At 65.4% G+C, this 55,353-nt stretch carries 55 protein-coding genes (2 of these 55 only partly in view); 20 read left to right on the forward strand and 35 right to left on the reverse strand.

The window, feature by feature from the left end:
• The 3 genes in view from VSX60_RS01405 to VSX60_RS01415 are tightly spaced (at most 41 nt apart) and all read left to right on the forward strand, a layout consistent with a single transcriptional unit that may run on beyond the window.
• Positions 1–23, forward strand: partial view of an FG-GAP repeat domain-containing protein gene (locus VSX60_RS01405; protein WP_327622335.1) — the 3' end only. The gene continues 850 nt to the left of window position 1, outside the view; the window shows 23 of its 873 coding nt (coding positions 851–873); its start codon lies beyond the left edge, outside the window; its stop codon occupies positions 21–23.
• 31 nt (positions 24–54) lie between these two features.
• The gene (locus tag VSX60_RS01410; protein WP_327622336.1) at positions 55–981 is read left to right on the forward strand and encodes a histone deacetylase family protein; all 927 of its coding nucleotides are present in this window, start codon (positions 55–57) and stop codon (positions 979–981) included.
• Between the two features lie 41 nt (positions 982–1,022).
• Entirely contained in the window at positions 1,023–1,295 is a 273-nt protein-coding gene (locus tag VSX60_RS01415) for an exodeoxyribonuclease VII small subunit (protein ID WP_327622337.1), read from the forward strand.
• A gap of 29 nt (positions 1,296–1,324) precedes the next feature.
• Here the strand turns inward: VSX60_RS01415 and VSX60_RS01420 are convergent, their stop codons facing one another.
• On the reverse strand, positions 1,325–1,912 hold the full coding sequence (locus VSX60_RS01420) for a hypothetical protein (protein ID WP_327622338.1): 588 nt from the start codon (positions 1,910–1,912) through the stop codon (positions 1,325–1,327).
• A 210-nt stretch (positions 1,913–2,122) separates the two neighbouring features.
• On the opposite strand from VSX60_RS01420, the gene dxs reads away from it, so the two are divergent.
• Positions 2,123–4,039, forward strand: a complete 1,917-nt coding sequence (dxs, locus tag VSX60_RS01425) for a 1-deoxy-D-xylulose-5-phosphate synthase (protein WP_327622339.1) — start codon at positions 2,123–2,125, stop codon at positions 4,037–4,039.
• An 84-nt stretch (positions 4,040–4,123) separates the two neighbouring features.
• On the opposite strand, the gene VSX60_RS01430 is transcribed toward dxs, so the two are convergent.
• Both VSX60_RS01430 and VSX60_RS01435 read right to left on the reverse strand, forming a co-directional pair.
• Positions 4,124–4,363 (reverse strand): BrnA antitoxin family protein, encoded by a 240-nt coding sequence (locus VSX60_RS01430; protein WP_327622340.1) that lies wholly within the window; start codon positions 4,361–4,363, stop codon positions 4,124–4,126.
• Positions 4,329–4,640 carry a BrnT family toxin gene (locus VSX60_RS01435; protein WP_327622341.1) on the reverse strand — a complete coding sequence of 104 codons (312 nt, stop codon included), beginning with the start codon at positions 4,638–4,640 and terminating at the stop codon, positions 4,329–4,331. The genes VSX60_RS01430 and VSX60_RS01435 overlap by 35 nt, the downstream gene beginning before the upstream one ends.
• A 147-nt stretch (positions 4,641–4,787) precedes the next feature.
• On the opposite strand from VSX60_RS01435, the gene VSX60_RS01440 reads away from it, so the two are divergent.
• The 3 genes from VSX60_RS01440 to VSX60_RS01450 all read left to right on the forward strand — a co-directional run bounded on the left by VSX60_RS01440 (position 4,788) and on the right by VSX60_RS01450 (position 7,493).
• Entirely contained in the window at positions 4,788–5,552 is a 765-nt protein-coding gene (locus tag VSX60_RS01440) for a TlyA family RNA methyltransferase (protein WP_327622342.1), read from the forward strand.
• Positions 5,549–6,775 carry a class I SAM-dependent RNA methyltransferase gene (locus VSX60_RS01445; protein ID WP_327622343.1) on the forward strand — a complete coding sequence of 409 codons (1,227 nt, stop codon included), beginning with the start codon at positions 5,549–5,551 and terminating at the stop codon, positions 6,773–6,775. The genes VSX60_RS01440 and VSX60_RS01445 overlap by 4 nt, the downstream gene beginning before the upstream one ends.
• 85 nt (positions 6,776–6,860) lie before the next feature.
• Entirely contained in the window at positions 6,861–7,493 is a 633-nt protein-coding gene (locus VSX60_RS01450; RefSeq protein WP_327622344.1) for a DedA family protein, read from the forward strand.
• A 19-nt stretch (positions 7,494–7,512) separates the two neighbouring features.
• Here VSX60_RS01450 and VSX60_RS01455 read toward each other — a convergent pair whose 3' ends face one another.
• On the reverse strand, positions 7,513–8,253 hold the full coding sequence (locus VSX60_RS01455) for a crotonase/enoyl-CoA hydratase family protein (protein ID WP_327622346.1): 741 nt from the start codon (positions 8,251–8,253) through the stop codon (positions 7,513–7,515).
• Between the two features lie 8 nt (positions 8,254–8,261).
• Complete coding sequence (locus tag VSX60_RS01460; protein ID WP_327622347.1) at positions 8,262–10,058, reverse strand: acyl-CoA dehydrogenase; 1,797 nt, start codon at positions 10,056–10,058, stop codon at positions 8,262–8,264.
• Positions 10,059–10,209: 151 nt separating this feature from the next.
• On the opposite strand from VSX60_RS01460, the gene VSX60_RS01465 reads away from it, so the two are divergent.
• On the forward strand, positions 10,210–11,052 hold the full coding sequence (locus tag VSX60_RS01465) for a fumarylacetoacetate hydrolase family protein (protein ID WP_327622348.1): 843 nt from the start codon (positions 10,210–10,212) through the stop codon (positions 11,050–11,052).
• Here the strand turns inward: VSX60_RS01465 and VSX60_RS01470 are convergent.
• The 4 genes from VSX60_RS01470 to purD all read right to left on the reverse strand — a co-directional run bounded on the left by VSX60_RS01470 (position 11,042) and on the right by purD (position 18,279).
• Complete coding sequence (locus VSX60_RS01470; RefSeq protein WP_327622349.1) at positions 11,042–13,162, reverse strand: 3-hydroxyacyl-CoA dehydrogenase NAD-binding domain-containing protein; 2,121 nt, start codon at positions 13,160–13,162, stop codon at positions 11,042–11,044. The genes VSX60_RS01465 and VSX60_RS01470 overlap by 11 nt on opposite strands.
• Positions 13,163–13,286: 124 nt before the next feature.
• Entirely contained in the window at positions 13,287–14,570 is a 1,284-nt protein-coding gene (locus tag VSX60_RS01475) for an acetyl-CoA C-acetyltransferase (protein ID WP_327622350.1), read from the reverse strand.
• Positions 14,570–16,843 (reverse strand): acyl-CoA dehydrogenase, encoded by a 2,274-nt coding sequence (locus tag VSX60_RS01480; RefSeq protein WP_327622351.1) that lies wholly within the window; start codon positions 16,841–16,843, stop codon positions 14,570–14,572. Before VSX60_RS01480 ends, VSX60_RS01475 begins: the two co-directional genes overlap by 1 nt.
• 164 nt (positions 16,844–17,007) lie before the next feature.
• Entirely contained in the window at positions 17,008–18,279 is a 1,272-nt protein-coding gene (gene purD / locus VSX60_RS01485; protein WP_327622478.1) for a phosphoribosylamine--glycine ligase, read from the reverse strand.
• A 165-nt stretch (positions 18,280–18,444) separates the two neighbouring features.
• Between purD and ubiA the strand changes: the two genes are divergently transcribed.
• Positions 18,445–19,452, forward strand: coding sequence for a 4-hydroxybenzoate octaprenyltransferase (gene ubiA / locus VSX60_RS01490; protein ID WP_327622352.1), 1,008 nt, complete (start codon positions 18,445–18,447; stop codon positions 19,450–19,452).
• A 16-nt stretch (positions 19,453–19,468) separates the two neighbouring features.
• Here ubiA and VSX60_RS01495 read toward each other — a convergent pair whose 3' ends face one another.
• The 14 genes from VSX60_RS01495 to VSX60_RS01555 form a co-directional block, all read right to left on the reverse strand.
• Positions 19,469–20,044 carry a DUF6101 family protein gene (locus tag VSX60_RS01495; RefSeq protein WP_327622353.1) on the reverse strand — a complete coding sequence of 192 codons (576 nt, stop codon included), beginning with the start codon at positions 20,042–20,044 and terminating at the stop codon, positions 19,469–19,471.
• Positions 20,045–20,222: 178 nt separating this feature from the next.
• Positions 20,223–21,650, reverse strand: a complete 1,428-nt coding sequence (locus VSX60_RS01500) for an FAD-binding oxidoreductase (RefSeq protein WP_327622354.1) — start codon at positions 21,648–21,650, stop codon at positions 20,223–20,225.
• A 57-nt stretch (positions 21,651–21,707) separates the two neighbouring features.
• Positions 21,708–22,742, reverse strand: coding sequence for an L-threonylcarbamoyladenylate synthase (locus VSX60_RS01505; protein ID WP_327622355.1), 1,035 nt, complete (start codon positions 22,740–22,742; stop codon positions 21,708–21,710).
• A gap of 127 nt (positions 22,743–22,869) precedes the next feature.
• The gene (locus tag VSX60_RS01510) at positions 22,870–23,118 is read right to left on the reverse strand and encodes a hypothetical protein (RefSeq protein WP_327622356.1); all 249 of its coding nucleotides are present in this window, start codon (positions 23,116–23,118) and stop codon (positions 22,870–22,872) included.
• 125 nt (positions 23,119–23,243) lie between these two features.
• Positions 23,244–24,752 (reverse strand): GH25 family lysozyme, encoded by a 1,509-nt coding sequence (locus VSX60_RS01515; protein WP_327622357.1) that lies wholly within the window; start codon positions 24,750–24,752, stop codon positions 23,244–23,246.
• A 345-nt stretch (positions 24,753–25,097) separates the two neighbouring features.
• A complete protein-coding gene (gene glyS, locus VSX60_RS01520) occupies positions 25,098–27,668 on the reverse strand; it encodes a glycine--tRNA ligase subunit beta (RefSeq protein WP_327622358.1) in 2,571 nt (856 codons plus the stop codon).
• A gap of 411 nt (positions 27,669–28,079) precedes the next feature.
• Positions 28,080–28,205 (reverse strand): DUF559 domain-containing protein, encoded by a 126-nt coding sequence (locus VSX60_RS22525; RefSeq protein ID WP_442873034.1) that lies wholly within the window; start codon positions 28,203–28,205, stop codon positions 28,080–28,082.
• 230 nt (positions 28,206–28,435) lie between these two features.
• The gene (locus VSX60_RS01525) at positions 28,436–28,879 is read right to left on the reverse strand and encodes an endonuclease domain-containing protein (protein ID WP_327622359.1); all 444 of its coding nucleotides are present in this window, start codon (positions 28,877–28,879) and stop codon (positions 28,436–28,438) included.
• 21 nt (positions 28,880–28,900) lie between these two features.
• Complete coding sequence (gene ypfJ / locus VSX60_RS01530) at positions 28,901–29,797, reverse strand: KPN_02809 family neutral zinc metallopeptidase (RefSeq protein ID WP_327622360.1); 897 nt, start codon at positions 29,795–29,797, stop codon at positions 28,901–28,903.
• Between the two features lie 126 nt (positions 29,798–29,923).
• On the reverse strand, positions 29,924–30,868 hold the full coding sequence (locus VSX60_RS01535; protein ID WP_327622361.1) for a glycine--tRNA ligase subunit alpha: 945 nt from the start codon (positions 30,866–30,868) through the stop codon (positions 29,924–29,926).
• A 114-nt stretch (positions 30,869–30,982) separates the two neighbouring features.
• Positions 30,983–31,165, reverse strand: coding sequence for a hypothetical protein (locus VSX60_RS01540; RefSeq protein ID WP_327622362.1), 183 nt, complete (start codon positions 31,163–31,165; stop codon positions 30,983–30,985).
• A gap of 94 nt (positions 31,166–31,259) precedes the next feature.
• Complete coding sequence (locus VSX60_RS01545) at positions 31,260–32,135, reverse strand: S49 family peptidase (protein WP_327622363.1); 876 nt, start codon at positions 32,133–32,135, stop codon at positions 31,260–31,262.
• Positions 32,136–32,225: 90 nt separating this feature from the next.
• Positions 32,226–33,038: a tRNA1(Val) (adenine(37)-N6)-methyltransferase gene (locus VSX60_RS01550; RefSeq protein WP_327622364.1), complete on the reverse strand. Its 813-nt coding sequence runs from the start codon at positions 33,036–33,038 to the stop codon at positions 32,226–32,228.
• Complete coding sequence (locus VSX60_RS01555; RefSeq protein WP_327622365.1) at positions 33,025–33,243, reverse strand: putative signal transducing protein; 219 nt, start codon at positions 33,241–33,243, stop codon at positions 33,025–33,027. Before VSX60_RS01555 ends, VSX60_RS01550 begins: the two co-directional genes overlap by 14 nt.
• 320 nt (positions 33,244–33,563) lie before the next feature.
• Between VSX60_RS01555 and VSX60_RS01560 the strand changes: the two genes are divergently transcribed.
• The 4 genes from VSX60_RS01560 to moaB all read left to right on the forward strand — a co-directional run bounded on the left by VSX60_RS01560 (position 33,564) and on the right by moaB (position 38,010).
• On the forward strand, positions 33,564–34,499 hold the full coding sequence (locus tag VSX60_RS01560; RefSeq protein WP_442873035.1) for a polyprenyl synthetase family protein: 936 nt from the start codon (positions 33,564–33,566) through the stop codon (positions 34,497–34,499).
• A 200-nt stretch (positions 34,500–34,699) separates the two neighbouring features.
• On the forward strand, positions 34,700–36,541 hold the full coding sequence (locus VSX60_RS01565) for a tetratricopeptide repeat protein (RefSeq protein ID WP_327622367.1): 1,842 nt from the start codon (positions 34,700–34,702) through the stop codon (positions 36,539–36,541).
• Positions 36,542–36,558: 17 nt separating this feature from the next.
• On the forward strand, positions 36,559–37,443 hold the full coding sequence (locus VSX60_RS01570) for a 4-(cytidine 5'-diphospho)-2-C-methyl-D-erythritol kinase (RefSeq protein WP_327622369.1): 885 nt from the start codon (positions 36,559–36,561) through the stop codon (positions 37,441–37,443).
• Positions 37,444–37,461: 18 nt separating this feature from the next.
• Positions 37,462–38,010: a molybdenum cofactor biosynthesis protein B gene (gene moaB, locus VSX60_RS01575; RefSeq protein WP_327622370.1), complete on the forward strand. Its 549-nt coding sequence runs from the start codon at positions 37,462–37,464 to the stop codon at positions 38,008–38,010.
• 3 nt (positions 38,011–38,013) lie between these two features.
• Here moaB and VSX60_RS01580 read toward each other — a convergent pair whose 3' ends face one another.
• Positions 38,014–38,526 (reverse strand): glycosyl transferase family 2, encoded by a 513-nt coding sequence (locus VSX60_RS01580; RefSeq protein WP_327622479.1) that lies wholly within the window; start codon positions 38,524–38,526, stop codon positions 38,014–38,016.
• Positions 38,527–38,665: 139 nt separating this feature from the next.
• Between VSX60_RS01580 and VSX60_RS01585 the strand changes: the two genes are divergently transcribed.
• Entirely contained in the window at positions 38,666–39,823 is a 1,158-nt protein-coding gene (locus tag VSX60_RS01585; protein ID WP_327622371.1) for a PA0069 family radical SAM protein, read from the forward strand.
• 172 nt (positions 39,824–39,995) lie between these two features.
• Positions 39,996–40,649, forward strand: coding sequence for a ribonuclease HII (locus VSX60_RS01590; protein WP_327622372.1), 654 nt, complete (start codon positions 39,996–39,998; stop codon positions 40,647–40,649).
• 102 nt (positions 40,650–40,751) lie between these two features.
• Here the strand turns inward: VSX60_RS01590 and VSX60_RS01595 are convergent, their stop codons facing one another.
• The 6 genes from VSX60_RS01595 to VSX60_RS01620 all read right to left on the reverse strand — a co-directional run bounded on the left by VSX60_RS01595 (position 40,752) and on the right by VSX60_RS01620 (position 44,553).
• On the reverse strand, positions 40,752–41,231 hold the full coding sequence (locus VSX60_RS01595) for a F0F1 ATP synthase subunit B (RefSeq protein ID WP_327622373.1): 480 nt from the start codon (positions 41,229–41,231) through the stop codon (positions 40,752–40,754).
• 10 nt (positions 41,232–41,241) lie between these two features.
• Positions 41,242–41,847, reverse strand: a complete 606-nt coding sequence (locus VSX60_RS01600) for a F0F1 ATP synthase subunit B (RefSeq protein ID WP_327622374.1) — start codon at positions 41,845–41,847, stop codon at positions 41,242–41,244.
• Positions 41,848–41,920: 73 nt separating this feature from the next.
• Positions 41,921–42,148 carry a F0F1 ATP synthase subunit C gene (locus VSX60_RS01605; protein ID WP_327622375.1) on the reverse strand — a complete coding sequence of 76 codons (228 nt, stop codon included), beginning with the start codon at positions 42,146–42,148 and terminating at the stop codon, positions 41,921–41,923.
• Positions 42,149–42,229: 81 nt separating this feature from the next.
• On the reverse strand, positions 42,230–42,988 hold the full coding sequence (locus VSX60_RS01610; RefSeq protein WP_327622376.1) for a F0F1 ATP synthase subunit A: 759 nt from the start codon (positions 42,986–42,988) through the stop codon (positions 42,230–42,232).
• Between the two features lie 150 nt (positions 42,989–43,138).
• Positions 43,139–43,510, reverse strand: a complete 372-nt coding sequence (locus tag VSX60_RS01615) for an AtpZ/AtpI family protein (RefSeq protein WP_327622377.1) — start codon at positions 43,508–43,510, stop codon at positions 43,139–43,141.
• Between the two features lie 20 nt (positions 43,511–43,530).
• On the reverse strand, positions 43,531–44,553 hold the full coding sequence (locus VSX60_RS01620; RefSeq protein WP_327622378.1) for a TerC family protein: 1,023 nt from the start codon (positions 44,551–44,553) through the stop codon (positions 43,531–43,533).
• A gap of 378 nt (positions 44,554–44,931) precedes the next feature.
• On the opposite strand from VSX60_RS01620, the gene VSX60_RS01625 reads away from it, so the two are divergent.
• From VSX60_RS01625 to VSX60_RS01635, 3 genes are read left to right on the forward strand one after another with little or no spacing between them, the layout of a single operon-like run.
• Entirely contained in the window at positions 44,932–45,390 is a 459-nt protein-coding gene (locus VSX60_RS01625) for a PepSY domain-containing protein (protein WP_327622380.1), read from the forward strand.
• Positions 45,390–45,992: a cytochrome b/b6 domain-containing protein gene (locus tag VSX60_RS01630; protein WP_327622381.1), complete on the forward strand. Its 603-nt coding sequence runs from the start codon at positions 45,390–45,392 to the stop codon at positions 45,990–45,992. Before VSX60_RS01625 ends, VSX60_RS01630 begins: the two co-directional genes overlap by 1 nt.
• Positions 45,989–46,522, forward strand: coding sequence for a helix-turn-helix transcriptional regulator (locus VSX60_RS01635; RefSeq protein WP_327622382.1), 534 nt, complete (start codon positions 45,989–45,991; stop codon positions 46,520–46,522). Before VSX60_RS01630 ends, VSX60_RS01635 begins: the two co-directional genes overlap by 4 nt.
• Before the next feature lie 150 nt (positions 46,523–46,672).
• On the opposite strand, the gene VSX60_RS01640 is transcribed toward VSX60_RS01635, so the two are convergent.
• Complete coding sequence (locus VSX60_RS01640) at positions 46,673–47,653, reverse strand: aldo/keto reductase (RefSeq protein ID WP_327622383.1); 981 nt, start codon at positions 47,651–47,653, stop codon at positions 46,673–46,675.
• 278 nt (positions 47,654–47,931) lie between these two features.
• Between VSX60_RS01640 and VSX60_RS01645 the strand changes: the two genes are divergently transcribed.
• A complete protein-coding gene (locus VSX60_RS01645; RefSeq protein ID WP_327622384.1) occupies positions 47,932–50,469 on the forward strand; it encodes a heavy metal translocating P-type ATPase in 2,538 nt (845 codons plus the stop codon).
• Positions 50,470–50,534: 65 nt separating this feature from the next.
• Positions 50,535–51,017, forward strand: a complete 483-nt coding sequence (locus VSX60_RS01650; protein ID WP_327622385.1) for a DUF305 domain-containing protein — start codon at positions 50,535–50,537, stop codon at positions 51,015–51,017.
• Positions 51,018–51,159: 142 nt separating this feature from the next.
• Here VSX60_RS01650 and VSX60_RS01655 read toward each other — a convergent pair whose 3' ends face one another.
• The 4 genes in view from VSX60_RS01655 to VSX60_RS01670 are tightly spaced (at most 12 nt apart) and all read right to left on the reverse strand, a layout consistent with a single transcriptional unit that may run on beyond the window.
• Positions 51,160–52,389 carry an alcohol dehydrogenase family protein gene (locus VSX60_RS01655; RefSeq protein ID WP_327622386.1) on the reverse strand — a complete coding sequence of 410 codons (1,230 nt, stop codon included), beginning with the start codon at positions 52,387–52,389 and terminating at the stop codon, positions 51,160–51,162.
• Positions 52,390–52,401: 12 nt separating this feature from the next.
• Complete coding sequence (gene mmsB / locus VSX60_RS01660; protein ID WP_327622387.1) at positions 52,402–53,262, reverse strand: 3-hydroxyisobutyrate dehydrogenase; 861 nt, start codon at positions 53,260–53,262, stop codon at positions 52,402–52,404.
• Positions 53,259–54,320, reverse strand: a complete 1,062-nt coding sequence (locus tag VSX60_RS01665; RefSeq protein ID WP_327622481.1) for an enoyl-CoA hydratase/isomerase family protein — start codon at positions 54,318–54,320, stop codon at positions 53,259–53,261. The genes mmsB and VSX60_RS01665 overlap by 4 nt, the downstream gene beginning before the upstream one ends.
• Before the next feature lie 5 nt (positions 54,321–54,325).
• Positions 54,326–55,353, reverse strand: the 3' portion of a protein-coding gene (locus VSX60_RS01670) for an acyl-CoA dehydrogenase family protein (RefSeq protein ID WP_327622388.1). Its footprint extends 115 nt past the window's final position; the window shows 1,028 of its 1,143 coding nt (coding positions 116–1,143); the start codon falls outside the window, past its right edge; it ends in the stop codon at positions 54,326–54,328.

The following is a 55,353-nucleotide window of genomic DNA, read 5'->3' on the forward strand; positions in this document are numbered from 1 at the left end:
GCCTGACGCAGGTAGAGAATTGATCCGCAGGACAAAGGCGCTAGCTCGTAGGCCATGACAACCCGACTCTATCACCATCCGATCTTCGTCGAGCACCTCACCGGCTCGGGTCATCCCGAGCGGCCGGACCGCATGAAGGCGGTCGCCGCCGCCTTGGAAGACGAAGCGTTCCAGCATCTCGACCGGGTCGAGGCGCCCGAGGGAACGCTGGAGGCGATCTATCGCTGCCACCCGGAAGCCTTCGTCCGCAAGATCGCGACGGCGATCCCGGATGACGGCCTGGCGCGCATCGACGGCGATACCATCGTCAGCCCGAAGAGTTTTTCCGCCGCGTTCCATGCCGTCGGTGCCGCCATGGCCGGCGTCGACGACGTGATGTCGGGAGCGGCCGACAACGTCTTCGTCGCCTCGCGGCCGCCGGGTCACCACGCTGAAAGCAGCACCGCAATGGGCTTCTGCCTGTTCAACCAGGCCGCCATCGCCGCCCGCCATGCCCAGGCAACGCATGGCCTCGAACGCGTCGCCATCGTCGACTGGGACGTCCATCACGGCAACGGCTCCCAGGAAATCTTCTGGTCGGACCCATCGGTTCTGTATTGTTCGACCCACCAGATGCCGCTCTATCCGGGCACCGGCGCCAAGAACGAAACCGGCGCCGGTAACATCGTCAACGCGCCCCTGTCGGCCGGCGACGGCGGGCCGGCGTTCCGCGAGGCGTTCGCGTCGCGCATCCTGCCGGCGCTTGAGGCGTTCCAGCCCGATCTCATCATCATCTCGGCCGGCTTCGACGCGCATCGCCGCGATCCGCTGGCCAATCTCATGCTCGAGGACACTGATTTCGACCAGGCGACGGCGGAACTGATGGCGATCGCCGACACCTATTGCGGCGGCCGGGTTGTGAGCCTCCTGGAAGGCGGCTACGACCTCGAAGGGCTCGCGGTCTCGACCGCCGCCCACGTCAAGCGCCTGATGACCGGCTGACGCCGCACACTAGCCCGACCAGACTGAAAGACGCCAACGCCATGACAGACATCGACGAGGCGGCCCTTCCGGCCGACGATTCCGACATCAAGCGCATGAGCTTCGAGGACGCCCTCGCGGCGCTGGAGCGGATCGTCTCGGATCTCGAACGCGGCGATGTACCGCTGGACCGCTCGATCCGCATCTACGAACGCGGCGAGAAGCTCAAGAACCATTGCGACCGGCTGTTGTCGGCGGCCGAGGACAAGGTCGAAAAGATCAAGCTGAACCGGCAGGGCAAGCCGGTGGGGACGGAGCCGCTCGACCCGGGCTGAGAGGTCCTCGTACCCAGGTGCGGGTCATTTTATTGCGAAAGCAGCGCGCGCAAGCGTTCGCGGTCGTCAACGCCGCCCAGTTCTCGGATCGCCTCATCAATCCGTCGCGCCACAATGTAGCTCGCGATCGCTCCTTCCCCAGGAGATTTCCCGGCCGCGGCAACAAAGCGTTCGGCGAAGGGCGCAAGTTCGTTTCCCGCCGCGGCCCGCAAGAATGCGCCAGCCGTTATTCCGTCCGGATCCAACGGGCCAACCATGGCCGCGCCCGTGGCCTTGGCCACGTCATCCAACCCGGCTTCGACTGGCAGTAGTGCGGCAATGACGTCCGGCGCCGCGTTCGCGATATCGGCCAGTTCGCCAGCCCGAACCGGGACGAGATAGACGTCGAGTCCGCCCAGATGTCCGTCCGACTCCTCGTCGGCGTGGCCGTCACGCTCGTCGGCCGCGAGCAAGAAGGCCGCGACGATCTCGGATCGGGCAGTGTCGGGCGTATCCGGCTGCACGATCAGAACGGTCGTGAAGCTATGACCCCGTGCCGGCGAGACGAGGCCGCCCACGAGCGCAAGCGAGCCCAGCACCAGGGGGAGTGTAAGGAGTCGGATCAGTCCGGTCAGCATGGCGAATCTCCTGATAATCGGGTAAATGATGAGGCTATTGGAAATGCCGGCTTGGCGAAATTGCTAGATGCGCTGCGTGGGCTCGTCAGCCGGCCACCGGCTTTTGCCGCGGTCCGTTTGCGCCTCAGCGCTTGAATGGCGCAGGCTGGAACCAATTTAAACTGGAGACGCGCCGTTCCAGCGCAACGATACGACCGGCGAGGTGACGAAGTGCCCAACGAGTTGACGACACCGCTGCTCGACCAGATTCACTCCCCGGCCGACCTTCGCCGGTTCGAGGAGAGCGAGCTGCGGCAGATCGCCGACGAGTTGCGGGCCGATCTGATCGACGCCGTCTCCAAGACCGGCGGGCATCTCGGCGCGGGCCTCGGCGTCGTCGAACTGACCGTCGCGCTCCATTACGTCTTCAACACCCCGGACGACCGGCTGATCTGGGATGTCGGCCACCAGGCCTATCCGCACAAGATCCTCACCGGCCGGCGCGAACGCATGCGCACGGTGCGCCAGGAAGGCGGCCTGTCGGGCTTCGCCAAGCGCACCGAGAGCGAATACGACCCGTTCGGCGCCGGCCACTCCTCGACCTCGATCTCGGCCGGCCTCGGCATGGCGGTGGCACGCGACCTGTCCGGCGGCACCAACAACGTGGTGGCGGTGATCGGCGACGGCGCGATGAGCGCCGGCATGGCCTATGAGGCGATGAACAACGCCGGCGCGCTTGACGCGCGTCTCATCGTCATCCTCAACGACAACGACATGTCGATCGCCCCGCCGACCGGCGCGATGAGCGCGTATCTGGCGCGGCTGGTTTCGGGCAAGACCTATCGGACCCTGCGCAACCGGGCGAAATCGCTGAGCCAGCATTTGCCGGAATTCATGCGCGAGGGCGCCCGCAAGACCGAGGAATACACCCGCGGCTTCTTTACCGGCGGCACCTTGTTCGAGGAACTCGGCTTTTACTATGTCGGGCCGATCGACGGCCACGATCTCGACCACCTCTTGCCGGTGCTCAAGAACGTCCGCGACGTCCAGACCGGGCCGATCCTCGTCCATGTCGTCACCCGCAAGGGCAAGGGCTACGGACCGGCGGAGGATTCCGACGACAAATATCACGGCGTATCCAAATTCGACGTCATCACCGGCGCCCAGGCCAAGGCCAAGGCCAACGCGCCGAGCTACACCAGCGTCTTCGCCGAAACGCTGATCCAGGAGGCCCACGACGACGACAAGATCGTCGCCGTTCATGCCGCCATGCCCGACGGCACCGGCCTCGACAAATTCGGCGCGGTGTTTCCGGCCCGCACCTTCGACGTCGGCATCGCCGAGCAGCACGCCGTCACCTTCTGCGCCGGGCTCGCCAGCGAGGGCTACAAGCCGTTCGCGGCGATCTATTCCACCTTCCTGCAGCGCGCCTACGACCAGATCGTCCATGACGTCGCGATCCAGAAGCTGCCCGTGCGCTTCGCCATCGACCGCGCCGGCTATGTCGGCGCCGACGGGCCGACCCACGCGGGCGCCTTCGACACAGGCTTTTTATGCCCCCTGCCCGGCATGGTGGTGATGGCCGCCGCCGACGAGGCGGAACTGCGCCACATGGTCCGCACCGCCGCGCTGTACGACGACGGGCCGATCTCCTTCCGCTATCCGCGCGGCAACGGCACCGGCGTCGACCTGCCCGAGCGCGGCGAAGCGCTCGCCATCGGCCAGGGCCGCATCGTCAAGGAGGGCAGCAAGGTGGCGATCCTCTCCTTCGGCAGCCGGCTCGCCGACAGCGTCGCCGCGGCCGAGGAACTGGATACGTTCGGCCTGTCGACGACCGTCGCCGACGCCCGCTTCGCCAAGCCCCTCGACGCCGATCTGATCGCGCGCCTCGCCCGCGATCACGAGGTGCTGATCTTGGTCGAGGAAGGGGCGAGCGGCGGCTTTGCCACCCAGGTGCTGCAGCATATGGCCGTGCGCGGCCTCATCGACCACGGGCTCAAGGTCCGGCCACTGGTGATGCCGGACCGTTTCGTCGACCACGCCGCGCCGGAAGCGATGGTCAAATCCGCCGCTCTCGACCGCAAGGGCATCGTCGACGCCGTTTTCCGGGCGCTGGGGACGGAAGCGGAGCGGGTGCTGAAGGCTTGAGGGCCAAGCTGCCGCTGAAAAGCGGTCGCGCAATCTGACAGGACAGGCCCGGGGATATCCCTTCCCCGCGAGGCGAGGTCCGCCTTAGCGGTTGTTCGTCAGAGTGCGAGCATAGGTCTCCAAAACGGCGTTCATGCGTGTCTGGTAGCCCTTCCCCTGCGCTTTATAGACATCGAGGACGGACTTCTTGACCCGCAAGGTGACCGGCTGCGTCAAGTCCGGCTCGACCAGCCGAGCCTTGCTCCAGAACGCGTCGTCGAGTTCGGGAATATCGCTGGTGTCGATGTCTTCATCCTTCACCGCCGCCAGATCGGCCGCGGTCATTTCCTTCTCGTATCGCTTCTTCATAGCGGTGCCTTTCTCCGCGCTTCGCAGGACGCGCGGAAATGATACGGATGTTGCCGTCGCGATCGGTATGAACCACCGTCAGGAAAGTCGCGCCGCCAATTCGTCCGATGCTGATCTCTCGCGTTTCGCCGTAGTCGCGGCGGTCATCGATGACCGAAAATACAACGCCCTCGAAAATCCGGCTGGCGGTCGCGAAGCTCACGCCATGCTTTTCGATATTGGCCTGATTTTTCGTCTCGTCCCATTCGAACATGCCACATTATTGTTAGTACATATTGTACGTACATTTCAAGATTTTACTTGCACCTCTTGCCGAAGCGATCATTCTCGCCAGGCTCCCACTCCGCTCGCCGTCCAATCGTCGCTTGCCATTTGACCGCGCGGGCCGCATGACCTGCCGATGGCCTCCACCGAAGAACAGCATCTGTCGCGCGTGCGGCTCGACACTCTCGTTTCCGACCGCGGGCTCGCGGCAAGCCGGGCGCGCGCCCGCGACGCGATCCTGCGCGGCCACGTCAAGGTCGACGGGCACGTCGTTACCAAGCCGAGCCTCAACGTGCCGCCCGAAAGCGAGATCACCCTCGACGACCCGGCCGCCGATTACGTCTCGCGCGCCGGGCTGAAGCTGGAAGCGGCGCTCGACCATTTCGCGTTCCCCGTCGAAGGCCGCACCGCGCTCGATCTCGGCGCCTCGACCGGCGGTTTCACCGAGGCGCTGCTCAGGCGCGACGCGGCGCATGTGGTGGCCATCGACGTCGGCCACGGGCAGATGCATCCGCGCGTCGGCGCCGACAGCCGCGTCACCGTGATCGAGGGGCTCAACGCCCGCGACCTCACCCGCCTCGACCTCAACGGCCACCGCTTCGATCTGCTCGTCGCCGACGTCAGCTTCATCTCGCTGCGGCTCGCCTTGCCGCCGGCGCTGGAACTGGCCGAGCCGGGGACATCGGCGGTGATCCTGGTCAAGCCGCAATTCGAGGCCGGCCGCGAGGCGATCGCCAAGAACGGCCTCTTACGCGATCCGGATAGCGCGCCGGCCGTCGCCGAGGCGCTTCGCGACTGGCTGGCCGCGCAGCCCGGTTGGCGCGTGATCGGCCTCATCCCCTCGCCGATCGCCGGCGGCGACGGCAACCACGAATTCCTGCTCGCGGCGGAAAAGCCATGAGCGAGCGCGTCACCATCGATCGCCTCGGTGCACAGGGCGACGGCATCGCCGAGACCGGGGCCGGTTCGATCTTCGTGCCGTTCACGCTTCCCGGTGAGACGGTCGAGATCGCCGCCATGGGACCGCGTGCGGAAGCAGCGGCGATCATCGCGGCCTCGCCGCATCGCCAGACGCCGCCCTGCCCGCATTTCGGTACTTGCGGCGGCTGCGACCTGCAACATGCCGACGACGCCTTCTATCGCGCCTTCAAGCGCGATCTCGTCGTCGAGGCGCTGGGCCGCGCCGAGGTCACGGCCGATGTCGGCGACCTCGTCCCCTGCCCGCCGGCGTCGCGGCGGCGCGTGGCCTTTTCCGCCGTTCGCGCCGGCAACCAAGTCATGCTCGGTTTCAATGCCGCGCATTCCAACCGCATCGTGCCGATCGCCGTCTGCCCGATCGCCCTGCCGGAAATCGAGCGCGCCTTGCCGGCCCTGCAAAAGCTGGCTGCGATCCTGGTCGACCGCAAGCGGCCCCTGAAGTTGACCGTGACCGCGACGCTGACCGGCCTCGACGTCGCGATTGCCGACGCGGCGAAACTGTCGGAGCCAATGCGCCGGCAGGCGGTGTCGCTGGCGCTGGGCGAAGGTTTTGCGCGGCTGTCGGTCAGCGGCGAGACGCTGGTGGTGACGCAACCGCCGACCATGGACTTCGGCGGTGTGACGGTCGAATTGCCAGCGGGCGCCTTCGTCCAGGCCGTCGCGGCGGCCGAGGCGACGATGGCGTCGCTGGTGCTATCGCATCTGGCCGGGGCCAAGCGCGTTGCCGACCTCTTCGCCGGCTGCGGAACCTTTGCCCTGCGTCTGGCGCCGCAAGCCACCGTTCACGCGGTCGAGGCCGAAGCGCCGCAGCTCGCCGCGCTCCTCGCCGCCTGGCGCTCGCGGCCCGGCCTGAAGCCGCTGACGACCGAACGGCGCGATCTCTTCCGCCGCCCGATCCCGGCGAAGGAGCTCAAACCCTATGACGGCGTGGTCTACGACCCGCCGCGCGCCGGGGCGGAGGGTCTTGCGCGCGAGCTCGCGGCCTCGACGGTCGGGCGGATCGCCGCGGTCTCGTGCAATCCGGCGACGCTCGCCCGCGATCTCAAAATCCTCACCGACGGCGGCTACCGCGTGACATCGGTGACGCCGATCGACCAGTTCTTATGGTCGCGGCATGTGGAGGTCGTCGCGCTTTTGGAGCGCTGAGCCGGGCGGTGGCGGCGCGAGGCTTGCCGTCATGGGCCATTCGTGCGAGCCAGCGTGGCATCGCAAGTCATGAGACGCCGACGCCTTGACCGAATTTCTCATCCAGTACGGCTACGGGTTCATCTTCGTCGTCGTCCTGCTTGAATCGACCGGCCTGCCGCTTCCCGGCGAAAGCCTGATCGTCGCCGCCGGCATGCTGTCGGGGGAAGGCTCCTTCAACATTCTCGCGGTGCTGATCGCGGCCTTTTCCGGTTCGATCGTCGGCGACAATCTCGGCTATCTCGTCGGGCGCCGCTACGGCCGCAAGATCGTGGTGCGGTGGGGCGCGCATTTCGGCCTCGGCGAGAAGCGTTTCGCCATGGTCGAGGAGCGCTTCCAGACCTATGGCTTCGCCGTCGTTCTCGTGGCGCGTTTCGTGATCATCCTGCGGCAGCTCAACGGCTTTGTCGCGGGCACCATGCGGATGAACTGGCCGGTCTTCCTGTTCTACAACTGCATCAGCGCGGCGCTCTGGGCCGGCGCCTACGGTCTCGGCGCCTATGTCTTCGGCACCGCGTTCCGGCATTTCTTCGCCGAATTCGGCACGTGGCCGATTATCCTGATTGCCGGCGGCGTCTGCCTCGTCGGTGTCGTCGGCACCTATCGCTTCCTGTTCAACGACGCGGATAACGAGGGCGGCAAGGCCGAGGAGCCGACCGCCCCCGACTCGCGTGGCTGACCCGCTGGGGGACGCCCCTCTACCGCGCCATGAACGCCCGAAACGCAGCCTTGGCCTCGTCGGAGGTCATTCGCTCGGAAAAATGTTCGACTTCCAGATCGATGCGCTCGACGATGTCCTCGCGCTGGCCGCGCAGCAGTTCGCGCGCGATCCGGAGCGCCTTCGGCGGCTTGGCCGCGAGCCGCAGGGCGGCATCCCGCGCCCCGGCCTCCACGTCCCCTTCGACGATTTCGTAGACGAGCCCCGCCTCGCGCGCGGCCGCCGCGTCGAAGGTGTCTCCGAGCACCAGCAAGGCGAAGGCGCGCTGGTCGCCCATCAGCTTCGGCGCGATCAGGGTGGAGCCCGCCTCCGGCGTGATGCCGAGGTCGAGAAACGGCGTCCTGAAGATCGAGCCGGGCGAACAATAGGCCAGGTCGCAATGCATCAGGATCGTCGTGCCGATGCCGATGGCGAGCCCGTCGACGACGGCGACCAGCGGCTTGGAAAAGGTCGCGATAGCCCGCAGGAAATCGTGGACCTCACCATGGCGTGTGCCGCCCTCGGCGATGGCGATGAAATCCTTGATGTCGTTGCCGGCGGTAAAGGCGCCGGAGCCGCCGCACAGCAGCACCGCCCGGACGGCATCGTCGTTCCTGGCCGCTTCCAAAGCATCCGCCATCGCCCGGTACATGTCGCGGGTGATGGCGTTCTTCTTTTCCGGCCGGTTCATGCGGATGGTGAGGACGCCGGACTGGGTGCCGGTCTGAATGAATTCGCTCATGATGGGACCTACTGAAGAATCGCGTGGGAGGCGGCGAGGCTGGCGGCGCCCGCAACGACTTGGCGCTTCAGCGCACTCGTTTCGGTCAGGAGATTCTCCGCCATGAAGCGGGCGAGATGCGTGCGCTCCGTGCGGCCGGTTTCGGCCAGCGCGCCCTTGGCGAGATAGACGGCGCCGGCGGTCAGGCCGAATAGTCTGAGGTAGGACGTCGCGCCGGCGAGCGCGGTGTCCATGTCCTTGTCGGCGAGCGCTTTTGCAAGAAACGCCGTCGTCTCCTTCAGATCGTCGAGCGCGGCCGCCAAAGCCTCGCCGGTCGCGCCGAAATCCTCCGCGTTCCGGCCGCGCACGGCGTCGACCGTCTCGGCGAGTTCGGCCAGATAGGCGCTGACTGCGGCTCCGTCCGACTGGCCGATCTTGCGGGTGACGAGATCGATCGCCTGGATGCCGTTGGTGCCCTCGTAGATCGGCGCGATGCGCGCGTCGCGCAACAGCCGCGCGGCGCCGGTCTCCTCGATGAAGCCCATGCCGCCATGCACCTGGATGCCGAGCGAGGCGACCTCGACGCCGATATCGGTGGCAAACGCCTTGGCGATCGGCGTCAAGAGATTTGCACGTTCCTTCCAGGCCCGCGCTTCGCTCGCCTCGTCGCGGGTCGCCTTGGCCATGTCGCTTGCGTGACCGCAGGCATAAGCGATGGCGCGTGCGGAACCGGTCAGCGCCTTCATCGTCAGCAGCGAGCGGGCAACGTCGGGATGCTCGACGATCGGGCTCATCTGCCCCGACGGCTCGGCGCCCTTGGCGAGGCGCGTCGAGCGACCCTGGCGGCGCTCGCGCGCATAATCGAGCGCCATCTGGAAAGCCGCCTCGGCGACGCCGACGCCTTGCACGCCGACCAGAAGCCGGGCGTTGTTCATCATCGTGAACATGCAGGCGAGGCCGCGATTTTCCTCGCCGATCAGGTAGCCGACCGCGCCGGCCTCCTCGCCGTCGACACTGCCGTCGCCGTAGATCATCGTGCAGGTCGGCGAGCCGTGGATGCCCAGCTTGTGCTCGACGGAATGGCAGAAGACGTCGTTGCGGCGGCCGAGCGACCCGTCTGCCTCGACCAGGAATTTCGGCACCAGGAACAGCGAGATGCCCTTCACGCCGGCCGGTGCGTCCGGTAGCCGCGCCAGGACGAGATGCACGATGTTGTCGGTGAAATCGTGCTCGCCATAGGTGATGTAGATTTTCTGGCCGAAAATTCGGTAGCTGCCATCGCCGGCCCGTTCGGCCTTGGTCTTCAGCGCCGACAGGTCGGAGCCCGCCTGCGGCTCGGTGAGGTTCATCGTACCGTTCCACTCGCCGGAGACGAGCTTGGCCAGATACGCCGCCTTCAACTCATCCGAACCGTGCGTCTCCAGCGCCTCCACCGCTCCGACGGTCAGCGTCGGACCAAGGGCAAAGCCCATCGACGCCGAGTTCCACATCTCGAAAACGGCGGCTGACAACGATGTCGGCAGGGCCTGACCGCCATATTCCTCGGGGCCGGTCAGGGCGTTCCAGCCGCCGGCGATCCAGTCGGCATAGAGCTCCTTCCAGCCCGTCGGCGTCGTCACCACACCGTCGGTCACGGAGGTGCCCTCGCGGTCACCCACCTCGGCAAGCGGCGCGACCTTTTCGCTGGCGAAGCGGCCCGCTTCCTCGAGAACCGCGTCCAGCAGGTCGGGGGTCAGTTCGCCGAGCAGGCCTTTTTCCATCGCCGGCTCCAGACCGGCCACTTTCTTCAGGGCGAACGCGATCTCCTCGATGGGCGCCTTGTACATGAAATCTCCTTCAAAAACGGCCGTTGGAGCAGGCAATCACCGCATAACGAGCAATTCCACCCCATCGCATCTTACGTAAAAGTCAACTTTACGCAAGGAACCGAACCTTGGTCTCGACCATTTCCATGTAACAGTATTGGGGAGGAATTTGATGCGGTTTGTACGCTTTGGCCACCGCGGTTCCGAGCGGCCGGGCTTGATTGACGACGACAACCGCATTCGCGACCTTTCCGAGCATGTTTCATCGTTATCCGAGGCCTCCCTGGACCCCGACGAACTTGCTGCCTGCGGGCATCTCGACCCCGCCTCGCTGCCGCTCGTGCCCGAAGGGGTTCGCTTGTGCCGTCCCGTCCAGAAGATCGGCAAGATCGTCGGTATCGGGCCAAACTATCACGACAGCGCCAGCCTTGCGGGCTTCAAGGTCAATCCGGAGCCGACGATCTTCCTGAAGGCGGCGACGGCGGCCTGCGGACCCACCGATCCGATCGAGTTGCCCAAGCTGTCCACCCGGGTCGACTGGGGCGTGGAACTCGCCGTGGTGATCGGCCGCAGGGCAAAATATGTCAGCGTCGAGGATGCGATCCGGCACGTCGCGGGCTTTACGCTCTGCAACGACGTCACCGAGCGCAGTTTCCAGCTCCAGCGCGGGGGCCAGTGGTCGAAGGGCAAGTCGCACGACACCTTCGCCCCGCTTGGCCCGTGGCTGGTCCCACCCGACCAATTGCCCGATTACGGGGAGATCGACCTTTGGCTCGACGTCAATGGCGAGCGCCAGCAGTCGGGCAATACGGCGGACATGATCTTCAAGGTGCCGTATCTCATCTCCTACATCTCGCGCTTCATGCGGCTCGAGCCCGGCGACGTGATCCTGACCGGAACGCCCGGCGGCGTCGGACTTTCCTACGACCCGCCACGTTTCCTGAAGTCCGGCGACCGGGTGACGCTCGGCGGCACCGGGCTCGGGTCGCAGGATTCCATCTGCGTCAGCCTGTAGCAGCGGTGGATTTTTCCTTCAGGCGGTCCCATCCCGCATCGGGCTTGAAACGAGCGCCGTGTTTGTCCGCCAGCGCGTTCAGCTTGGCGACGATCTCATCGACGCCGCGCTTCTTGGCGTAGTGGATAGGCCCACCCCGGAACGGCGCGAAGCCGGTGCCGAAGATCATCGCCCCGTCGGCAACATCCTCGCTCTCGACGACGCCCTCGCGCAGGCACGCGACGACCGCGTTCAGCATCGGCAGGATCAGCCGGTCGAGAATATCCGGGTCGCCCTTGGCCGAATCCGGCAGCGCGTCGACCGGCTGCTTCTTGGGCTTGCCGTCGGAGTCGTACTCGTAGAGTCCGCCGCCGGTCTTGCGGCCGAGCGTGCCGTCCGCGACCATCTTCTCCAGCCAGTCCGGCGTTTCCGGAAAGTCGCTGTCCAGCCGTTCGCGTAGCGAGGCGGAAACCTCGACAGCGATATCGAGTCCAACCTGATCGGCCAGTTCCACCGGCCCCATCGGCATGCCGAAATCCTCGGCGATGCGATCGATCCGTTCCTTGGGGATGCCCTCGTCCACCATGATCAACGCCTCGGCCATGTACGGCGTCAGTGCGCGGTTGACGAGGAAGCCCGACGCCGAGGCCACGGGGGCCGGCAGGCGCGACAATTCGACGGCGAATGCGGTGGCCCGGCGCGCGGTCTCTGGACTGATCTTGTCGTGGCTAACGATCTCGATGAGTTGCATCCGGGAGACCGGGTTGAAGAAATGCAAGCCGACGAGGCGCGATGGATCGACGAGCCCCTCGGCGAGGTCCGCCAGCGGCAGCGCAGAGGTATTGGTCGCGAGCAACGCGCCCTCTTTCAACCTGGGTTCGATGTCGGCGTAAATCTTTCGCTTCAACTCCAGCTTTTCGGGCGCCGCCTCGATGACGAGGTCGGCGCGAGCAATTCCGAGGCCAGCCGGGTCCGGCGTCAAGCGGTCCAGCGCGTCGCGGACCTTTAGCGGGTCCTTGAGCGTCGCGGTCAGCATCTTCGTCGCCGCGCGGATCGCCTTGCCGATCGGCTGCGTCGCGACATCGCCGAGCGTCACATGAAAGCCCTCGCGCGCCGCCCAGGCGGCGATGTCGCCGCCCATGGCGCCGGCGCCGATGACATGGACGTTCTTGATCGCCGAATCGCCCTGCTTCAGCCCGCGCATCGTCTCGCGCAGGAAGAACACCCGGACGAGGTTCTGGGCGGTATCGGTCTCGATCAGTTCGGCGAAGCTGTCGATCTCCGCATCCTGCATCGCCTTGGCACTGCCGCCATGGGCTTCCCACAGGTCGATCAGCCGGTGCGGCGCCGGATAATGCGCCTTGGCGGCCTTCTCCGCCGTCTTCTTGCGCATCTGGCTCGCCGCCAGCGCGCGGGCCGGGCGGAGCGAGAAGGCCTGGGTCTTGAAGCCGCCTCCAGCCGTCTTGAGCTCGTTATAGAGCGCGGCCTGCACGGCCGCCCCGACATGCCGCTCCTCGACCACCGCGTCGACGAGGCCGATAGCCTTGGCCTTCTTCGCGGTGACCGATTTGCCGGTCAGCATCATTGTCATCGCCTCCAGCGGGTCGGCGATCGCTGTCGAACGACAGGTGCCGCCTAGGCCAGGATGCAGGCCGAGCATTACTTCCGGAAAGCCCAGGCTGGCGTCGGAGACCGCAATCCGAAGGTCGCAGGCCAGTGCCAATTCGAGCCCGGCGCCGAGGCAATGACCGTTGATCACCGCGATCGTCTTCGCCTGGACCTTGGCCAGGCGGTCGAGGACCAGATGGGCTTCCTTCAGCATGCCGCGGATCTCGCCGGTCGAAGCGCCGGCGAATTGCTGGATGTCGGCACCGGCGGCGAAGCCGCAAGGCTTCGCCGAACGGATCACCACGGCCGAGGGCTTCTGGTCGATGATCCTGTCGACGTGCTGCGACAGCTCCTCGATGACGCTCCGGTCGATGGTATTGACCGCCTTGCCCGGCCGGTCGAGCACCAGCCAGTAGACGTAATTCTCGTCGGTGGCGGCCCGCCAGTTACCGTGCTGCTCGGCTGCGCGTGCCGGCCCGAGTTCGAGGGCGCGATCGGAAAGTGCGTTCAGCATTCTGCCCATGGTTCTGATCTCGTCTTCTTGTCGGAACGCGCCGCGAAGAGTTTGGGACCTCGCGGCGCCGAATGGGGTTTCGGGCGAACAGCCGGCGCGAAGTCCCGCGCCGGCATGGTGTCTCGTCGCGCGCTCAGGCGGCTTCCAGCAGCATCGCGCCGCCGAGCCCGCCGCCGATACATTCGGTCGCGATGCCGCGCTTGCGGCCGAGCCGCCGCATGGCGTTGGCCAGATGCAAGGTGATGCGATTGCCGCTGGTGCCGACCGGATGACCGAGCGAGATGGCGCCGCCGTCGACATTGATGTTGGCGTGATCGATCCGACCGCCGCGACCTTCCAGGCTGAGCACCGGATCGACCAGGCTCGGATCGTCGAACGCCGCGAGGCAGGCCAGCACCTGGGTCGCGAAGGCCTCGTTCAACTCCCACAGATCCACGTCGGCCACCGTCATGTTCTGGCGCTTCAGGATCGGCGCCGTCGACACCACTGGGCCAAGACCCATGATCGACGGATCGAGCCCGCCCCATTCTGAATCGACGATGCGCGCCAGCGGCGTCATGCCATGACGCGTGACGGCCTCCTCCGACGCCAGCACGACCCACGAGGCGCCGTCGGTGATCTGCGAGGAATTGCCGGCCGTCACCTTGCCGTAAGGCCGTTCGAAGACCGGCTTCAGCTTGGCGAGGGACGCGGCGGAGGAGTCCGGCCGCACCCCGTCATCGTGATCGAAGACCTCGCCGTCGCGGGAGAAGGCCGGCAGCATCTCGTCCCGCAGCCAGCCCTGCTTCGTCGCGTTGGCCAGCCGGTTATGGCTTTCGGCCGCATAGGCGTCCGCCTCACGCCGGGACACGTCGAAGAGATGGGCCAGCACTTCGGCGGTCTGGCCCATATTGAGATTGGTGATCGGGTCGGTGAGACCGCGCTCCAGCCCGATGACCGGCTTGAGGAACTCCGGCCGCAAACCGGTGAAGGCCTTCAGCCGGTCGGTCGTGGAGCGGGCGCCGTTGAGCGCCGCGAACCAGTCGACGGCGCCGCGCCTGAGGACGAGCGGCGAATGGCTTAGCGCCTCGGCCCCGCCGGCCAGCACGATGTCGGCCGTACCGCGCTCGATATAGCGAAACGCCGTGTCGATCGACTGCATGCCGGAGCCGCAATTGATCTGGACCGTGAAGGCCGGAATCTCGTCCTTCAGGCACAGACGCAAGGCCGCGACGCGCGCCGGGTTCATCTCGTCCGCGACGACATTGACGCAGCCGAGGATAACCAGATCGATCGCATCCGCTGCAAAGCTCTGCCGCATCAACAGCGGCCGGCCGCACTGGACCGCGAGGTCGACGGGCGAGAACGGACCCGGCTTGCCGCGTGCCTTGATGAACGGGGTGCGGGCGCCGTCGACCAGATAGACCGCTTTCGCCATTATTCCGCTGCCTCTCGCTGTTCGCCCTTGCCGCCATTTTTGGCCGGACGATCATGTTGGGATGCGATCGGAGAGACCTCCGCCATCGGGAAAGCGTCCACCGCGATGACCTTGTCCACCGCCTCCTTGGCCTCCGCCAGCCGCACGAACTCCGCATTGGAGATCACGCCAGCCTCCCTCGCTTCCTCGGGATCGCGGATGTTGGCCTCGCGCAGCTTCTTCTCGATCGGCGCGGCCTCGCTCACCAGTTCGAAGGCGAGTTCCAGATCCTTGATCGGATGCTGGGCGTGTCCCTCGCCGAGATAGAGGTCCGGCGTCAGCCGGTCGCGCTGCGAGGACGGACGCATCAGAATCGCCGCGACCTCGCTGGTCAATTCGTCCGACGGCTCGTGATAGGGCACGCCCAGCGGAAAGGCGATCGCCCGGGTCAGGATCGCCGCCCAACGCGCCGGCAGATTGTCGAGGACGCCGTTGAAGGCAAGAGCCATGCGATTGTAGCCCTTCTCCATGATGTACTCGACCAGCGGCTTGTCGGCCTCCGGCCGCCCCTCCGTCTCGAAACGCTTCAGGACGGCGCCGAGCAGATAGAGTTCGGAGAGAATGTCGCCGAGCCGCGCCGACAGCATTTCCTTGCGTTTCAGCGCGCCGCCCAGGGTCAACAGCGACAGGTCGGACAGAAGCGCGAACGCCGAGGCATAGCGCGACAATTGCCGCCAGTGGCTGGTGAAGGCCGCATTCTTTGGCGCAGGCGCGGCCAGACCGCCGGTCCAGCCGCGCACGAAGCTGCGCAGGGCGTTCTTGGCCGAATGGCCCACATGCGCCCAGAAATGTTTGTCGAAGTCGTCCAGTCCCTTGTCCTCGTCCTCGTCGGACAGGGCCAGCAGTTCCTTCAGCATGTAGGGATGCGCGCGGATCGCCCCCTGCCCGAAGATCATCAGATTGCGGGTGAGGATGTTGGCGCCCTCGACCGTGATGCCGATCGGCACCGACCGGTACTGGGCGGCGAGATAGTTCTTCGGGCCGTCGATGATCGCCTTGCCGCCATGAATGTCCATGGCCCGCTCGATCGACTCGCGCATGCGGTAGGTCGCGTGCGCCTTCATGATCGCTGACACCACCGACGGCTTGTGGCCTTCATCCAGCGCGGCAACGGTCAGCCGGCGGGCGGCGTCGATGAGATAGGCATTGGCGGCGATGTCGGCGAGCGGCTGCTGGATGCCCTCGAACATGCCGATCGGCACGTTGAACTGGGTGCGAACCCGCGCATAGGCGCCGGTGGTACGCGCACAGATGGCGGCCGCGGCGGAGGATTGCGAGGGCAGCGAAATGCCACGGCCGGCGGCAAGCGCCGTCATCAGCATCGTCCAGCCCTGGCCGATCTGGTCTGGCCCGCCGAGAATCCAGTCGAGCGGAATGAACACGTCGTCGCCGTAAAGCGGGCCGTTCTGGAAATAGGTCAGCAGCGGGACATGCCGGTCGCCGTGCCGGACGCCCTTGGTCGCAGTCGGCAGCAGCGCCACCGTGATGCCGAGATCCTCGCCCTTGCCGAGATGGTTCTGCGGATCGAACATCTTGAAGGCGAGGCCCATCACCGTCGCGACCGGGCCGAGGGTGATGTAGCGCTTGTGGAAATTCAGCCGGATGCCGAGAACGCGCTCGCCATCATGCTCGCCATATTCGACCATGCCGGTGTCGAGCATCGCCGCCGCGTCGGAGCCGGCTTCCTGCGAGGTCAGGCCGAAGCACGGAATCTCGCGCCCGTCGGCGAGACGCGGCAGCCAGTAATCGCGCTGCGCCTGCGTGCCGAAATGCAGCATCAATTCGCCCGGTCCGAGCGAATTCGGCACCATCACGGTGACGCCGGCGACGACCGAACAGGAGGAGACCTTACGCACCACCTCCGAATGCGCGGTATTGGAAAATCCGAGCCCGCCATATTCCTTCGGGATGATCATGCCGAAGAACTTGTGCTTGCGCAGGAAGTCCCAGACCTCCGGCGGCAGGTCGCGATCTTCCCAGACCAGCTTCCACTCGTCGATCATGGCGCAAAGTTCGTTAACCGGGCCGTCGAGAAACGCCTGCTCGTCCGGCGACAGCCGCGCCGGCGGCATGGCGAGCAGCTTGTTCCAGTCGGGATCGCCGGTGAAGAGTTCGCCGTCCCACCAGACCGTGCCGGCGTCGATCGCCTCCCGCTCGGTTTCCGAGATCGGCGGCATGACGCCCTTGGCCCATCGATAGATCGGCCGTGTCAGCTTTTCCTGACGAAATGACATGGCTTCGCTCCGGGGTTCGCCGCATGGTTAACGAGGAATGTATGGTCGCGCGGATGGTTTCCCACCCGCAGGCCAAGACATTTCCTACATTTTACGTAAAGGTCAATGTCAGCGACACGATCGGGATCGGCTCCGAACGCCGAAAACCCGGCCCAACGGAGACTTCAGATGCTTTCGGTCATGATCGCGCGGTGGCCGATGTCTGAACGCCAAAATCCCTCGTCCCATTCGACGGCTTCGACGACCTCATAGGCGCGGCGCGCGGCTTCCTTCACGCTGGCACCGGTGGCGGTGACGTTGAGGACACGTCCCCCGACGGCGAGCAGCCGGTCGCCATCGCGTTGCGTCCCGGCCTGGAAGATACGTGTCGTTGCACTCGCCGCCGGCAAATGGCGGATCGCGGTGCCCTTGGCATGGGCGCCCGGATAGCCCTCCGAGGCCATGACCACGGTCAGGGCCCGCTCTTCCGACCATTGCGGCACGACGGCCGAGACGTCGCCCCTGGCGGCGGCGAGGAGAATCGGCAGCAGGTCGCTTTCCAGCCGCATCAGCAGCACCTGGCATTCCGGATCGCCGAAGCGGACATTGTATTCGATCAGCTTGGGACCGGACTCCGTCAGCATCAGCCCGGCATATAGAATGCCCTGGAACGGGGCTCCGGCCGCCTTCATCCCGGCGAGCGTCGGCTCGACGATCTCGCGCATCGCCCGGCGCACCATCGCATCGTTCATCGGCAGCGCCGGCGAATAGGCGCCCATGCCGCCTGTGTTCGGACCGCGGTCACGGTCGAAGGCGCGCTTGTGATCCTGCGCCGTGCCGAAGAACAGCGCCCGCTCGCCATCGCAAATGCAAAACAGGCTCGCCTCCTCGCCCTCGAGGAACTCCTCGATGACGACCTCCGCGCCCGGCCCGCCGAAATCGCCCTCGAAGCAGGCGTCGATGGCCGCAAGCGCGTCCTGACGCGTTTCGGCGACCGTGACGCCCTTGCCGGCGGCAAGCCCGTCCGCCTTGATCACGATCGGCAGACCGCCGTCGCGGACATAGTCGCGCGCGGCGGCCACGTCGTCGAAGCGACGGTAGCGCGCCGTCGGAATGTCGTGGAGGGTGCACAGATCCTTGGTGAAGCCCTTCGAGCCCTCGAGCCGCGCGGCGGCGGCGGAGGGGCCGAACACCGGAATACCGGCGGCGGCAAGGCTATCGCCGAGGCCGGCGACGAGCGGCACTTCGGGACCGACGATTACAAGGCCGATCGCATTGGAGCGACAGAACGCCACGACGGCCGCTTGATCCAAGATGTCGAGTTCGACGGTCTCGGCGTGCTCGGCGATGCCGGGATTGCCCGGCGCGGCGTAGAGGCGCCCAAGATCGGGCGATTGCGCGAGTTTCCAGGCAATCGCGTGTTCGCGGCCACCGCCGCCGATGAGAAGAACGTTGATCGTCATGGCTTCGCCCCTGTCAGCGCATTTCTGCCGCCCAGGCCGGCCGACCGCTGCCGATTACGGGGGCGCAACGGCCGCGGTCAAGTTCGGCGCGGCAAATCTTAAGCGTTGATAAAGCGGAAAACCCTTGACTGCGGCCTTTCGGCCATCAATCTCGGTGCCATGTCGAATCTGAAAGGAAGCCTCGCGGACCAAATCGACCGCGTGGCGGATGCACCGTCCAACAATTGGGTCTACCGCACGTTGCCGCGCGGCCTCTGGCCCTATGCGCAGTTGGCGCGCTGGGACCGTCCGATCGGCTGGCAATTGCTGCTGTGGCCGTGCTGGTGGGCGGCGGCGCTGGCGCCGCAGGCGGTGCAGACGGGGGCCGTTCACACCGGCCTTCCCAGCCTCTGGCAGCTCTTCCTCTTTTTGGTCGGTGCGATCGCCATGCGCGGCGCGGGGTGTACCTATAACGACCTCGTCGACGAGACGATCGATACGCTCGTCGCACGCACCCGGTCGCGTCCGCTGCCCTCCGGCCGGGTTTCGCGCCTCCAGGCCAAGCTGTTTCTCGTCGTCCAGGCGCTGGTCGGGTTCCTGGTACTGATCCAGTTCAACCTGTTCTCGGTCCTGCTCGGGGTCGCCTCGCTCGGCGTGGTGGCGATCTATCCATTCCTGAAGCGCTTCACCGACTGGCCGCTGTTGGGGCTCGGCCTCGCCTTTTCCTGGGGCGCGCTGATGGGATGGGCGGCGTATTGGGGCACGCTGTCGCTCGCTGCCGGCCTGCTTTACGCCGGCAGCATTCTCTGGACTATCGGCTACGACACGATCTACGCGCATCAGGACAAGGAAGACGACGCGCTGGTCGGCGTCCGTTCCACGGCCCGGCTGTTCGGCGAGCGAACCAGACTGGCGCTGACAATTCTCTATCTCGGAGCAATCGCCCTGTTCGCGGGCGCCTTCGTGCTGACCGGCTATGGCACGGGGGGCGGACCCGAATGGCCCGCCTATGCCGGCCTTGCCGCCGGCGCCTTCCAGATGATCTGGCAGATCCGCACCCTCGACATCGAGGATGCGGACCAGTGCCTGAGGCTGTTCAAGTCGAACACGGTGTTCGGCTGGATCATCTTCTTCGGCTTGATCTTCTCGTCCCTGTGGGCGCTGTCCTTCCCGCTGGCGGGAATCTGACGCCCACCGCCCGGCGCTACTGACGGGCGATGATTTCCTCTCCGGCAACCACCATGCGCATCCCGAGCCCACCGGGCTTGCGACGCGCCAGGAAGCGCGGCCGGCGCTGGCGGTTGGGCGACCGGCGACGCGGCGCCGGCGCGGCAGCCCGGATGTGCCCGAGCGTCTCTTCAAGCGTGCGCAACGCGCCATCCGCCTCGATCATCAGCATCGGCAGGTTGAACAGTTCCGCCCATCCCCGCCAGTCGGCGGCGACATCGTAGAGGTCGCTGGCAACCAAGAGCGGCACCGTGCAGCGCGGATCGCTGTGATGCAGCTCAAGCGTCACCGTCACCTCGCCGTTGCCGTCTTCCATGGCGCGGGCCGCGACACCCCGAAAGGCGCGTGGCGGCAGCGCGATCGAAACCGGCAATCCGGATTTCTCCAGGCGCCGATGGACGACGGCCCCGCGGCGGTCGACCTTGTAGGTAATCAATTCCCCGTCCTCGACCATTTCGATCGTCTGGCGACGATCGCAAGCAGCCGGGTCAAGGCGGACCGGGACGTTCGCCCATTCGGGCTTGGTCGCGAGTGGGTTCGGAGCAATGCTCATGAAATGACGCCTTCTGCCTCTCCTGAGAGCCGATGTTTCGGTCTCTCGTTCGGGCCGATGTAATCCCGGCCTTCGATAAGGATGACAGTAGGGGCGCCGCCTTGAAGTCGCGCTAAGAAAGTCGGTTAAGTCTTCATGACGGAAAAGACGGTTAGCAAGTCGAAAACTTGAATCAAGTCTAAACGAGCTTGCCGGGATTTAAGATGTTGTCAGGATCGAAGGCGGCCTTGAGCCGCCGCATCAGGTCGATCTCGACGCCCTCTTTGGTCCGGGCGAGCTCGTCGCGCTTCAGCTGGCCGATGCCGTGCTCGGCGGAAAAGCTGCCGTCCAGGGTGCGGACGATCCCGTGGACGAGATCGCTCATCTCGTGCCAGCGGGCCAGAAAGGCATCCTTGTCGGCCCCGACGGGCTGCGAGATGTTGTAATGGATATTGCCGTCACCGAGATGGCCGAACGCCACGATCCGCGCCTGCGGTATCGCCTCGAGCACCGCCTTGTCGGCGGCCTGAAGAAATTCCGGGATAAGGGCGACCGGCACGGACACATCATGCTTGATGGATCCGCCCTCGGGCCGCTGCGCCCAACTCAACTCCTCGCGCATGATCCAGAAGCTGTTCGCTTCGGCGAGCGATTTGGCGATCGCTGCATCGGCGACGACATGGCTCTCGAATCCGGCCTCTAGGATTCCCTCCAATGTCTCGCGCGCGTCGCCCTGCGAGCGGCCGGAGGATATCTCCATGAGAATGTACCAGGGATGCGGCGCCTCCAGCGGGTCGCGGGAACCGATCGTATGGCGGAGCGTGAACTCCATGCCGAGGCGCGGAATCAATTCGAAGGCGGTGAGCTGCGCTCCCGCCCGTCGCTCCGCCAATTGCAGCAGCGTCAGGGCGGCTTCAGGCGACGCCAGCCCGACATAGGCGACTTCGCGGCCGGCGGGCTTGGGGAACAGCTTGAGCACGGCGGCGGTAATGATCCCCAGCGTCCCCTCCGACCCGATCAGCAAATTGCGAAGATCGTAGCCGCGGTTGTCCTTCTTCAGGCGTCGCAGCCCGTGCAGAACCTCGCCCGACGGCAGCACCGCCTCGATGCCGAGGCAGAGCTCGCGGGCGTTGCCATAGGCCAGAACGCCGGTTCCGCCGGCATTCGAGGCGAGATTGCCACCGATCTGGCAGGAGCCTTCCGAGCCGAGCGACAGCGGAAACAACAGGTCCGCCTCGTCCGCGGCCTCCTGGATTCGCTTCAGGACGACGCCCGCCTCGACGGTCGCCGTGCGGCCGATCGGGTCGACATCGCGGATACGATCGAGCCGCGACAGGCTGACCAGAACCTCGGATTGCGAGCGGGGTGATTGTCCGCCGACAAGGCCGGTATTGCCGCCCTGGGGCACGATCGGCGTCCGCGTCTCGCTGGCGAGGCGCATGATCGCGGCAACCTCCTCGACATTGCCCGGCCGCAGCACCAATCCCGCGCGGCCATGAAACAGGTCGCGCGGCTCGTTGAAGTAGGCCTCCATCATGTCGGCATCCCGCAGCGCGTTAGCGGAACCGACGATGGCCGCGAAGCGGGCCAGGAGGACGGCAGGGATTTTCGGATCGGTCTCTTGCATAAGATCGAGACATAGAAGGCCGGCGACGATCCGTCGAGCCGGCTGTCATTCGCGGCGTCAGTCCCGCGGCGCGGCGGCGCGGCGAAGCCGGTCGTTGATCGCCTCGCCGAGCCCCTCGCGTGGGATCGGCGCCACGGCGATGCGCCCGATCTCCGGCCGATCGAAGCGGGCCAGCGCCGCGAACAGATTCGCCGCCGCCTCGCGCAGATCACCGGACGGGCTGAGATTGACGATCTCGGCCGCCCCATCCGCGCTGGCGATCGGGGTCTCGCCGAAATCGATCAGATATTCGCCGGCCTCGACATGATTCACGTCGAGCCGGACCGAGCCGTGCGGCGCGTAATGGGACCGAAGCTGGCCGGGCGCCTCGATGCCCGAACCCGCATCCGGCGCGACGACGGCGAGCCCGGTCGCTTCGTGTAAGGCCTCTCGACCGACAAGGCCGGCGCGCAGGAGCACCAGGCGGCCCTGCTCCAGCTTGACGATGGTCGATTCCAGGCCGAGCTCCGACGGACCCGCGTCGAGGATCATTTCGATCCGGCCGCCAAGGCCACGCATCACCTGGCCCGCGCTGGTGGCGCTGACCCGCCCCGAAGGATTGGCGCTCGGCGCGGCGAGCGGACGGCCGAGGCGCGCAATGATGTCGCCGGCGATTCCCTTCGGCTGACGCAGCGCGATGGTGGCAAGGCCGCCGGTCGTCAGCGGATGAACCGGCGTTCCCTCCGCCTGCGGCAGGACGAGCGTCAGCGGCCCGGGCCAAAACCGCGCCGCCAGTGCCCGTGCGATGTCATCCAAGACGGCCAGGCGTGCGGCCATGTCGAGGTCGCTGACGTGACAGATGAGCGGGTTGAAGCGTGGACGGCCTTTGGCCTCGAATATCCGTGCGACGGCCTCGCCATTGGTTGCGTCGCCCGCCAGCCCATAGACCGTCTCGGTCGGTAGGCCGATGAGGCCGCCGCCGCGAAGGCAGGCGACCGCGCGCTCGACGACGTCGTCGCTTTCGGCCGAAAGGCAGACCGTTTCGATCGCGCCGACACGAGCTTGGCCCGAACGCATCGAAGCGACATCGGGGACAGCGCGTTTAAACGTCATAGTCGTCTTCCAAACGAGACCTCATGCGGACCCAAGCGTGTGGCAGCCCGCACACAGAAAAAAGGGCAGTGGCTTTCGCCACTGCCCTTTAGGGTTCTTACTGGAACCGCAGGCGGCTCGCCAGAACTTAGTTGGCGGGCTTGTCGGTCTCCGGAGCCGGCTGGACGTCGATCGTCGGAACCTCGATCGTCTTTTCTTCCGTGCCGACGTCGATATCGCCCGTCGTGACATCTGCCTTGGGCAGCTGACCGCCTTCGACGCTAACTTCCGGCAACGCGCCTTCCTCGGTCACATCCACATTGATCATCGTGAAGGCGAACCAGACCACGATCAAAAGGACGATGATACCGACGACCCAGCCAATTGTTTTATTCATTTGAAGCACCCGTACTCTAGCATGTTGGCGTAATTGTTCGGGTCTGAAACGGTTGTCTTGAGCTTTGGTTCCACGTTGATCCGATAAAATTTTGCTGAACGCCTAAAAAAGCGAAGAGCGCGGGATCAGCGCGTCGCTTCGAACGCCGCGTCGATGCGGCGGGCCGGCATGTCGAGCCCGGCAAAGCGTTGCCCAGCACCGGGTAGAGCGACGCGCGGCCCGCGGTCGCCGCCCTCGGCGCCCAGCTGCGACAGAATTCGCGCCGGCATCGGCAGGGCACCGGCCTTCTTTGCCGCTTCCGCCGCTTTGACGATTTCGGCAAAACGCGAGCGCTGCCGCGAATCCAATGCGGCACTTTCGTCGCCGCCTTTGATCGGCCGTGCCTCTTCCCGGCGCGTCGCCGCTTCCGCGCGGCCGATGAACAGCCGGTCGACTTCGTTGGCGGCGTAGGCAACCGCCTCTTGCAGCGCGGCGAGATGGGTCTGGAACTGGCGGACGGCTTCACCCGACGGCTCCTTCGGCTCCTTCCCGGCGTCCGCCACAAGCGCCGGCTTGTCAGCCTTCGTTGCGCCACGGGCGACATTGGTCAGGAGTTTCAGCGGGTCCAGCCGCGCGTGCTGCTCAGCCGGGCCGTAGGCGGCGACCAGCGGGCTCGTCGTCGGCTTGGCACCAGGCTTGGGCGGGGTCGTCGCGTCGGCTTCCGTCGCGACAGCAACCTTGGCCACCTCCGCCTTGGTCGTCTCGTCCAGCGAGGCGATCATCATCGCCGGATCGTCGGCGTCCGGTGCGCGCTCGATCAACTCGTTGAACGGCCAGGCCGCCTTGAGGCCGGCGACGTCCATCGTCGAAACATTGACGTCGATATCGGTCTTGGCGCCCTTTACCCGGTACGGGCAGCTGCGGCTGTCGCAATTGTGCATCGAGGAGAACTGCCAAAGGGCATAGCTCGGCCAGGTCTCCTCTGGAAACTTGCCGGTGATATCGTCGCGGTAGCGGGCATACCAGAGCGGCAGACGCGACAGCAGCGGATATTGCGCCCGCTGGGCGGAGATCGCCTTGGCGGTCGAGCCGTTGGTGTAGAGCACGGGATAGCGACCGGTGCGGATCTTGATCTGGTCGGCAAAGATCTCGGCATCGGCGAGGCTCATCCACTCCTCCGAATTGTCCTCGATGTCGAGTGCGATCAGATCGTCCTCGGCCGGCTCGGCGAAATCGACGAAATGGTCGGCCTGCTCGCGCGGATTGCCGGGACGGCCGAGATGATAGGCGCCCCAGAGGAGCCCCTTCATCTTCGCCATCTCGCGGCGGGTCATATAGAGTTCCTTGGTGACCGAATATTTCCACCAGCGGTTTTTGCACAGCTTGTAGGCGTCGTCGTCGCTCTTGCCGCAGCTCCATTCCGGCGGCAGGCCATCGGAGGCCTTGTTGATAAAGCCGGCGATGCGCTTGTCCGAGGTCAGTTCCTGCCAGTTGATCGGGTTGAATTCATAGGCATCGATCACGAGCGCCTTGTCGTCCGATTTCCACGGAGCTTTCCATTCGGCATGAGCCGAACTGCTGATCAACAGCGTGCCCGCGACGATGGCGCAGGCAAATTTCACGGCAGCCGTCGTAACGGCGCTGAGCTTCATCATTCGCTGGTTTCCCCTCGAAGTCGCTCGAAGTCTGGTTTCGGGACGGCCCCCTGAACCCGAAGGTTCAAATCCGTCCCAAGCGGCTGAGCGCAGCTATCCCCTTCAAATCTGGCGGGTTCCGGGCAAAGCCGATCACGAAATGTTTCAGTCGGGCGTTCTGGAAGCCACAGTAAAGGCAAGACCTGACGATTTTACCACAAAGTCCCGGAAACCCTCAACTTTGAGTTAATTTTTGGTTAACGCTGCCCGCTCCACCGGGCCTCGACACACGGGGATGTGATCGCATCGCCTGCCCCGGTGAGGTGTTCGGGTCGAATGAAGCGCCGAATGTGGCGCCTTGCCAGCTCAGCCGGCGATCTTACCGAAATCGGCAACCTTTCGCGTCGCCGCGCGGATGCGGGCGAGCAGCGCCAGCCGGTTGGCTCGCACGGCTTCGTCCTCGGCGTTGACCAGCACCTTGTCGAAAAACGCGTCGACGGGAATGCGCAAGTTCGCGAGCGCGGCCATGGCGTGCGCGTAATTCTCGACCGCCAGCGCCTCTTCCAGCTCGATCTCGGCCCGGTCGACGGCGCCGGCGAGCGCCTTTTCCTCGTGCTCGGTCAACAGAGCGAGATCGACGGTTTCGGCGATGCGGGTGCCCTTCTTCTCCTCGGCGGCGAGAATGTTCGCCGCGCGGCGGGTGCCGGCGAGGAGGTTCTGGCCGTCCTCTGAGTCGAGGAATTGGCCCAGCGCCTCCACGCGGCGGGTAATATCGAGGATGTCGTCGTGGGGTGCTGCTCCACTTTCCTCTTGATGGGGAGGGTCGGACCGCAGGTCCGGGGAGGGGTGACCATCTTGCCCCCCACCCGCGGCTTCGCCGCGACCTCCCCACGAGGGGGAGGTTGGGAGGCTTGCGCCGCCCGACAGCACTGCATCGACGAGGTCGTGCCGCGCGCCGGAGTCGCGGAGTTGAACCTTCAGGCGATCGTGGAAGAAGGCGAGGAGGTCTTCACGAACTTTAAACGATGGCGCAACAGGCCGGTCGGCGAAGTCGGGCCATGGATCACGTTCCAATTGTATGATGGAGTCCGCATCCCTTCCTGCTGACGATAGAAACAGGGTGTAGTGGTGCTCACATTCACTTTCGTCGAAACTTGGTGGCCCCGCTCTCGATTCATCCGTAGCTAACTTTGTTCTTGGTTGCAGTATGTATGGAAATTGCTCGGTAACGCCGCGAACCAGAATGAAGGGGATGAAGGATTCTGTTGTTTCGCGCAAAAGCTGCAGCCAGCACACTCTGATCAGAGGATTGAGGAACAGCCGTAACTCGGCCTCCACCACCAGCCGGATCACCCCCAGCGCCGCCCTTCTGAGCGCATAAGGATCCTTCGAGCCCGTCGGCTTCTCGTCGATCGCCCAGAAGCCGACCAGCATGTCGAGCTTGTCGGCCAGCGCCACGCAGATCGCCACCGGGTCGGATGGCACCGTGTCCGTCGGCCCTATCGGCTTGTAGTGCTCCTCGATCGCCGCCTGCACCGACGGATGCTCGCCCTGCAGTGCCGCGTAATAGCGGCCCATCAGCCCCTGCAGCTCGGGAAACTCGCCAACCGCCTCGGTGGTCAGATCGGCCTTGGCCAACACCGCCGCGCGTTTTGCCAGCGCCGCCAGTTCGTCGGCCGAAACCGCCTCGCCGCCGAGCGTCGCGCCATCGGGGTAGACCGTCCGCGCGATTTCCTCGCCCAGCGCGGCGATGCGGCTAACCCGCTCGCCCTGCGTGCCCAGCTTGGCGTGGAAGGTCACGCCCAGCGCGTCGAGCTTGGCCATGCGCTGGTCGAGCGGCTTTTTCAGATCGAGGCCGAATTTTTCGGCCGAGGCCGAAAGGCCGTTCAGATCGGGCAAATCGGCTTGGTCGGTCTGCCAGAAATACAAAGCGTCCGACAGTCGCGCCCGCACCACCTTGCCGTTGCCAGCGGCGATCGCCGCGCCACCGTCGCTCGCCTCGATATTGGAAACGAGGACGAAATGGTTGGAGAGTTTGCCGTTGCCGCCGCCATGCGGCCGCAGCACGAAACACTTCTGGTTGGCCTTGATGGTCGAGCGGATGATTTCCGGCGGAATCTCGAGAAATTCCGGCTCGAACTCACCCATCAGCGTCACCGGCCATTCGACCAGCCCCGACACCTCGTCCAGCAGCCCGTCATCCGGCACCACTTCGAGGCCCTTGGCGAAGGCGAGGTTTTCCGCGTCGTGGCGGATCATCTCCCTGCGCCGCTCGGCGTCGAGCACGACGAAGGCCTTTTCCAGCTTCGCCGCGTAATCGTCGAAGCGGCGGACGGAGAATTCCTCCGGCGCATGAAACCGGTGGCCCCGCGTCGTGTTGCCGGCCTTGATGCCGTCGACGGAAAAATCGACCACCACCGGCTCCTCGGTCTCCGGACCGAAGGTGCACAGGATCGATTGCAGCGGCCGCACCCAGCGCAAGGAACCCGGCTCGCGCGAGGCGGCGCCCCAGCGCATGGATTTCGGCCAGGGAAAGCCCTTGATGATGCCCGGCATCGCGTCGGCGATGATCCCCTCGGCCGGCCGACCCGGCTTTTTGATCGTCGCGACGTAGAAATCGCCCTTCTTCGGGTCCGAGCGGATTTCCGCATCGTCGATTGAGGCGAGCCCCGCGCCGCGCAGAAACCCTTCGATGGCCTTTGGCGGCGCGTCGGTGCGCGGTCCCTTGCGCTCCTCGGCAACGTCCTTCGAGCGGGCGTCGACGCCGCGAATGTCGAGGGTCAGGCGCCGCGGCGTCCAATATTCCCGCGCGCCCTCATAGGTCAGCCCGGCGTCGACGAGCGCGTCGGTAACCAGCTTTTTCAGATCGCCCGCCGCCTTGCGCTGCATGCGGGCGGGAATCTCTTCGGAGCGCAGTTCAAGCAGAAGGTCGGGCATCAGTGTCTCTCCGCCCGCATGCCATTCGCCTGGTTGTGCTTCCTCGCGCCGATGGCGCTGCGGGAGCGCGGGCGGGCGGGAATCTCTTCGGAGCGCAGTTCAAGCAGAAGGTCGGGCATCAGTGTCTCTCCGCCCGCATGCCATTCGCCTGGTTGCGCTTCCTCGCGCCGATGGCGCTGCGGGAGCGCGGGCGGGCGAGAATCTCTTCGGAGCGGAGTTCAGGCAGAAGGTCGGGCATGGCTCGGCATTTCTCCACCCTCCCCTCGATGGGGAGGGTCGGCGCGTCTGCGCCGGGGGGGATGGAATGAACAGTCGAGAGCCCTCCACCCGCCGTGGCGTCTGTCCTCGGGCTTGCCGAAGGCAAGACCCGGGGGCGGCGACCTCCCCACCAAGGGGAGGTTGGGAGCATGATCATCGATCGTCCCGCATTTGGCGACGCTCTTCGACCACGGCAAAGATCGTGTCAAGGACAGCATCGAGTTCGTACCGCGCCTCGTCGTTCCAGAAGCGCAGCGCCTGGTAGCCGTGGAAAGCCAGCCAATCCTCGCCTTACCCGTCCTCGGCCGAGCTGGCGGACCAGCGTCGACTTGCCGCCGGGGCTGCCGAGGATCGTCACCGGGCGACCGATGGCTGGCCCGCATCCCTCCTCGACAGCGTTCTCACGGATGCGATCGAAACCCAGTTCCGGCCGCCGATCAACCGGCGATCGGATCGCCCCAATGGGGGAGGGTCGAACAAGGATCCTGCCCGATCATCGACGATCCACGTCAGGACGTTCCGGGTTTCGGCCGCGGGCGCTTCTTGCCGAGAACTTTCGGCTTGGCCGGTTCCTCCCCGGGTGGCAAATGCCGCCGCTCGTCGACCGCGGCTCGGATGGATTCGAGCACCGCGGCGGAATCGGCGCGGACCGTATTATTAGCGAAGCGCACGACCAGATAGCCGCACTCGCCGAGCCAGCGGTCACGCGCGGCGTCCCTAGCCTGCCGGTCGGTGCGCGCATGCTGGGCGCCGTCGACCTCGATGATGAGGCGCAGGCGATGGGAGACGAAGTCGGCGAGGTAAGGGCCGATCACCACCTGCCGATGGAAATGGCCGCCCTCACCCGGGATCGCGCGGATACCGCGCCAGAGGTGCTCCTCCAGCGCGGTTGTCTGCGCGGCGATGGCGCGGCGCGCGCGATGCGCCTTCGCCTCGAGGCGGGTCATCGCCATCACTGCGACGCCCGACGCGCCTCAGATCGCACCGCTCAGCGTATCGCAGGCGCCGAAATCGCCGCTATCGAAGCCGCGCCGGAACCACTCCTGGCGCTGCGCCGACGTGCCATGGGTGAAGCTGTCCGGCACCACGGTACCCTGGCTGCGCTTTTGCAGCGTGTCGTCGCCGATCTGCTGGGCGGCGTTCAGCGCCTCGTCGATATCGCCGGCCTCCAGATATCCGGCTTGCTGACTGCCATTCGCCCAGATGCCGGCATAGCAATCGGCCTGCAACTCCACCCGCACCGACATGGCGTTCGCGTCCGACTCGCTCATGCGCGAGCGCGCCTGGTTGAACTTTGGCAAGACACCAGTGAGATTCTGGATGTGGTGGCCGACTTCATGGGCGATGACATAGGCTTGGGCGAAATCGCCCGGCGCGCCGAGCTGGTTGCGCAGCTGGTCGAAAAAGCCGAGATCGATATAGAGCTTGGAATCGGACGGGCAGTAGAATGGCCCGGTGGCCGCGCCGGCGATGCCGCAGGCCGAATCGACCCGGTCGGTGAACAACACGAGGGTCGGCGCCGGATAGGTTTCGCCCGCCTCCTGGAAGCGCTGGGTCCAGACATCCTCGGTGTCGGCAAGGACGGTCGCGACGAAATCATCGGTCGTGTCGGCGGTGCCTGCGACGCCCGGGCCGGTGCGCTGGCTGGTCTGATAGCTGCTGCCGCCGCCATCCGCCATGCCGAGAAGCTGCAATGGGTTGATCCCGAAGCCAAGCCACAGCACCGCCGCCACGATGAGCAGGCCGATGGTGCCACCGCCCCCGGCCCGTATCGGCAGCCGCAAGCCCCCGCCACCGCGCCGGCCGAAGCCGCCGCCCGAGCCCCGTCTGTCCTCGATATTGCTCGACTGCCTGCGCCCGCGCCACTGCATGATGCCACCCTTTGATCGTTAGCCGGGGCGGCTCCGTACTAGGATGCGCCGCCGTCCGAGTCCCTTTGCGGGCGATATAGGGCACGATGCGACATTGCCACGAACCGCGACGACGGGGGCGCGAATTCAGGCGGCAGCGGCCAGTGCCCCGCCCGCGTCGGTCAGCAAGAAAGCCTCGCCGCAGGCCTTGGCGAGGGTGCGGACGCGCAGGATGTAGCTCTGGCGCTCGGTGACCGAAATGACGCCGCGCGCGTCGAGCAGATTGAATACGTGGGAGGCCTTGATGCACTGGTCGTAGGCCGGCAGCACGCAGCGATGCAGCGTACTCGGATCGCTCGGCGCGCCCGCCTTCAACAGCGCCAGGCATTCGGCCTCGGCGTCGTCGAAATGCTTGAGCAACATCGCCGTGTCGGCGAACTCGAAATTGTAGCGCGAATATTCCTGCTCGGCCTGTAGGAAGACGTCGCCATAGCTGACCTTTTCCTCGCCCTCGCGGCCGTTGAAATTGAGGTCGTAGACGTTGTCGACATTCTGCACATACATGGCGAGGCGTTCCAGGCCATAGGTCAGTTCGCCCGCCACCGGCGCGCATTCGATGCCGCAGACCTGCTGGAAATAGGTGAACTGCGACACCTCCATGCCGTCGCACCAGCACTCCCAGCCGAGGCCCCAGGCGCCCAGCGTCGGGCTTTCCCAATCGTCCTCGACGAAGCGGATGTCGTGCAGCAGCGGGTCGATGCCGATCGCGGCGAGCGAGCCGAGATAGAGCTCCTGCAGGTTCGACGGGTTCGGCTTCAGGATCACCTGATACTGGTAATAATGCTGCAACCGGTTGGGGTTCTCGCCGTAACGCCCGTCCTTGGGCCGCCGCGACGGCTGGACATAGGCCGCGTTCCATCGCTTCGGCCCGAGCGCGCGCAGCGTCGTCGCCGGATGGAAGGTACCGGCGCCGACCTCCATGTCGTAGGGTTGCAGCACCACGCAGCCATAGTCGGCCCAGTAGCGGTGGAGCGTCAGGATCAGCGCCTGGAAGGAGCGGCGCGGGTCCATATGCGGGGAGAGGTCAGGCATGAAGCGAATTCCGGGTGGGATGGCCCGTTCGGGCAAACGTCTCGCCGGCAGGTGCCATGACGGCGGCAAAGCGGTCAAGCCGGCCGCTCCGCTCCGATCGCGCGGGACGCCCGCTCAATCCTTCTTGATTCGGTAGATCCCGTCGTCGCCGCGCACCAGCGTGCCTTGCGCGCCGGTCTTCATTTCGGATTCGGCGCGGCGGTTGCGTTCGGCGAGACGCTCGGCGTCCCGCTTCATCTGCTTGTAGCCAAACAAGGCGGCGGCCCCGACGAGGCCAAGAAGAAGAAACTGCGGCATCTTCGACCATTCTCCTGAAGGTCCGGCGATTATGCGCTGAGGCGCGCGCCTCGGCAATAGAAAGGAACCGCGCGCCCCGCGGTTCCCGCCCGTTTCAAAGCCCGAAGCGAGCCCACAGGGCGCGCTCCTCGGCGGTGCTCAATATTTCCGAAGCGAAGCCGGCGCCGATCGAGGCCAGCCCGGCGCCCGCGACCATGTCGGCGCGAATGCCCGGCTGCTTGCGGCCGAACAGGCTGCGGCTCGCCTGGATCAATACCGGTTTGACCTTGTCGCCGAAGCGGGCGCGCAAGGTGCCGCGCAGGTCGCCGATCTGATCGACAAGGCCGAGGTCGCGCCCGCGCAGTCCCGACCAGAACAGGCCGGAAAACAGGTCGTCGTCTTCGACCAGCCTAGCGCCGCGACTTTGCTTGACCAGATCGATGAAGGTCTGGTGGACCTCGCGTTGCAGCGCCTTCAGATGTTCGACGTCCTCGGCTTTTTCCGGCTGGAACGGGTCGAGCGTCGCCTTGCTGGTGCCGGCGGTATGCACCCGGCGTTCGATGCCGAGCTTGGCGATCGCCTCGACGAAGCCGAAGGAGCCGGAGACGACGCCGATCGAGCCGACGATGGAGGAAGGGTCGGCGATGATTTCGTCGCCGGCGCAGGCGATCATGTAGCCGCCGGACGCCGCGACATCTTCGACGAACACGAGAACCCGCTTGCCCTTCTCCTCGGCGAGATCGCGAATCCGCTGATGGATCAGCCGCGACTGTACCGGCGAGCCGCCGGGCGAATTGACGACGATCGCCACCGCGGGCGCCTTCTTGTAATCGAAGGCCTTCTGCAGGACCGGCGCGGCGGTTGCCAGCGACAGCGTCGGCCGCAGCGCGCTCTGCGAGGTCATGATCGCACCCGACAGCCGAACCACGGGGATCACGGTGGCATCGGAGCGGAAGCGCTTGGGAAGGATTTTCTGGAGGGGATTCGCCAACGGAAGGCCTTTGTTGCTGGGACAAGATCAGGCTTGGCATGTAAGCGCGATCGGCCGGTTCGCAACGCGCCGACCGCGCGTTCCGTCGAATCAGCAATCGAGCGCGATATCCGCCGTGCCCGCCGCGATCGCCTCGGCGAAGGGCTCCAACCCGCCGTCGAGCGCATGCAGCGTGCGGCCGGGCAGCACCGCGAGGGGTGCGCGTGATCCCTTGCGCCCGGCAACCATCAGGCGAATCGCCGGCGCCGCGGAGCGTGAATGAATGGGCAACACGCGAATCCCGCCCAGCCGGCCTTCGCTCGCCTGCAGCATCGCCGGCAGCGCATCCGGCCGCACGATGGCCGTGAACCGACCGCCATGGCCGAGCAGGGCGGCACAGGCGCGCACCCAGCGGGGCAGGAAGTCGGCGTCTGTGGCAGTGAGGGCCTCGGCGCGCAACGGGTCGGGCGAGGCGCGGTGGCCGTGCGGATAGAACGGCGGATTGGTGAGAACATGCTGAAACGCGCCGTCGCAAAGGCCGGCGGCCTCACGCCCGGCACGACCCGCGAGGATGTCCGCAGCGACGACGCGCACGCGATTTTGATGAGCCGCGTTCTCCGGCAAGGTTAGTGCCTGTCGTGCAAGGTCGGCCATGGCCGCGCTCTTCTCGACCAGCGTCACCTCGACCCGTTCGGCCCGGCAGGCCGCGGCGAGGCCGACCACCCCTGCCCCGGCGCCGATATCGGCAACACTGCCCGTCGCCGATTCGGGCAGCGTCGCGGCCAGAAGCATCGCGTCGAGACCCGACCGGTAGCCGCCGCACGCCGGCTGCAGCACCACGAACCGGCCACGATAAAACGCGTCGCGGCGAACCTGCGACGGGTCCGTGTCGTCGGCGGTGGATGCCCGATCAGGACAGTTCATGGCCGAGTTCGGCGTCTTTGAGGATTCTGCGGGCTTGGTCGAGGTGATCTGGGTCGACCAGAACGCGGCGCGGCAGCACGCCGATCGACCCATCGAGAATACTCATGTGGACATCGGCGACAAAATGCGGAATGTCCGCGTCATTCAGGAGAGCGTCGACAAAGGATATGAGAACGGCGTCATTGGAACGCATGAGTTCTTGCATGATGTGAACCGCTTCGAAAAAAGGGGCGACCGAAGCCGGGGAAAGGTGGGGCCGCATGCGGGCCGACCGGGATATAGGTGCCCGAATTGCGCCGGTCATAGCAAGGGCTGGGGCGAAACCGACGCGCGTTCTCCCGGCGTGGCGGGGTCGAGGCCTTTATATCGGCGGCGCCGACGCCATCTTCGGGATCGATGTTCGGCAACACCCTCGCGGCCCGCGAGGGAAACCAACGGAGTGACATGGTGAGCTTGGCCAGCCCCGTCGGGCGAACTGATACCCGCGGTTCGATCGAACCGATCCTCGCGGTCACGGCGTCCGACATGACCCGCGTCAACGAGTTGATCCTTTCGATGGCCGGCTCGAATGTCGAGCTGATTCCAGAGATCGCCGAGCACCTGATCTCCTCTGGCGGCAAGCGGCTGCGGCCGATGCTGACGATCGCGTCGGCGCTGGCGCATGGCTATGACGGCGACGCGCATGTGAAACTCGCCGCGAGCGTCGAGTTCATGCACACGGCGACGCTGCTCCATGACGATGTCGTCGACGAAAGCGATCTCAGGCGGGGCAAGAAGACCGCCCGTACGATCTGGGGCAATCAGGCCAGCGTTCTCGTCGGCGATTTCCTGCTCGGCCAGGCCTTCAAGATGATGGTCGAGGTCGGCTCGCTCGCCGCGCTCGACATTTTGTCCACGGCGTCGGCTGTCATCGCCGAGGGCGAGGTCTGGCAGCTTTCGGCGGCCAAACACATGACGACGAGCGAGGCCGACTATCTCGCGGTCGTCGACGCCAAGACCGCGGCGCTGTTCTCCGCCGCGGCGGAGGTCGGCCCGGTCGTTGCCGGGGCCGGCATGGCCGAGCGCGAGGCGATGCGCCGCTATGGACGCAACCTCGGCCTCGCCTTCCAGCTGGTCGACGATGTGCTCGACTACGATGGATCCGCCACCGATCTCGGCAAGAACACCGGCGACGATTTTCGCGAAGGCAAGATCACCCTGCCGGTGATTCTCGCCTACCAGGCGGGTGACGAGACGGAGCGGGCCTTTTGGCGCGACGCCATGGAGGGCGGTCGCAACGACGACGAGGCGCTTCGGCAGGCCAAGGGGCTGATTCGCGCGCATGGCGCACTGGAATCGACGATCGCCCGGGCCCGGCTCTACGGCGAGGCGGCACACGAAGCCGCGACCTCGCTGCCGGCCTCGCCAAGCCGCGAGGCGCTTCTCGGCGTCGTCGCGTTCTGCATCGACCGTGTCAATTGACACGGGCGAGCCGCCATTGCCCACCGCCGTCGCGCGGGCCGCAATCCCGACAATCTCTCGGTGCAACACCGTATTGACCCTGCATTCGCGACCGTCGCGGCTTCACCTCGGTAAGCCGCTGGACTAAGGTCAGCCAGGATTTCGGCAAGAAGTCGCCGCGCTTCATCACCGGTCGGCGTGGCCCGGAAAGAGGATTTTACGTGCAGACATCGCGCTTTCTGACATTGCTGACAGCAACCGCCCTCTTCGCCGCCACGGCGGCTCCCGCCGCGCGAGCCGCCGGCGATGGAGCGACGGCGAAACCGGCCCAGGCCCAGTCGCTTTCGGGCGCCTATCTCGCCGCCAAATCGGCGCAACGCGACGGCGATCTCGAGGCCGCCACCGATTTCTTCGCGCAAGCCCTGTCGATGGACCCGACCTCCGACCTGTTGCAGCAAGACGCAATGTTCGCCTTTATCGCCGACGGGCGCTTCAAGGACGGCGTCGACATGGCCGCGAAGCTGCGCGCCGCGCCGGAGGCCAGCAAGGTCGCGCGCATCGCGCTGGGTATCGATGCCCTGAGCAAGGGCAATTTCGATGCCGCCATCGCCGAATTCGATCTGCCCAAGCCGAGCGATCTCGATGCCCTGCTGATCGGCCAGTTGATCGCCTGGTCCGAGCTTGGCGCCGGGCGGGCCGACGCGGCATTGTCGCGACTCGACACGCTCACGGGGGCGCCCTGGTTCGCGATCTTCAACGATTACCAGAAGGGCCTCCTCGCCGATGTCGCCGGGCGTCCGGACGTTGCACGCATCGCGCTTCGCAAGGTCGTCGATGACGAGGAATCGGCCCGGACCTCGCCGGACGCCTATCTCGCCGCCGCCGAAGCGCTGGCGCGGCTGGAGACTCGCGCCAGCAACACCGACGCCGCGCTTCAGGCGATCGAGGCCGGGCTGAAACTCGTGCCGACCTACGACCCATTGCTGCATCTGAAAGAACGCGTCGAGAAGGGCGAGACGATCGAGCCCGCCGTCGCGAGTGTTCAGGAAGGCGCCGCCGAAACGCTCTACATTCTCGGGCAGGCGATCAATCGCGGCGACGGCCAGCAGGTCGCGCTCCTGTATTTCCAGTTGGCCCGCGCCGTCGCGCCGCGCAATCCGGCGCTGCTGACCGCCCTTGCCGGGATCGCCGAGCGCTCCGAACGGCTGGATCTGGCGATTTCCTATTATCGGGAAATCCCGGAAAACTCGGCCTATCGGCGCACCGCGGAACTGCAGATCGGTCTCGATCTTTGGTATGCCGAGCGCAAGGACGAGGCCAAGGCCCATCTGACGCGGGCCGTGCGCGACTATCCGGACGACATCAAGGCCCATACCGCGCTCGCCGACGTGCTTGCCGCCGACAAGGAATTCAAGGGGGCCGCCGACGCCTTGAACAAGGCGATCGCCCTTTCCGAACCCGGAAAGACGGCGAACTGGAACCTCTATTACCAGCGCGGCATCGCCTTTGAACGGACCAAGCAGTGGGACAAGGCCGAGCCCGACTTCAAGACGGCGCTCGAACTTTCGCCGAACCAGCCGCAGGTCCTGAACTATCTCGGCTATTCCTGGGTCGACATGAACGAGAACCTGAAAGAGGGCCTCGACATGATCAAGAAGGCCGTCGAGTTGCGCCCCAATGACGGCTACATCATCGATTCGCTCGGCTGGGCCTATTTCCGCCTCGGCCGTTTTGAAGAGGCGGTCGAGCAACTCGAACGCGCGGTGCTGATCACGCCGATGGACCCGACCATCAACGACCATCTCGGCGACGCCTATTGGCGGGTCGGCCGCGCGCGGGAGGCCAGGTTCCAGTGGGAGCGCGCCCTCGTCGGCGAGCCGAAGCCGGAGCAGGAGGCCGCCAAGACCATCCGCGCCAAGCTCGCCCGGGGCCTCGATCCGGCGGACGTAAAAGCCAAGGCACCCTCCGGCGACACGGCGATAGACGCCGAGCGGGCGGCCCGCAACAGTTCCTCTGGCGGCGGTCCGATCAACGCGTCCGGCTCCGACACCAAGGCCGATTGAGCCCGAGCTGCGGGTTCTTGCCTCCTCTCGCCATACCGCCGACCCGGCTGCTCGCCCCAGCGAAGATCAACCTGGCCCTGCATGTCGTCGGCCGCCGCGCCGACGGCTACCACTGCCTGGAAAGCCTGGTCGTTTTCGCCGCCGATACCGGCGACAGCATCACGGTCGCGCCATCTCCAGATGCGCTAGATCGACTGGAGGTCGGCGGCCCCTTCGCCGTCGACGTGCCGGTCGGCGCCGACAACATTCTGCTGCGCGCCGCCAGTTTCGCCAGAACATTGCTAGCCGAACGGGATTTGGCGCTGCCGCCGCTCGCGATCCACCTCGACAAGCGACTTCCGGTCGCTGCCGGCATCGGCGGCGGATCGGCGGATGCGGCGGCGCTTCTTCGGATTATCGCGGATCGCGTGCCCGATGCGGCGCGACGCCTTACCCACGAATCGATCGCGCTCGGCGCCGATGTGCCGATGTGCCTCGACGGGCGGGCCGCGCTGGTTACCGGGATCGGCGAAACCGTGTCGCCGCTGGCGGTTCTTCCTCCCCTGCCCCTGCTCATGGTCAACCCGCGCGAGCCGGTGTCGACCGCCGCGGTGTTCGCGAAGCTGCCACGTTGCGACAACCCGGCCTTGCCCCCGTTGCCGCCGGGCGGATTCCCCGATATTGCGGCACTCGCCACATGGCTTTCGCAGACCCGCAACGATCTGGAGCCGACGGCGGTGGACATGGTCCCGACGATCGACGCCGTGCGCGAACGGCTTATTGCCGAAGGTGCCCGCTTCGCCCGCATGTCCGGCTCCGGCGCCACGGTCTTCGGCCTCTTCGAGGACGCGGGACACATGCGACGGGCGCGAAGCCGGATCGAATCGACCTGTCCCGGCTGGTGGGTGTCGGGACCGAACTGAGACGAGGATTTGCGCGACATGAGCACGGACAAACCCTTCATTCCTCTGTCGATCGCGGTCCTGACCGTGTCCGATACGCGGTCCATCGACGACGACAAGTCCGGCTCCGTTCTCGTCGCCCGGCTTGAAGAGGCCGGTCATCGCCTCGCCGACCGCAAGATCGTCCGCGACGAGATCGAGGAAATCCGCAACGTCGTCACCGCTTGGTGCGAACGCGACGACGTCGACGTCGTCATCACCACCGGCGGCACGGGGTTCACCGGCCGCGACGTCACGCCGGAGGCTCTGGAGCCGCTGTTCGAAAAGCGCATGGACGGCTTTTCCGCCGTCTTCCACCGGATTTCCTACGACAAGATCGGCGTCTCGACGATCCAATCCCGCGCCACTGGCGGAGTCGTCGCCGCCACCTTCGTCTTCGCCCTGCCCGGCTCGCCGGGCGCCTGTCGCGACGGATGGGACCATATTCTCAAGGCGCAGCTCGACTACCGGCACAAGCCATGCAACTTCGTCGAGATCATGCCCCGACTCGACGAACATCTGCGCCGTGGCGGCGGCGGCAACGCCTGAGAGCTATTTTGTCTTGAGCGCTGGCCTGATCTCCACCGCCAGACGCTCGACCGCCACGCCCTTGGCGACCTCCTCCAGATTGAAGGCGAGCCTGGAGAGGCCGATCGCCTGCGGCTTTTGCACAAGGAAGCCCTCGGCGAGCGCGGTGCGAATCTGCCGGAACCGCTGCAGGAAGCTCGGCCGGTCCATCCGCGCTCGGCGAAAACGCGCCGTCGCGATCTTCGCCGTTCCGCGCGCCACATCCTCGCCGTGGTCCGTTACGGCGCCGATCCATCCTGGCATCAGCCGGGCGCCGGGCTCCATCAGCAGCAGCCAATCCCCCTTGGCCGTCTCGATCGCCACGCGGAACTCCTCCTCCGCGACCACCCGGCAGCCGGCGTGATCGGCGACCTTGCGCGCCGCAGGCCCCATTCCCCGATCGACCAGCACGACCTCGCGAACGACGCCCTCGACCGCGCCCGGGATGAGCGTGGCGAGACTCGCCGCAAGCTGTCTGTCGTCCGGTCCGCAGTCCATCAACACGCTGAGCATATCCCCGCTTAGCCGAGCCTGCCCCCAAAAACCAGCGGTGGAACTTTTTTGTTCTTGTATTGTTCTCATTTCCGAATTAGGACTCTATTCATACATCGAACGAGCGAGCCGGAAGGTTCCGACCATGCAGGACATCAAGAGCGCCGATCGCGCGGCTTTCGCCGCCCCTGACGGCATAGATATCGCCAATCACATCGTCGCCGAATCGGGTCTGCGGATCGGCTTCGAGCGGCGGCGCGGGCGTGGCGCGGGGATCAATCCGAGCGGCCGTTACGAGCCCTTCGCGCGCAGCGCCGTCGACGACGGGTGGAACAGTCTCGACGAACTTCCGGCGTTCAAGACCGACGTCCAGGTCGAAAAACCCAAGACGATCATCACCCGCAACAGTTCGCCCGACATCTCGTTCGACCGTTCGGTGAATCCGTATCGGGGTTGCGAGCACGGCTGCGTCTATTGTTTCGCGCGGCCGACCCACGCCTATATGGGGCTCTCCGCCGGGCTGGACTTCGAATCCAGGCTGTTTGCCAAGCCGAATGCCGCCGAGCTTCTGGAAAGAGAGCTTTCCAAGCCAGGCTACGAGGTGAAATCCATCGCCATCGGCACCAATACCGACCCCTATCAGCCGGTCGAGAAGACCTGGCGGATCATGCGCGAAATTCTCGAAGTGCTGGAAGCCGCCAACCATCCCGTCGGGATCGTCACCAAGTCCGCCCTCGTCCTGCGCGACATCGACATTCTCCAACGCATGGCGGCGAAGGGATTGGCGAAGGTCGCCCTGTCGGTGACCACCCTCGACCGGACACTTGCCAGAGCGATGGAGCCGCGCGCGGCGACCCCGGCAAAGCGGCTCGAGGCGGTCAAGACGCTCAGCGAGGCCGGCATTCCGACGATGGTGATGATGGCGCCGATCATTCCCGGCCTGACCGATTCGGAAATCGAACGTGTGCTCGAATCGGCCAACACGGCCGGCGCACGCGAGGTCGGCTACGTGCTCTTGCGGCTGCCGCTCGAAGTCTCGCCGCTATTCAAGGAATGGCTGCTGCGCCATTACCCCAATCGCTACCGGCACGTCTTGGCGCTGCTGCGTTCGATGCGTGACGGCAAGGACTACGACGCCGAGTGGAACAAGCGGATGCGCGGCACCGGACCCTATGCGTTCCAGATTCGGCGACGCTTCGAAATGACGGCCCGGCGGTTGGGTCTCAACGAAACGCGCACCGAACTCAGATGCGACCGGTTCACGCCGCCGAAGGGGGCCGGCGTCCAACTGGCGCTGCTCTGATCCCACCCCGGGGAGACTTTTCCCCGCTCGATCGTCTGGCCGCCAGCCCCTCGCGGTCCGGCGCACTCGCCGGTTCTTCCCCCGGGACGCGGCGAGACTTGTGGAGAATCGGAGAATGCGCGAGTCTTGCCGCATCATGGCTCGCCGTTCCTCCGATTCTCCGGTTCCTTTCATGCCCGCCGCGCGCCGCAAGGTCGCTAGACGGGCAGGTCCCGACTATGTCCGGGAAGCGGGGTTGATCGCACGCGGCTTGCGGCACATCGCCGGCGTCGACGAGGCGGGCCGTGGTCCGCTGGCGGGTCCCGTGGTCGCAGCGGCTGTCGTGCTCGACCTGCGCCGGCTGCCGGACGGCCTCAACGACTCCAAGAAACTGGATGCTGCCAAGCGCGAGTGGCTGTTCGCCGAAATTCTCGCATCGGCCCATGTCGGTATCGCTTCGGCGAGCGCGGCGGAGATCGACCGCTTCAACATCCGCGGCGCGACGCTGATCGCCATGCGGCGCGCGCTGCACGCGCTGCCTCAGTCGGCCTGCCATGTTCTCGTCGACGGCCGCGACATACCGCCGCTGTTGCGCTGTCCGGGCACCGCAGTGATTTCCGGTGACGCGCTGTCGCTGTCGATCGCGGCCGCCTCGATCGTCGCGAAGGTCACTCGCGACCGAATCATGTGCCGCGTCTGCGGCGCCTTCGACGGCTACGGCTTCTCCCGCCACATGGGCTATGGCACGCCCGAGCATCTCGCGGCGATCGCCCGGCTGGGTCCGACCCCACTCCACCGGATGAGCTTCCGGCCGTTGCGCGCCGATCTTCTGGACGCCGCCGAATAGAGCGTTCGTCCGGTCGTGGAGGACCATCCGGAACGAAAAAGGGCCGCCAATGGCGACCCTCCGTCAAAGTCTTTCCGCGCGCCGCGGGTGTCGCGGCAGCGGTCAGTTCAGATGCTTGCGAACTTCGCCGATCGATTCGTCGATGAATCGGCCGGCCTCGCTTCCCGAATTGCGGTCCGCCAGAACCTTGGCGGCCGCGGCGACGGCGAGATTGACGGCCGATGCCCGCACCTCGGCCACGGCGTCGCCTTCGGCCTGGGCGATCTTGGTCTCCGCCATGGCCGTGCGACGGGCGACATATTCCTCGTTCTTGCGATTCGCGTCATCGAGCAACAGCGTCGCTTCCCGCTTGGCGGCGGCGACGATGTCCTTGGCTTCCTGCTCGGCTTCCTGGCGACGACGCTGATATTCGGCCAACTGCTGCTTGGCCTCCTCCTTCAGCTCGCGCGCCTCCTCGATCTCGTTGCGGATCCGCGCCGCCCGGTCGTCGAGCGACTTTCCGACCTTGGTCGGCGCCTTCAGATACCAGACCAGCGCCAGAAAGATGACGAGGGCGACGAAGGCCCAGAATGAATTGTCCATCGTCGTCTCCTCAGCTCCGAATGGCCGTCAAGGCGCCAGCGATCTCTTCACGCGAGACCTCGAGCTGTGCGACTTCGCGCAGGATGGTCTCGGCGGTGTCCTCGGCGATCACGCCGACATCCTTCATCGCCTCGGTCTTGATCTCGGCGATGCGGATCTGGGCCGCTTCCAGTTTTTCGTCCAACTGCCAGTCGAGGCGCTTGCGCTCCTGCTCGGCATCTTCGCGTGCCGAGTCGCGCGCGTCATGGGCGATCTTGTGGGAGCGATCGCGCGCCTCCGCGAGTTCCTGTTCGTAGGCTGCCTGGGCTTCGTCCGCATCGGACTTCATCCGCTCGGCGGCCTCGAGATCGAGCGCGATGCGATCGCGCCGATTTTCCAGGACGCCCGCGATCCGCGGCAGAATCACCTTCTGCAGAACCAGGTAGAAGACGCCGAAGGTGATCGCCAGCCAGAGCAGCTGCGAGGCGAAGAATTCGCTGTTGAAGGGCGGGAAAACACCTTCGTGTTCGCCTTCGATGGCGATCGTCTCGCCATGCGCGGCCGCCGTGTCGCTGGCGGGAGGCAGATCGACGGCGTCGGGGTTTTCAGTCTGCGCCAAGGCTTGACTTACGAACATCGGTGGCTCCGGCAAAGCGGACCGGCGGCAGGATTTGCCGCCGGTCGTCTCGTCTCAAATTGGCGAATGCCGATCAGACGGCGAACAGCAGCAGAAGCGCGACCAGCAGTGCGAAGATGCCGAGCGCTTCCGTCACCGCGAAGCCGAAGATCAGGCGGCCGAACTGGCCGTCGGCGGCCGACGGATTGCGCAGCGCGCCCGCCAGATACTGACCGAAGATGTTGCCGAGGCCAATGGCCGCGCCGCCCATACCGAGCGTTGCAAGACCTGCGCCGATGAACTTTGCTGCGTCCGCTTCCATGTCAAAACTCCTTTGAAATTGTCCGATTGCGGTGGATGTCGGCGACCTCGCGGCCACCATGGGTTATCTGGAGGCCGGTTCTTAGTGGCCCGGATGTATCGCGTCGTTCAGATACATACAGGTCAGAACGGCAAAGACGTAAGCCTGTAGCGCGGCGACCAGAAATTCGAGCGCCGTCAGCGCGACCGCCATGGCCAGTGGGAGGATCGAACTGGCGATCCCGAGGGCGCCGAAGGCGCTCAGCGACACGACGAATCCGGCGAACACCTTCAGCGTAATGTGGCCTGCCAGCATGTTGGCGAAGAGACGAACCGAAAGCGAAACCGGCCGGGACAGGAACGAGATCACCTCAATCATCACCACCAGCGGCATCAGGATGCCTGGTACGCCCTCCGGCACGAAGAGTTTGAAGAAGCCCAGCCCGTGCTTCATGAAACCGTAGACGACGACGACGCCCATCACCAGCATCGCGAGCGCGAAGGTCACGATCAGATGGCTGGTCACCGTAAAGAAATACGGCACCATTCCCAAAAGGTTTGCGACCAGAATGAACATGAACAGCGAGAACACGAAGGGGAAGAATTTCATGCCCCCGGTGCCCGCCGCGTCACGCAGCATGTTGGCGACGAACTCGTAGGAAAGTTCCGTCATCGACTGGACGCGGCTCGGCACGAGGCCACGGCCGCGTGTCGAATAATACAGGAAGGCCGTCGTGATCGCGACGGTCAGCACCATGAACAGCGCAGAATTGGTGAACGAGAAATCCAGATTGCCGATCTCGATCGGCACGATCTTGGAAATCTCAAACTGGTGGATCGGATCGGTTGGATTGGTTGCCAATCTCTCAGGCCCTTCATCAATTCACGGCGTGGCCCGGCGAGGGCCGCCATGCCCATAGCGTCCCCAACCGCGCTTCGCAACTCCCTAGAGCATCAGATGAGAATATGGACGCGAGTTTGTGAGGAGGAATCCATAATCAGAGGTGTCCGATCAGAGCTGGCCGGGGTCGCCGGGTGAGCCGTTGCCGGAAATCCCGCGGATCACATTCAAGACGCCCGCGGCAAATCCGAGCAGCAGAAAGACGATAAGGCCGAAAGGGCTGGTGCCGGCAAGCTGATCGATGAAATATCCGATCGCCGCCCCGACCAAAATGCCGGCGACGAACTCGCTGGCGACCTTGAGGCCCTGGGCCGCACCGCGCATGCCCTGGGAGCGGTTCGCCGGCTCGCGATTTCCCGGAAGACGCCGACGTTGTTCGGCCAGCCGTTTCGACAGGTCGTCGCGTCGCGCCGCCCACTCGGCATCCTCGCCCGGGGACGTCGTCTCCGGCTCGACGCTGGTCGGGTCGCGTTCCGATGGCATTGGCAATTCCCCGTTTTCGGTCAGGCTTGCTCTTCGGCCCGTTCCGCATGCTTGACCGATTTCGATCCATTCCGGCTCGCGACGAGACTCGCGATCGTCGTGATGGCGAGAATCGACACGATGACCGCAAGCGACAGCCACGTCGAGATGTGGGGTACCGCCTCGATGCTGTCGCCCCCGTTGATGAACGGCAGCGTATTGGTTTCCATCGCGTGGAAGATCAGCTTGACGCCGATAAAGGCAAGGATCAACGCCAAACCCGCGCCCAGATAGACAAGCCGATCGAGCAGCCCGCCAATCAGGAAATAGAGCTGCAGAAGTCCGAGCAGCGCGAAGGCGTTCGCCGTAAAGACGATATAGGGCTCCTCGGTCAGGCCGTAGATCGCGGGAATGGAATCGAACGCGAACAGCAAGTCTGTCACGCCGAGAGCGACGATAACCACGAACATCGGCGTCACCAGCAGCCGTCCTTTTTCACGGACAAAGAGGGCGGCGCGCCGGTAATCGTCGGTGACCGGAAACCGCCGCTCGATGAATTTGACCACCGCGTTGGGCTCATAGTCCTCACCCTGGACATGGCCGCCGGTCAGGCTCTCCTTGGCCAGGGTATAGGCGGTCCACAGAAGGAAGATGCCGAAGAGATAGAATACCCAGGAAAATTGCTCGATCGCGGCGGCACCGACGGCGATGAAGACGCCGCGCATGAGAAGCGCGATCACGATGCCGATCAGAAGCGCCTTCTGCTGGAAGTTCGCCGGCACCTGAAACTTTGCCATGATGATGACGAAGACGAACAGATTGTCGACCGACAGGCTCTTTTCGGTAATGTAGCCGGCCAGATATTCTACCCCGTGGTCGTGTCCCCACACCCACCACAGCCCCGCGCCGAAGATGAGTGCGACGACAACGTAGAAGGTCGACCAGATGCCGGCTTCCTTGAGCGAGGGGTGATGAAGCTTGCGGACGTGGACAAGAAAATCGAACAGGAACAGAGCGGCGATCCCTCCGATCGTCGCCAACCACACCCACATCGGCACATCCATGCCATCACCTTTCACGGCCGTCGCACAATTGGTCCGACGACATCATCCGACCGGACCGTAGATCGAAACAGCCGGCACTGCCTATCACCCCGGAACGTTCGGCTTCCCCGCCGCGCCGCCCGCTCGCCCATTGCATAGATGTGACGCCGGAGGCGGGTTTGAAAGGCATGCGCCGGCGATTTCGCCGAGCCCCCGCGGATCGCGGGTCTTCCGTCTGTCGAGAGCGGCAAGCATTGGTCTTGTGCGAGGGAAGCTCGTAAGCGGCCGCTTACCCGGTCCTTCATAAGCGCCTGTCGGATCGCGCCCGTCCGCTTTTAGGGCCAATTCTGGATCATCGGGGGAGCCTTTCGCCGTTGATCCGGAATTGAGGAGACTGACATGAAACGCATTGCATTCGGAGCGATCGCCGCCTCGGCGGTTCTCGCGGGCACCGCTTTCGCCGCCGAACCGACCATGGGCGCAAAGCTCGGTGTCTCCGCGCAGGAGATCGGACAAGCCCTCGCGGAAAGCGGCTATGACATGACCCGTTATGAGCGGGAGAATGGGCGGATCGAAGTGACCGCCGCCAAGGAGGACCGGCGGCATAAGCTGTATGTCGACGCAGTAACGGGCGACGTCGTCGAGATCGACGACAGCGTGCGGCGGGGTCCATGGCCGCGCCCCGGCACCAAGGATGACGACATCCGCGCGTCCCTGGCCGCGGACGGATATGAAATCGTCAAGTATGAAAGTGAGCGTGGCGACATCGAAGTCTATGCGCTCAAAGAGGGGCGTCGCTGGGAGATGAAGATCGATCCGGCGAATGGCCAGGTTCTGCGCGTCGAGGAAGAGGACTGATGGCCTCTAAGGTCGACGGGTCGGAAGGCGAGCGGGTGTGGGATCCGCTCGTTCGCCTGACACATTGGACGATCGCCCCGGCGGTGCTGCTCAACGGAGTTTTCATCGAAGAGAAGTCGCTTGCGCATGTTTGGATCGGATACGCAGCGTTCGGCCTGTTGGCACTGCGGCTCGTCTGGGGTGTGATCGGCACGGAGGAAGCGCGGTTTTCATCCTTCCCGCCAAGCCTTTCCGCCGCGTTCGGTCACATCCGCCATATGTTTTCCGGCACGCGCCGCGCGCATCGCTCGCACAATCCGCTTGGTGCATTGATGGCATACGCGCTCTGGGGCACGCTTTTGACCGTGTCGATCACCGGGGTGATGCTGGAAAGCGCTCCCTTTCCCGATGACGATACAGGCGAGCATATTTCGCAATCCTACGGCGAACGCGAGGAGGAGGGTGAAGAGTTCGTTGAAGAGATTCACGAGGTGACGGCGAATTTGCTATTGTTGCTCGCCGCGCTCCATGTTGGCGGCGTTGCGCTCGAATCTCGCCTCTCCGGCAGAAATTTGGTGGGCGCCATGATTGCGGGCGTGAGAAAGCGAAAACACCGCAGTTGACCAAGTCTTCGCAATCAAAATCCTCGCAATCCAGTTCGCGGAGAGCCGTCCTTCTCGCCGCCTTGCTCGCCATTCAAACGCTCTGCGCCGTCTTTTTCGTCGCCGATGTGGCGAGCGATCTGCGATGGGGTGGTCTTACTGCCCACACCGCGCTCGAGGGCGCTGTCGCTTTCGCCCTTATTCTCGGGATTGCGTTCGCCGCCTTCGAAATGCGTCGCACGCTCGAACGCAACCGGCGCGCGGAAGCCGCCCTTTCGTCCGCCTCTGGCGCTTTCGCGGAGTTGATCGACGCCTACTTCGAAGACTGGGGGTTGACGCCAGCGGAGGCGGATGTCGCGCTGTTTGCGCTCAAGGGCCTGGATGTGGCCGAGATAGCAGCTTTTCGCGGCGCGGCTTCGGGCACGGTCCGGGCACAACTCGCCCGTGTTTATGCCAAAGCCAAGGTCTCGAACCGGCCTCAGTTCATTTCGCTGTTTATCGAGGAACTGCTTTGCGCATCGATCGTCAAGCCGTCCGCCTCGGCCAATTAGAGTATCGGGCTTTGTGAAGCCGGCTGCCCGCTTATGCACAGCCGTCCTTCCCCGCCAAGGCCTTGATCGACAGGGCACTGCGTCGGCAATCTCGGCCGCATTCCCTGGCCGTCGCCAAACGACCGGGCAACGCCGGCGGGCCGATTTCCGCTATTTGAAACCGGCCACCGCACGCGGCTGATAGGGCGCTTCCAGTGCGGCGATCTCGTCCGCGGTCAGTTGGATATCGAGGGACGCCACGGCATCGTCGAGATGTTGCATCTTGGTCGCGCCGACGATCGGCGCGGTCACGCCCGGTTTCTGGCGCGTCCAAGCCAGCGCCACCTGCGCTCGAGCGACTCCCCGTGCCTTGGCGATCTCGCCAACCGCGTCGACGATCGCCTTCTCAGCATCTTCGTGGACGCGGTACAGCTTCTTGGCGACCTCGTCGGTATCGAAGCGGTGGGTGGTCTCGTCCCAAGCGCGAGTCAGGCGCCCACGTGCCATCGGCGACCACGGGATGACGCCGATGCCTTGATCCCGGCACAGCGGCAGCATCTCGCGTTCCTCTTCGCGATAGAGCAGATTCAGATGGTTCTGCATGGTCACGAATCGCGTCCATCCATGCTTTTCCGACAGATGCAGCGCCTTGGCGAACTGCCAGGCATGCATGGAGGACGCACCGATATAGCGGGCCTTACCGGCCTTGACGACATCGTGCAGCGCTTCCAGCGTTTCCTCGATCGGCGTGCGGTAATCCCAACGATGAATCTGGTAGAGGTCGACATAGTCGGTCCCGAGCCGCATCAGGCTCTTGTCGATCTCGCTGAAGATCGCCTTGCGCGACAGACCCATGCCGTTCGGGCCGTCATGCATGCGGTTGAACACCTTGGTGGCGATGACGACCTCGTCGCGCTTGCCGAAATCCTTCAGGGCCCGACCGAGGATCTCCTCGCTGGTGCCGGCCGAATACATGTTCGCCGTGTCGAAGAAATTGATGCCGAGTTCGATCGCCCGGCGGATGAACGGCCGGCTTTCCTCCTCGGGTATCGACCAGGAATGCGTCCCGGCGTCGGATGCACCGTAGCTCATGCAGCCGAGGCAGAGCGGCGTGACATCGAGGCCGGTACGGCCGAGCTTGATCGTCTTCATGGCGGATTCCTCGTGGAGGGCGAGACGGTTGCGAGCAAATGCGAGCCGTTTCCGGCCGGCGGACCATACAACGCAATTCGCCGAGGAAAAGTCCGGGCCGGCCACAAACCGACCGACGACAACGCTCGCGACCGGCCAGCGATGGGGAACTTCGGGCCTCACGGCTGGGCTGACGATCGTGCCTCTTGACCTTCCAGCTACTGGAAGGACCAAATAGCCTGAACGACCCATCGATCCTAATTTCGCCAGCCTTCCTCTTTTCCAGAAGGACTCCCCGCATGTCCGACACCAACACCCGCGACGGCACCGCCGCCTCGCATGGCGATCACAGCCATGATCATCCGGAATCTGCCGGTCCCGGCGCAAACGCCGAGACCGCTCTGTTCCGTGATCCGGTCTGCGGCATGACGGTCGATCCCGAAGCCGGCAAGCCGACGGCGACCCATGACGGCCATACGTTCCACTTTTGCAGCGAGGGTTGCCGCACGAAGTTCGAGGCGGCGCCCGAAGACTATGTCACCGCCAAGGATCCGGTGTGCGGCATGACCGTCGAGCGGGCCAGCGCCAAGCACATGGCCAAGCACCAGGGCGAGCGATTCTATTTCTGCTCGCAGCGCTGCCATGAAAAGTTCGAGGCCGAGCCCGAGAAATATCTCGGCGATCGACCCGCCCCGGAGCCGATGCCGGAAGGCACGATGTACACCTGCCCGATGCATCCCGAAATCGTCGAGGACCATCCTGACGACTGCCCGATCTGTGGCATGGCGCTGGAGCCGATGGGGGTGCCGACGGGCGATGAAGGCCCGAATCCCGAATTGGTCGATTTCACACGGCGGTTCTGGGTCGGCGCGGTGTTGACCGTTCCGTTGCTCGTCATCGCCATGGGGCCGATGCTCGGTCTACCGGTCGGCGAATGGATCGGCGAGCGTGCCGCTCGCTGGATTGAACTCGTCCTCGCGACGCCGGTCATCCTGTGGGCCGGCTGGCCGTTCCTGGTGCGCGGCTACAAGTCGTTCAAGACGATGAACCTCAACATGTTCAGCCTGATCGGCATGGGCGTCCTGGCGGCCTATCTGTTCAGCGTCGTTGCCGTTCTGTTTCCCCAGATCTTCCCAGCCGGCTTCCGCACCGCCGAAGGCACGGTCGGCGTCTATTTCGAGGCCGGCGCGGTGATCGTCGTCCTGGTCCTGCTCGGTCAGATCCTCGAACTGCGCGCTCGCGAGCGCACCGGCTCGGCAATCCGTGCGCTGCTCGACCTCGCCGCCAAGACGGCGCGCGTTATCCGCCCGGACGGCATCGAGGAAGAGATTCCGCTCGAAGAGGTCGTGCTTGGCGACCGGCTGCGCGTGCGCCCCGGCGACAAGGTGCCGGTCGACGGCACAGTCGTCGACGGCCGCTCCTCGATCGACGAATCGATGCTCACCGGCGAACCGATCCCGGTGGAGAAGACACCGGGCGACAAGGTCACCGGCGCAACCATCAACAAGAATGGCAGTCTGGTGATCGAGGCAAAGCGCGTCGGCAAGGACACGATGCTCAGCCAGATCGTCGAGATGGTCGCCAACGCCCAGCGCTCGCGCGCGCCGATCCAGAAGCTCGCCGATGCGGTGGCGGGCTATTTCGTCCCGGCGGTGATCGCGGCGGCGGTCATCGCGTTCATCAGTTGGGCCATTTTCGGGCCGGAGCCAGCGCTGGCCTACGCCCTGGTCTCGGCGGTCGCGGTGTTGATCATCGCCTGCCCCTGCGCGCTGGGTCTCGCCACGCCGATGTCGATCATGACGGCGACCGGGCGCGGCGCCCAGGCCGGTGTCCTGATCAAGAACGCCGAGGCGCTGGAGCGTTTCGCCAAGGTCGACACGCTGATCGTCGACAAGACGGGCACCTTGACCGAGGGCAAGCCGAGGTTAGTCGCGGTGCTGCCGGAAGCCGGCCATGACGAGGCCGAGGTGCTGCGCCTCGCGGCCTCGCTGGAACGCGGCTCCGAACATCCGCTCGCCGAGGCGATCGTCGCAGGGGCCGAGGAGCGGGGCGTCGAGATGGTGAGCGCCGACGATTTCGAGGCGGTCACCGGCATGGGCGTCAAGGGCGTCGTCGACGGCAGGTCGGTCGCGCTCGGCAACAGCCGTTTCATGACCGAACTCGGTCTCGACGGGGCGGCGCTGATCGAGACCGCCAATTCCCGACGCGATCAGGGCGAGACGGTGATGTTCGTCGTTGTGGAAGGAGCGATCGCGGGGCTCGTCAGCGTCGCCGATCCGATGAAGGGGACGACACCGGCGGCGATCAAGGCGCTGCACGCGGAGGGATTCCGCATCGTCATGGCCACCGGCGACAATGAGCGCACGGCCAAGGCGATCGCCGGCCGGCTCGGCATCGACGAGATTCGCGCCGAGGTGCTGCCGGAGGACAAGGCCCGCATCATCAAGGAAATGCAGGCGGAAGGCCACAAGGTCGCGATGGCCGGTGACGGCGTCAACGACGCCCCGGCTCTGGCTCAGGCCGATGTCGGCATCGCCATGGGCACCGGCGCCGACGTCGCCATCGAGAGCGCCGGCATCACCCTGGTGAAGGGCAATCTCGACGGTATCGTGCGGGCGCGGCGGCTGTCGCAGGCGACCATGCGCAACATCAAGCAAAACCTGTTCTTCGCCATGGTCTACAACGCCGCTGGCGTGCCGGTGGCGGCGGGTATCCTCTACCCGTTCCTCGGCATCCTGATCTCGCCGGTCTTCGCGGCGGCGGCGATGAGCCTGTCGTCGGTCTCGGTGATCAGCAATGCGCTGAGGCTCCGGTCGGTCCGTCTTGACGCGCGCTGACGGCGCTCCGTCGCCAACCGTCCCTTTCGTTACCCCACCCCAGAAAAACTAGGAAAATTTATCGTATGTCGCCTTATCTCAAGCTGTTCCTCATGGTCGGAACCTCCGTCGTTCTCATGTTCGGCATCACCTACCTAACGAGCTTCGACATCGTCGATCATGCGTTCTTCAGCGAGACGCGCGGTTACGTCGCCTTGTTGATGGGGTCGACGATGTTTGTCGTAATGCTGGCCTATATGATCGGGATGTTTCCCAATAAGGGCGCGAATATCGGCATCTTCGTCGGCGCCTTCCTGGCCTTCGCGGCCGTGCTCTATCTGGTCCGGAGCCAGGTGACGGTGGACGATGTCGACTACATGCAAGCGATGATCCCCCACCACTCCATCGCCATCCTGACCAGCGAGCGGGCGAAGATTACTGACCCCCGCGTGCGCAAGCTGGCGGACGAGATCATCAAGGCACAGGTTCTCGAGATCGCCGAGATGAAAGCGCTGATCGCCGATCTCAAAGGCGGGCCGAAGGCCACCCCGGAAAAAGACGGCAAGTAACAAAACGCGCCCGCCAGCCGGCTTAGAGCAGCCGGCCATAGCGCAACCCGTCATGGATCGCCGCGTGGATATTGCGCGCGGCGATCGCGTCGCCGATCCGCCGGCGAAAAGGTGATTTAATTGACGCGGAAATCGGTCATCTTCATGCATCGTCCACCGGCGGGATCAGGACGATCTTTCCCGGATAGGTCTTGGCCATGAAGGCATCCTGCGCGAGGCAGATCTCCGAAAGCGGATAGGTCTTCGAGACCAGCGGCCGCAGCCTGCCGGCATTCACATGATCGACGATCGCCGAGAAGACGGACGCCGGCTGGTAAGTGCTGCCGAAAAGGGTCAGATCCTTTAGATACAGATCACGTACGTCGAGCTCGACCATGGGTCCGGCGATCGCCCCCGCAGTGACGTAGCGGCCACCGCGCTTCAACAGTGCAATCACGGTCGGGAAGGCCGGCCCGGCCACCACATCGACGACGACATCCATGCTCCGCGCACCAGGATATGTCAGCAGATCGGCGTCGCGATCGACGACCTCGTCCGCGCCCGCCGCGCGCACCGCCTCGGCCTTGCCGGCGCTCGCCTGCGCGACGATATGCGCTCCCCGTAACCGCGCCAGCTGAACGGCGGCCATGCCGACGCCGCCGGACGCACCGGTGACGAAGATCCGATCCGCGCCAGATACCCCAGCCCGCTGCAGCATGCCCTCGGCTGTCGAGAAGGCGCAGGGGATCGCGCCGAGTTCAATGTCGCTGAGTTCGGTCTCAACGGCGTGGGTTTCAGTGGCCAGAGCGACGCAATACTGTGCAAACGCGCCATCGCGTTCCGAACCGAACGTGCCGAAGTCGTAAGCGCCGCCTCCTCCGAGCGAAGCCTGCATTGTCGCCACGAGCACGCGCTCGCAGATCCGGCCCTCGTCCACTCCCTCGCCGACCGCGACGATCGTTCCGCAGCAATCCGCGCCCTGGATCCGGGGCAATTGTAGCGGCACGCCTGACCACGCGGCATCGCCGGCGTCTCCCGTCCCGCCTTCATCGCCGCTCGCACCGGTGACGGTCTTGGAGTACCAGCCGGTGCGGGTATTGATGTCGGTGTTATTGACCCCGGCGGCATGCACCCGGATCAGGACCTCTCCGACGCCCGGCTTTGGCACGGCCAGATCAGTGCGATAGTCGAGTTTATCCAGGCCGCCATGCCCGGTCAGCAGGACGCCATGCATTGTTTGCGGGATGGGTCTCGTTGTCGGTATCATGCGTTCTCCATTGAGCGCTTCTCGCGCTCGACAAAATCCGTCAACGACCGCAGAGGGGTCGCGGCGCTTCACGAACGCGAACGTGCGGAGAGCAGCTGCGGCACGCAGGCGCTGTCCCCCGGCCACTTCTGATTCGCCTCAGCCCTTCGACAGCTTGTCCAAGATCGCCGAGAAGTCGCGACCCTTGCCGCCCGCAGCGACGAAGGCGTCGTAGATGTCGCGGGCGTGGCGGCCGAGCTCGGTGGTCGCCCCGGCGCTTTCCGCCGCTTCCTGCGACAGGTTCAGATCCTTCAGCATCAGATCGGCGGCGAACCCCGGCTTGTAGTCGTTGTCGGCCGGGCTCTTCGGCCCGATGCCGGGTGCCGGGCAATAGGTGTTGATCGACCAGCACGAACCCGACGAGGTCGAGGCGACGTCGAACATCGCCTGCCGGTCGAGGCCGAGCTTGTCGGCGAGATGAAATGCCTCGCAGACCCCGATCATGGAAATACCGAGGATCATGTTGTTGCAGATCTTCGCCGCCTGCCCGGCGCCCGCGGCGCCGCAATGCACCGCCTTCTGGCCCATGATGTTGAACAGCGTCTTGCCCTTGGCAAAGGCGTCCTCGCCGCCGCCGACCATGAAGGTCAGCGTGCCGGCCTCGGCCCCGCCGGTGCCGCCGGAGACCGGCGCGTCGAGCGACAAAAGCCCCGCATTCTCGGCGAGCTTATGCACCGCGCGGGCACTGTCGACGTCGACCGTCGAGCAGTCGATGATCAGCGCGCCCATGTCCGCGGCCTTGACGATGTCGCCATGCACGGCCCGGACGATCTCCCCGTTCGGCAGCATGGTGATGACGGCGTGCATGCCGCGCACCGCGCCCTCGGCGGAATCCGCTGGCGCAACGCCCTCTACCGCGACGCCCGCCGGGTCGAAACCGGTCACGTCGTGGCCCGCCTTGGCGAGGTTCTTCGCCATCGGCGCGCCCATATTGCCGAGACCGATGAAGCCGATCCTCATGCCCGTTCCTCCCATGTGAGTTCGTTATCGCCGAGCGGCGCCAAGATCGCATCCACCCGCTCCCGCGGCAGATCCTCGATGCGCGCCACCGACCATTGCGGCTGGCGGTCCTTGTCGATGACCGCCGCGCGGATGCCTTCGAGGAAATCGCCCTCCTGCTGGCTGCGGAAGGTGAAGCGGTATTCGCGTATCAGCGCGTTCTCGATCGTCGGGTCCTCGCGCACAGCGCGCACGATCGCCAGCGTCGCCGCCACCGAGATCGGCGACCCGCGCCGGATCGCCTTAAGCGTCGTTTCGGCGAATTCACCGCCATCGGCTTCCAGCGCGGCGACGATCGCGGCGGCGGAGGACGCGCCGAACAAGGCGTCGATCGCCCCGCGCCGCCCGGCCAGCTCACCTTCGGGCGGCATCTCGGCGAAGGCGTCGATCACCGCCGGATCGCCTGTCTCGACCAGCCGGGCAACGAGGTCGGCCAAGCGCTCGGACGGCACGTAAACATCCGCGAAACCGGCGAGGATCGCGTCGGCGGGGCCCATGCGAAAGCCGGTCGTGCCGAGATATTCGCCGAGCCGCCCCGGCGCCGTCGCCAGGATCAGCGAGCCGCCGACGTCGGGCACGAGACCGATGCCGCATTCGGGCATCGCCACCATCGAGCGTTCGGTCACGATGCGGTGGCCGCCATGGGCCGCCAGTCCAACGCCGCCGCCCATGACGATGCCGTCCATCACCGCGACATAGGGCTTGTCGTAATGGGCGATCAGCCGGTTCAGCCGGTATTCCTCGGCCCAGAAGCGCTGGCCGTAGGCGAACTCGCCAGCGCGGCCGTGCTGGTAAAGCTCGGCGATGTCGCCGCCGGCACAGAACGCCCGCTCGCCGGCCGCATCGATGATCACCAGCGCCACGGCCTCGTCCACTGCCCATTCGCGCAGCGCCGCCTCGATCGCCCGCGCCATCTCCCAGGTCAGCGCGTTGAGCGCCTTCGGCCGGTTCAGCGTGATCCGCCCAGCCCAGCCCTCGACCCGGATCAGCACGTCGTCGGTCGTCGTCTCGTCCCGCATCGCGCTCACCCGTGCTCGGCCAGAAGCGCGCGGGCGGTGATCATCCGCATGATCTCGTTGGTGCCCTCGAGGATCTGATGGACGCGGAGATCCCTCACGATCTTCTCGATGCCGTAATCGGCGAGATAGCCGTAGCCGCCATGCAGCTGCAGCGCCATGTTGGCGACGTTGAAGCTCGTATCGGTGACGAACCGCTTGGCCATGGCGCAATGCTTGGTCGCGTCCGGCGCCTTGGTGTCCAGCTTCCACGCCGCCTGGCGCAGGAAGATGCGCGCCGCCTGCAATTCGGTCTCCATGTCGGCGAGCCGGAATTGCAGCGCCTGGAACTCGGTCAGATTCTTGCCGAAGGCCTTGCGCTCCTTCATGTAGGCGACCGACTTGTCGAGCGCGGCCTGCGCCGCGCCGAGCGCGCAGGCCGAAATGTTCAGCCGGCCACCGTCGAGCCCCATCATGGCATAGGCAAAGCCCTTGCCCTCCTCGCCGAGCAACGCGCCGCCCGGCACCTTGCAGTCCTCGAAGCGCACTTCGGCGGTCGGTTGGGCCAGCCAGCCCATCTTCTTTTCCTGCGCCCCGAACGACAGACCCTCCGCGCCGTTCTCAACCAGGATCGCCGAGATACCCTTCGGCCCCGCCTCGCCGGTCCGCGCCATGACGACATAGAGGTCGGAAAAGCCGGCGCCGGAGATGAAGCTCTTGGTGCCGTTCAGCACATAGCCGTTGCCGTCGGGCTTGGCGCTGGTTCGAAGCGCCGCCGCGTCCGAGCCCGAGCCCGGTTCGGTCAGGCAATAGCTCGCGACCTTGTCCATGCTGCTGAGCTTGGGCAGCCACTCGGCGCGCTGCTCCTCGGTCCCGAACGAATCCACCATCCAGGCGACCATGTTGTGGATCGACAGGAACGCCGACACCGACGGATCGCCATAGGACAGCGCCTCGAAGATCAGCGCCGCGTCGAGCCGCGTCAGGCCGGAGCCGTAGTCGTCGCGGACGACGATCGCCGCCATGCCGAGGCCGGCGAGTTCCTGCAGGACGTCGC

The sequence above is a fragment of the Aurantimonas sp. A3-2-R12 genome (assembly GCF_036016755.1).
In the GTDB taxonomy this organism is placed as follows: Bacteria; Pseudomonadota; Alphaproteobacteria; order Rhizobiales; family Rhizobiaceae; genus Aurantimonas; species Aurantimonas coralicida_A.

Excerpts from the sequence above, each read along its gene's own strand:
- VSX60_RS01410 (WP_327622336.1), top strand. The coding sequence starts at position 55 with ATGACAACCCGACTCTATCACCATCCGATCTTCGTCGAGCACCTCACC.
- VSX60_RS01415 (WP_327622337.1), top strand. The coding sequence starts at position 1,023 with ATGACAGACATCGACGAGGCGGCCCTTCCGGCCGACGATTCCGACATC.
- VSX60_RS01420 (WP_327622338.1), bottom strand. The coding sequence starts at position 1,912 with ATGCTGACCGGACTGATCCGACTCCTTACACTCCCCCTGGTGCTGGGC.
- VSX60_RS01430 (WP_327622340.1), bottom strand. The coding sequence starts at position 4,363 with ATGACCGCGGCCGATCTGGCGGCGGTGAAGGATGAAGACATCGACACC.
- VSX60_RS01435 (WP_327622341.1), bottom strand. The coding sequence starts at position 4,640 with ATGTTCGAATGGGACGAGACGAAAAATCAGGCCAATATCGAAAAGCAT.
- VSX60_RS01440 (WP_327622342.1), top strand. The coding sequence starts at position 4,788 with ATGGCCTCCACCGAAGAACAGCATCTGTCGCGCGTGCGGCTCGACACT.
- VSX60_RS01445 (WP_327622343.1), top strand. The coding sequence starts at position 5,549 with ATGAGCGAGCGCGTCACCATCGATCGCCTCGGTGCACAGGGCGACGGC.
- VSX60_RS01455 (WP_327622346.1), bottom strand. The coding sequence starts at position 8,253 with ATGAGCGAATTCATTCAGACCGGCACCCAGTCCGGCGTCCTCACCATC.
- VSX60_RS01460 (WP_327622347.1), bottom strand. The coding sequence starts at position 10,058 with ATGTACAAGGCGCCCATCGAGGAGATCGCGTTCGCCCTGAAGAAAGTG.
- VSX60_RS01465 (WP_327622348.1), top strand. The coding sequence starts at position 10,210 with ATGCGGTTTGTACGCTTTGGCCACCGCGGTTCCGAGCGGCCGGGCTTG.
- VSX60_RS01470 (WP_327622349.1), bottom strand. The coding sequence starts at position 13,162 with ATGGGCAGAATGCTGAACGCACTTTCCGATCGCGCCCTCGAACTCGGG.
- VSX60_RS01475 (WP_327622350.1), bottom strand. The coding sequence starts at position 14,570 with ATGGCGAAAGCGGTCTATCTGGTCGACGGCGCCCGCACCCCGTTCATC.
- VSX60_RS01480 (WP_327622351.1), bottom strand. The coding sequence starts at position 16,843 with ATGTCATTTCGTCAGGAAAAGCTGACACGGCCGATCTATCGATGGGCC.
- ubiA (WP_327622352.1), top strand. The coding sequence starts at position 18,445 with ATGTCGAATCTGAAAGGAAGCCTCGCGGACCAAATCGACCGCGTGGCG.
- VSX60_RS01495 (WP_327622353.1), bottom strand. The coding sequence starts at position 20,044 with ATGAGCATTGCTCCGAACCCACTCGCGACCAAGCCCGAATGGGCGAAC.
- VSX60_RS01500 (WP_327622354.1), bottom strand. The coding sequence starts at position 21,650 with ATGCAAGAGACCGATCCGAAAATCCCTGCCGTCCTCCTGGCCCGCTTC.
- VSX60_RS01505 (WP_327622355.1), bottom strand. The coding sequence starts at position 22,742 with ATGACGTTTAAACGCGCTGTCCCCGATGTCGCTTCGATGCGTTCGGGC.
- VSX60_RS01510 (WP_327622356.1), bottom strand. The coding sequence starts at position 23,118 with ATGAATAAAACAATTGGCTGGGTCGTCGGTATCATCGTCCTTTTGATC.
- VSX60_RS01515 (WP_327622357.1), bottom strand. The coding sequence starts at position 24,752 with ATGATGAAGCTCAGCGCCGTTACGACGGCTGCCGTGAAATTTGCCTGC.
- glyS (WP_327622358.1), bottom strand. The coding sequence starts at position 27,668 with ATGCCCGACCTTCTGCTTGAACTGCGCTCCGAAGAGATTCCCGCCCGC.
- VSX60_RS01525 (WP_327622359.1), bottom strand. The coding sequence starts at position 28,879 with ATGGCGATGACCCGCCTCGAGGCGAAGGCGCATCGCGCGCGCCGCGCC.
- ypfJ (WP_327622360.1), bottom strand. The coding sequence starts at position 29,797 with ATGCAGTGGCGCGGGCGCAGGCAGTCGAGCAATATCGAGGACAGACGG.
- VSX60_RS01535 (WP_327622361.1), bottom strand. The coding sequence starts at position 30,868 with ATGCCTGACCTCTCCCCGCATATGGACCCGCGCCGCTCCTTCCAGGCG.
- VSX60_RS01540 (WP_327622362.1), bottom strand. The coding sequence starts at position 31,165 with ATGCCGCAGTTTCTTCTTCTTGGCCTCGTCGGGGCCGCCGCCTTGTTT.
- VSX60_RS01550 (WP_327622364.1), bottom strand. The coding sequence starts at position 33,038 with ATGAACTGTCCTGATCGGGCATCCACCGCCGACGACACGGACCCGTCG.
- VSX60_RS01555 (WP_327622365.1), bottom strand. The coding sequence starts at position 33,243 with ATGCAAGAACTCATGCGTTCCAATGACGCCGTTCTCATATCCTTTGTC.
- VSX60_RS01560 (WP_442873035.1), top strand. The coding sequence starts at position 33,564 with ATGACCCGCGTCAACGAGTTGATCCTTTCGATGGCCGGCTCGAATGTC.
- moaB (WP_327622370.1), top strand. The coding sequence starts at position 37,462 with ATGAGCACGGACAAACCCTTCATTCCTCTGTCGATCGCGGTCCTGACC.
- VSX60_RS01580 (WP_327622479.1), bottom strand. The coding sequence starts at position 38,526 with ATGGACTGCGGACCGGACGACAGACAGCTTGCGGCGAGTCTCGCCACG.
- VSX60_RS01585 (WP_327622371.1), top strand. The coding sequence starts at position 38,666 with ATGCAGGACATCAAGAGCGCCGATCGCGCGGCTTTCGCCGCCCCTGAC.
- VSX60_RS01590 (WP_327622372.1), top strand. The coding sequence starts at position 39,996 with ATGCCCGCCGCGCGCCGCAAGGTCGCTAGACGGGCAGGTCCCGACTAT.
- VSX60_RS01595 (WP_327622373.1), bottom strand. The coding sequence starts at position 41,231 with ATGGACAATTCATTCTGGGCCTTCGTCGCCCTCGTCATCTTTCTGGCG.
- VSX60_RS01600 (WP_327622374.1), bottom strand. The coding sequence starts at position 41,847 with ATGTTCGTAAGTCAAGCCTTGGCGCAGACTGAAAACCCCGACGCCGTC.
- VSX60_RS01605 (WP_327622375.1), bottom strand. The coding sequence starts at position 42,148 with ATGGAAGCGGACGCAGCAAAGTTCATCGGCGCAGGTCTTGCAACGCTC.
- VSX60_RS01615 (WP_327622377.1), bottom strand. The coding sequence starts at position 43,510 with ATGCCATCGGAACGCGACCCGACCAGCGTCGAGCCGGAGACGACGTCC.
- VSX60_RS01620 (WP_327622378.1), bottom strand. The coding sequence starts at position 44,553 with ATGGATGTGCCGATGTGGGTGTGGTTGGCGACGATCGGAGGGATCGCC.
- VSX60_RS01625 (WP_327622380.1), top strand. The coding sequence starts at position 44,932 with ATGAAACGCATTGCATTCGGAGCGATCGCCGCCTCGGCGGTTCTCGCG.
- VSX60_RS01630 (WP_327622381.1), top strand. The coding sequence starts at position 45,390 with ATGGCCTCTAAGGTCGACGGGTCGGAAGGCGAGCGGGTGTGGGATCCG.
- VSX60_RS01640 (WP_327622383.1), bottom strand. The coding sequence starts at position 47,653 with ATGAAGACGATCAAGCTCGGCCGTACCGGCCTCGATGTCACGCCGCTC.
- VSX60_RS01645 (WP_327622384.1), top strand. The coding sequence starts at position 47,932 with ATGTCCGACACCAACACCCGCGACGGCACCGCCGCCTCGCATGGCGAT.
- VSX60_RS01650 (WP_327622385.1), top strand. The coding sequence starts at position 50,535 with ATGTCGCCTTATCTCAAGCTGTTCCTCATGGTCGGAACCTCCGTCGTT.
- mmsB (WP_327622387.1), bottom strand. The coding sequence starts at position 53,262 with ATGAGGATCGGCTTCATCGGTCTCGGCAATATGGGCGCGCCGATGGCG.
- VSX60_RS01665 (WP_327622481.1), bottom strand. The coding sequence starts at position 54,320 with ATGCGGGACGAGACGACGACCGACGACGTGCTGATCCGGGTCGAGGGC.